This window comes from Terrimonas ginsenosidimutans, from assembly GCF_022012415.1.
GTDB classification, from domain to species: domain Bacteria; phylum Bacteroidota; class Bacteroidia; order Chitinophagales; family Chitinophagaceae; genus Terrimonas_A; species Terrimonas_A ginsenosidimutans.
Genome location: NZ_JAKLTR010000027.1, coordinates 1 through 57,671, shown reverse-complemented (window position 1 = coordinate 57,671; position 57,671 = coordinate 1). Strand labels below are relative to the sequence as shown.

The following is a 57,671-nucleotide window of genomic DNA, read 5'->3' as shown; positions in this document are numbered from 1 at the left end:
GCTGCAATCTTCGCACGGAGATGGGGAAAATGAAAGGAACATACCAGATGGAAAACCTGAACAATAAGCAGATGTTCACGGTGGATATTCCTTCTTTTGAGATGATCGTGCCGATGAAGAATAACTAGATCGTTGTCCGTTGACCGTTGTCCGTTGACCGGAATTCAAGTGAGTTTGGAATAGAATCGCATCTTCGTATACAAATTAAAAGAGAGGGGTTATCGTTTAAAAATGATAACCCCTCTCTTTTAATTTGCGTCGGTCAACGGTCAACGGTCAACGGACAACGGTCAACGGACAACTCACTTCGGCTTATACTTCGCTTCCTCCAGCACTTTCTTCGCTGGTGTTTCCATGATCTCTTTTACAGTTAGTTTGTTGCCGGATTCGAATTTCCGGATGATCTGGCGGCCGATCCAGGGACCGATATTGCCAGGTGAGAAGTTCTGATCAAAGCCCTGAGTAAATGGACCTTCGCCGATATAGGTTTGAAGTGTTGCAGGCGTGATGGTATAGAGATCTTCGTTTTTTGTGATGAAGCTCCAGATCATTCCTTCATTGGCATTTACCCAGTCGAGTTGTTTTTGCGTATAGCCGGTGCGAACGGAGTCTGCTGCATAGGGCATGAACTTATCAAGCAGCCACCATTGTTTTCCTTTTTCGATGATTTGTTCGATCAGCGGCCGACCCGCGCTTTTGTCCGGAAAGAGATCGTCTGTGATCAGTTTCATCAGATCGGAAGTTATGTATTCATGTGAAAAGCGTCGGCTGCGGTAGGACGGTGCTACATTGTTAATGAAATTCTCATTCTGATACCACGAGAAATTTTTGCCAAGGTAGAACTGCAGGCTGATACCTGCGAGGTCCGGCCCGATGAAGTTTGGGGTATACTCTCCATTGGCCATGCGGGCAAGATCCTGGCGCGAATCGAGGCGACCGATCACCGGAATGATATGAGCCGGTGTTTTATATTCCGGGAAATAATGTTTTACATATTTGAACGACTTTTCCAGCTGATCTTTGATCGGGTTGAAATTCTTATACAATTTCTGTGAAGAGTCATACACCGGGCGGTAATACTGGTAAAACAATTTCAGCTCTGCAGGATCACTGATCCCAATGATGTTTTCCAGGTAAACCCTGAAAAATGACGGGAACTGCTGATTCACTTTGTTCAGCCCCTGATCCATCTGAAGCGTGTCAATAGAAAAAAAGGCTTCGTCAAAGCGATCCACCTTGAGGTCGATTTTAATGCCCGATACATCCGGTGCATTGTTCTTATCTCCACAGGCTGTTAAAAAAAAGCAAACAAGAAGAGCCAGACAGATTTTTTTCATAGACATGGTAAACGTTGATAGTTGGGCGAATGTTGTGACAAATGTAGACAATATGATGGATGTAGGGCGACCGGTACAGGATGCAGAAAGAGGGCTACATATCTGCAGTCATTTACCTTAAAAGCAGTTTTGGCTAACGACCATCGGTCGCAGGCCTCGTCCTGTTACGGATCGCAACAAATAAAAGCAGTAAATTCGCACTATGAAAATCGCTTTAGCACAACAAAATTATCATATCGGGAATTTCGAAGAGAATACGCGGAAGATCATCGAAGGAATTGAGTGGGCAAAGAAGCAGGGGGCGGATCTGGTAGTGTTTTCCGAGCTTTGTATTTGTGGTTACCCTCCACGGGATTTCCTTGAGTTCGATGATTTTATCAATAAGTGTTATACCGCTGTTGATGAGATCAGGGAGCATGCAGATACGATTGGCGTGTTGATCGGAGCGCCGGCACGTAATCTCCGCGTTGAAGGAAAGGATCTGTTCAATGCTGCTTTTTTTCTTTATGAGAAAAAGATCGTTGCAGAGGTGCATAAAACGCTGCTGCCGAATTATGATATATTCGACGAATACAGATACTTTGAACCGGCTTTTGAATGGAACCTTGTTTCGTTCAAAGGAAAAAAACTGGCAGTAACGATCTGTGAGGATATCTGGAACATGGGCAGCAACCCGCTTTACCGTGTTACGCCGATGGAAATGCTGGTGAAGGACGGCCCGGATATGATGATCAATCTCTCTGCGTCCCCTTATAACTATGCGCAGGATATTGTCCGCAACAGCCTTGTAAAAGCACATACGCTTAAATATGGCATTCCGATGTTCTATTGCAACACAGTTGGTTCGCAAACAGAGATCGTGTTTGACGGAGGCAGTCTTGTCTATGATGCCGCGGGCAACAAAGTGGCAGAGATGAAATATTTTGAGGAAGACTACCAGGTGTTTGATCTGGCAGCAATCGAAACATTTGCTGCTGAAAAAACGGTAGCATCAGATGAGCCGGTTTACTTCTCTTCGGCAGATGTGGGTGTTGGCGAGGATACGATCCGTTATCTCACCAATGAAAAGAACATGGAAGAGATCTATCATGCGCTTACTCTTGGGATCCGGGACTATTTCAGCAAGATGGGCTTTACCAAAGCGATCCTTGGAGCATCTGGTGGAATAGACAGTGCGGTCGTGCAGGCGCTTGCCGTGGCTGCGATCGGTAAAGAGAATGTACGGGCTGTGCTGATGCCTTCTCCATATTCATCAGGGCACTCGGTGGAAGACGCACGGCAGCTAAGTGAAAACCTCGGCAACCCGTATGATATCGTTCCCATAAAAGAGGTGTATGAAAGTTTCCTTTCCACCTTATCACCGATATTCAAAGATTCTCCTTTTGGTATCGCGGAAGAGAATATTCAAAGCCGTACAAGGGGGAATCTGCTGATGGCGATCTCGAATAAGTTTGGTTACATTCTGCTGAATACATCGAATAAAAGTGAGTTAGCTACGGGATACGGGACTTTATACGGAGATATGGCCGGCGGGCTCGGAGTATTGGGAGACCTTTATAAAATGCAGGTTTTTGCACTGGCGCGTTATATCAACCGCAGCAGGGAGATCATTCCGGCGAATATCATTACAAAGCCACCTTCCGCTGAATTAAGGCCAAATCAAAAAGACAGTGACAGTCTTCCTGAATATGATACGCTCGACCGTGTTTTGTATCAGTATATCGAGCAACGAAACGGTCCGAAGGAGATCATTAAACAAGGGTTTGATCCTGTATTGGTCGCGCGTGTGTTGCGGTTGGTGAACAATAATGAGTATAAACGGAATCAATTTTGTCCCATCATACGCATTAGTACGAAAGCGTTCGGTGTTGGAAGACGTGTTCCGATCGTAGGAAAATATCTGTCATAAAAAAAGTGGCCGGCAAAATATATTGCCGGCCACTTTTTTATCGGGAGAAAACTTGCTTAGTGCTTGAATGTAACTGTAACGGTTGTGGACGGAAGGCCTGATAAAGCCATTTGTTGTGACAGGACCAGGCTGTTCGCATTTAGCGTTACGACGTTGAAGTCAGTTGATCCGCCGTCAAACAGGATAACTGATGAACGCAATACAGCGCCGTTGTTGATCAGTTCCCAGCTGAAAGAGCCATTTTGCGGATCGCCTTCATTGCATTTGGTGGGACCTTCATCTACCACACCCGCACCGGAAGTAGCGGTGGTTGAACTGGCCGAGAATGAAAGTAGATTGTCTTTCAGGCAGGCTTCCAGGTAGGAAGAAATATTTCCGACAGGAGCGGCTTCTGCTTTATCAAATTTCCAGCTTGATTTAACAAGCAATTCGGTTTTTGTTTCCGACGGATTATCATCGTCATCATCTTTGCTACAGCCGGAAAGTACGGTCGCGAACATGGCGGTCAGTAGGGCGAAGGATAAGAGGTGTTTTTTCATGTACGTTGAATTGAATTCGTAAAAATAATCTGCTGTTCAGGCCATTGCAAGGTAGAAATACGAAAAAAAAGCAAAGTATTTACGCTTGTAGCTCATATCGGCAAATAATTTGCATCAATCGAATCTGTATTTTGTGTCACCATAAATCAAGCCAATGTTAAAAACCGCAGAAGATATCCGCCAGCTGAATGAAAGGATCGGCCAGGCGGGACAGTTTACTGATAAATTAAGGGAGGAAGTCGGTCACGTGATCGTAGGGCAGAGTCATATGCTCGACCGGTTACTGATCGGTTTGCTGAGTAATGGCCACGTTTTACTGGAAGGTGTGCCGGGTCTGGCCAAAACGCTTACCATCAAGTCCCTGTCGCAGGCGATACAGGCTAATTTCAGCCGGATCCAGTTCACGCCCGATCTGCTGCCTGCCGACGTGATCGGTACACTGATCTATAATCAGCAAAAGAATGAATTCATTGTCCGCAAGGGCCCCATTTTCACCAATTTCCTTCTCGCCGATGAGATCAACCGTGCCCCTGCGAAAGTGCAATCGGCATTGCTTGAAGCCATGCAGGAAAGACAGGTGACGATTGGCGATACAACCTATAAACTGGATGATCCATTTCTTGTACTGGCCACGCAGAATCCGCTGGAGCAGGAAGGAACCTACCCGCTTCCTGAGGCGCAGGTGGATCGTTTTATCATGAAGGTGATCGTCGGATACCCGAAAATGCACGAAGAGCAGATGATCATCCGCCAGAATGTACAGGGACTGAAAACAGAGGCTGTCAAACCGGTCGTATCTATCCAGGAGGTGAAGAATGCAAAAGACCTTACGCGCCAGGTGTACATGGACGAAAAGATCGAACAATATATTCTCGATATCGTCTTTGCCACACGTACGCCCGACAAATATCAGCTCGAAAAACTGAAGCCACTGATCTCCTACGGAGGCTCGCCGCGCGCCAGCATCAACCTGGCTCTTGCCGGCAAAGCCCAGGCTTTTCTCAACAAACGGGGATTCGTTATTCCCGAAGATATCCGCAGCATCTGCAATGACGTTCTGCGTCATCGCATCGGCCTGACCTACGAAGCTGAAGCGGAGAATGTGAAGGTGGAGGATGTGATTGAGGAGATTTTGAAGAAGGTGAATGTGCCGTAGGGTGTCGTTGTCCGTTGTCCGTTGACCGTTGTCCGGTTTTTCCTCTTTGGGAAAACTAACATCATCTCGGACGTAGATAAGTGATGGGAACGTTTTGTGAATGATTAAAACGGACGCGATGGATTACAAACAATTGGATGCATGGAAACAATCTATGCATCTTGTGAAGAATATTTATGAGTTAACAAACAGTTTTCCGAAAGAGGAACTATATGGTATAATATCGCAAATCAGAAGGTCAGCGATATCCGTACCTTCAAATATCGCGGAAGGAATTGGGCGCAATCATAAAAAAGATACGGTTCAGTTCCTGCATATAGCAAGAGGATCACTCTATGAATTAGAAACATTGTTCAGCATCGCATCGATGCTGAATATGATGCCGGATACAAAGGCTAATGAAACTTCAGGAAGTATTACACGGAATCTGAAGCTACTCAATGGTTTGATCCGTTATTTTGAGAAGATTTAACTAAAAGAAAAAATATCAAGCTCCGTATATCCGGACAACGGTCAACGGACAACGGACAACGGTCAACGAAAACATGCTGACAACCACCGAAATACTAAAAAAAGTCCGCGCACTCGAGATCAAAAGCAAAAAATTGGCAAGTGATCTTTTTACGGGTGAGTATCATAGTGCGTTCAAGGGGAAGGGAATGTCCTTTAAGGAGGTGAGGGAGTATTCGGCGGGAGATGATATCAGGTTTATAGATTGGAATGTGTCGGCCCGGTTTGGGCATCCTTTTAGTAAGGTGTTTGAGGAGGAGAGGGAGTTGACGGTGATGCTGCTGGTGGATATCAGTGCGAGCTCGCAGTTTGGGACTGTGCATGCGACGAAGCGGGATCTGATCACGGAACTGGGTGCGGTGCTGAGTTTTTCAGCGGTGAATAACGGTGATAAGATCGGCGTGATATTCTATAGTGACAGGGTGGAGGCGTATCTTCCTCCCAAGAAGGGGCGGCAACAAGCGCTCTATATAGTGAGGGAATTATTGAGCAAGGAGCCGAAAGGGAGAGGGACTGATCTGAATGTGGCATTGCGTTATTTCAATAATTCTACGAAACAGAAGAGCATTGCGTTCGTGCTCAGTGATTTTATCGATGCGAATTATGAAGATTCGCTGCGGATCGCGGCTAAAAAGCATGATGTGATCGGGATAAAAGTGTACGACCGGATGGATATGAAATTGCCGGATGCGGGATTGCTGCAGGTACAGGATGCGGAGTCCGGCACAATGAAATGGATAGACAGTAGCAATGCGTTTGTGAGGGAAAGCTATCAGCAGGAGTTTTTCAGGATCACCGAATACAGTACACAGACATTTAAGAAAGCCGGAAGTGATCTGCTGCATTTACAGACCGGCGATGATTACGTAAAAGTGTTGCAACGGTTTTTCCTAAGCCGCAACAAGTGAACCACCATTTGAATGACGAGAACGTTTTGTTATAGAACCATATTTTACCTGATCGCAATCGTCCTGCCTGGCATAGTCGCGGCGCAGAGGCAAACTGTAGCAGGCGCACGTGTCGATCGCGCACAGATCCTCATTGGTGAAAGGATACAGCTTACGCTGACAGCGGACATCCCCGAAAATCAGCCGATCCGTTTCTTTCAGCTAGACACCATTCCGCATTTTGAGTTTCTTGACCTCGGGAAGATAGATACGGTCAATACGGGCAGTGGTACAACCCTGACTCAAAAGATCCTGCTTACCAGTTTTGATTCCGGTCACTGGGTGATCCCCGCTTTCCCGCTGGGAGAAGCTGTGCTTACGGATTCGATACCTGTTGATATTGGTTTTTCTTCTTTCGATCCGCAGCAACCTTATCATGATATCAAAGATATCATGGATGCCAATCCTGTGGAAGAGGAGTCTTCCAGCAAACTCTGGGTGTTTATCGCCGGAGGAGTATTGCTGCTGATCCTGCTGTATGTGTTACTGAGAAAGCCGAGGAAAGAACAGCCTAAAGCTGCTGCGCCAGCGGTAGATCCATACCGGCAGGCAATGGATCAGCTCGAAAAGATCAGGAAAGAAAAACTCACTCCCAAAGCATATTATTCCGGACTGACGGATGTGTTCAGGGTATATATAGAAAAACGGAAAGGGATTCATTCCCTTCAGCAAACAACGGGTGATCTGGTGGTGCAACTGAAGAGTGTGGAGATGCGGCCGGAACTTTATAAGGAATTGTCTGAAACCCTTCAGCTAAGTGATTTTGTGAAATTTGCAAGGTATGAGACCAGTACCGCAGATGATGCACGCGCTTTTGAAACGATCAAAACAACCATTGACCATATCGAGCAAACAGTGAAGACGGCGGTTGCATCAGCAACTACGCCTTCCTGATTGCCGCAAGAAGATGATACATGTTATATGACTGGATGAAAAATATGGACTTTGCCCATCCCTGGGTATTCGCCTGTCTCGCACTGGTGCCGCTGATGGTATACTGGTACAGGAAGAAATATGATTCCAGGCAGGGATCTGTGCGGGTATCTTCGGCGCAGGCATTTAGCGCGTCATCGCTTAAGGTATACCTGCGGCATGTACCGTTTATTTTGCGGCTGCTTGCAGTAGTGGCACTGATCATTGCGCTTGCCAGACCACAAAAGCGAAACGACCAGCAGCAAACAATAGGTGAGGGGATCGATATTGTATTGTGCATGGATGTGAGCGGAAGTATGGGCTCGCGTGACATACAGCCTTCCAGAATGGAGGTAGCGAAAGAAGTGGCGGAAGAATTCGTACGAAGCCGTCCGGTAGACAGGATAGGGTTAGTGATATTTTCAGGTGAGAGCTTTACACAATGTCCGATCACCACAGACCGCAATACACTGATACGCCAGATCCAGACGCTGGAGAGCCGTCGTTTCCTGAAAGATGGTACAGTGATCGGTGAAGGGCTTGCCACGGCGGTTGGCCGCCTTTCGGAGAGCAAGGCAAAGAGCAGGGTGATCATTCTTCTCACGGATGGTAAGGAGGATGCACCCGATTCAAGGCTGATCGATCCTGTTACTGCATTGGAGATCGCCAAGACACACCAGGTGAAAGTATATTCGATCGGTATGGGAGCCATTCCTTCCAGCATTGTTGAAATAACAGGGCATGACGGGGGGCAGCCCCGCAATCCTGCCATGGACTTCATTGATGAAGACCTGCTGCGCAGGATCGCCAATGAGACGGGGGGACGCTATTTCCGCGCCAAGGATAAAGAAGCGCTGCAGAATATCTACAAACAGATAGATCAGATGGAACGTTCAAAAGTGGAAATGACCTCCTATAAGCGTTTCCGCGAATTATTCCTTCCATTTGTTCTTGCTGCGCTGGTATTTCTCTTCATCGAGATCGTACTCAGACTCACCTGGCTGAAAAAATTTCCCTGATAAGCAGGATAATGCGGACATTCGTGTTGCATGAAAGCTTTAGTGTACAAATCAACGGGTAGTTGGTATAATGTAAAAGATGGATCCGGCAAATGGTATAATGCGCGGATCAAAGGAATATTTAAGATCGACAATATCACCAGCACCAACCCTGTGGCAGTAGGCGATGAAGTAGAGATCGAGCCGGAAGACGAAAAAGAAAATACCGCCATGATCGTTGATATCGGTCAGCGAAGGAATTATATCAACCGGCAATCCCCCAGAGCAAAACATCAGCATCATATCATTGCAGCTAATCTCGATCAGTCATTACTCGTTGCAACACTAAGAGAACCCCGCACTTCGCAGGGTTTTATCGACAGGTTCCTTGTGGCTTCGGAAATGTATCACGTGAAGCCGTTGATCATCTTCAATAAAGCAGATCTGTATCGTACCAAAGAGCAGGAGCAGTTCGCTGGCCTGCAAAAGATGTATGCAGATGTTGGCTATAGTGTTTTTCTGACCAGCACGAAAGAGGGGATGGGGATCGAGCCATTGCGCGATGCCTTAGTTAATAAGACCAGCCTGATCAGCGGCCATAGTGGTGTAGGTAAATCGACGTTGCTGAATTCCTTTCTTCCAAACCTTGGTTTACGTACACAGGAAGTAAGCAACTGGAGTGGAAAAGGGATGCACACGACCACATTTGCAGAGATGTTTGACATGCCCGAAGGCGGCAGGATCATCGATACTCCCGGTATGCGTGAGTTCGGTCTGGTTGATATCACGAAACAGGAGCTTTCTCATTATTTTCCGGAAATGCGTGACCGGCTTAACAACTGCCAGTTCAATAATTGCCTGCATATGAACGAGCCTGGCTGTGCCATCAAACAAGCCACTGCCGATGGAATTATTCATGAAGACCGGTATGTGAGCTATGCGACGATACTGGAGTCAATTGGGCAGAAAAGTTATTAGAAATTTAAAAGTCAAAATTAAAAATTAAACAATCATAAGCAGAGAAGTACTGCTCCCGATTGTTTAATTTTTAATTTTGACTTTTAAATTTTTACTTATCACGCGGCAAGCTCCTGCTTCATCAGTTTCCCCGCCAGTATGCCCGCGAGTTCAACTGCCGCACCATTTTCTCTTTCGCCTGCGCCTGTCGTTTTTGTCGGGAATACAGAGATGCCGTTGTAAATATTGTAGTGGAGAGTAAGGGTTGATCTTTTGAATTTGAAATCCCAGTTGATCGAATCAAACTCGTCTTCTTTATTAAGGAATTTAATGCGAAGGTCCTGGTTAAGGATACCTGCAACATGGTAAAAGAGACTTAAAGTGCCGTAGTCGGCGATCACTGCTTCAGTGCAGCCAAGATCAGTTCGTAGGGTAACGCTCATAGTAAAACATTTGAAGGTTTAACGGTTTTTACTATAAGACCTGGATTCCAGCGTAATCGCTGCTATTCGAATGTTAACTTTTGAATTTCTTTGCTTTCCGTGCAGCTTTTTCTGCATCCGGATCTCCGCTTACCAGTTTTTCAGCGCCGACATTCTTTCCGTTGGTCGGGCAACCCGACTTATTCGACCTGAACAAACTGCACGAAGTGGCCATCGTCATAAAACAAATAAGTGCGAAGATGGCGAGAAGGTTTTTCATGCGTTTTGTATTAACAGCACTAAAATAATTCATATTCCTGGGGTGTGGTATAGTAAAAATACGGTTTTGTGATGGGTTTATTGAGGATGAAGGGGTTGTAATATTAATTTTCTGAGTTACCCGGCATTGGGCTGGCGTAGGAGTATCGCAAAGAGAACGCAAAGGGCGCTAAGTTTTTCTTTGCGTGCTCTGCGACACTCCTACGTTTCAGACACTGATCTTATTCTCCGTCCTTCTTGAACCAGCTGGAGTATTTCACATAATTATTGGCGATCCGGTTGATCTCGCCACTGATAAGCTCCTGGGAAATATCCTTAACCTTTTTAGCGGGCACGCCTGCATAGATACTTCCGGGTTCGCACACGGTATTTTCCAGGACAACCGCTCCCGCAGCAATGATCGTATTGCTGTGAACAACGACATTGTCCATTACGATCGCACCCATTCCGATCAGGACATTATCGTGCAGCGTACAGCCATGTACGATCGCGTGATGGCCTATCGAGACATTATTCCCGATCGTTGTACCATATTTCTGATAGGTGCAATGAATACAAGCGCCATCCTGCACATTTACTTTGTTCCCGAGTTTAATAAAATTCACATCTCCCCTTATCACTGAATTGAACCAGAAACTGCATTCATCACCAGTTTGCACATCACCAACGATCGTGGCATTGGGCGCGATATAACAGTCATTACCAAATTGCGGAAGCTTGTTTTCTACGGGAAGAATTAAGGCCATATAGAGAGAGGTTTTAAAGCGGGAAGATACTGCTTTTCGATGGCCGATGATCGATGCTCGTTGACCGTTGTCGGTTGACCGTTGCCCGAAGGGAAGTATTGATCAGGATGTTTTATGTGCGGCTTCACTGTCATTACCGTACAAGGTACTGTCCGGTCAACAGACAACGGACAACGGTTAACGGACAACGGTCGACGAAATTTCTTGTCCCCTTCCCCATTCTTTGCGTCCTTTGCACCAATGAATCAACGGGAACTTTTTTTACGGCATGTGGCGCAGACCTCGCCCGCACCGCTGGCACTGGAAATTGTAAAGGCAGAGGGTACGAAGTTGTATGATGCGAAGGGGAAGGAATATATCGATCTGATCGGAGGGATCAGTGTGGCCAATACGGGACACCGGCATCCCGGGGTGCTGGCGGCCATCAGGGAACAACTGGATGCCTATCTGCATATCATGGTGTATGGCGAATTTGTGGAAACGCCACAGGTGAAATATGCTCAACTGCTGGCTTCATATTTACCAGCCAGTCTTGATTCAGTTTATTTCACCAACTCCGGCGCAGAAGCGGTAGAGGGCGCGATGAAACTCGCCAAGCGGGTCACCAACCGGCCGCATATCATCGCGTTCAATCATTCTTATCATGGCTCGACGCAGGGCGCGCTAAGCATAATTGGAGATGAATACTGGCGTAATGCGTTCCGCCCTTTGCTTCCGGGTATATCGCATGAGAAGTATGGTTCTTTTGAGATGCTGGAAAAGATCACGGCAGATACAGCCTGTGTGATCGCGGAAACGGTGCAGGCCGAAGGAGGTGTACTTGCGCCTTCCGCGGAATGGATGCAGGCGCTGCGTCAACGTTGTGATGAAACCGGCACTTTATTGGTCCTTGATGAAATACAGGCCGGATTTGGAAGAACGGGTACGCTTTGGGGATTTGAAAACTTTGGCGTAACGCCGGATATCCTTTTGCTGGGTAAAGCGTTGGGTGGCGGTATGCCACTTGGGGCGTTCATCAGCAGTCGCGAAAAAATGTTCCAGCTTGCTGATGGCCCGGTACTCGGGCATATCACCACTTTCGGAGGGCACCCGGTGAGTTGCGCGGCGGGCTATGCGGCAATGAAAGCGTTGATCGGGGAGGAGATGATGACGGATGTTAAACAGAAAGAAGCATTATTCCGCTCTTTGCTGGTGCATCCTTCCATTAAGCAAGTCAATTCCTATGGATTATGGCTGGCGGTGTTGTTTGATACTTTTGAAACGAATAAGCGGGTGATTGATAAATGTATTGAGCAGGGAGTGCTGACGGATTGGTTTTTGTTTGCGGCTAATGCGCTTCGTATCTCACCTCCGCTGACAATTTCTGAAGAAGAGATCCGCAGGGCGTGTGAGGTGATACTGTCAGCTGTTTAGGATGGCGTAGGAGTAACGCAGAGGGCGCTAAGGGTCGCAACGGCCGCAAAGAGATCACTCTTCCAACAGCGAATTTCATTGCGTTCATTGCGGTCCTTCGCGCCCTCTGCGTTGCTCTTGCGCAGCTCTGGATCAGCCGGCTGAAATATCAGGACTGTATCATCGCATAGATCCACGCAGCGATCAACGCTCCTGCAATTGGCCCCGCGATGGGGATCCATGCATAACTCCAGTCACTGTTCCTTTTTCCCCTGATTGGTAAAACAAAATGTGCAAACCTTGGTCCGAGGTCCCTGGCGGGATTAATGGCATATCCGGTAGGACCACCGAGTGACAGTCCGATCCCCAATACGAGTAGAGAAACCGGAAGCGCATCCAGCGACCCCATCGTAGTAGCAGGCTTTGACATAGCCAATGCACCCAGTACGAGCACAAAACTGCCGATGATCTCGGTGATGAAGTTATAGAACGGACTTCTGATAGCTGGCGATGTACAGAACACCGCCATTTTCAGATCGGCATTGGCCGTTGCATCAAAGTGTTGCTTGTAAGCGATCCACGCAACGGATGCTCCGAGAAATGTTCCCGCTACCTGTGCGGCGATATAAGGCAAAACAAGACCTTTATCAAAGTCTGCAAATACTGCCAGCGCCAGGCTTACAGCCGGGTTCAGGTGACCACTGCCGCCAAGCGAATTGGATGCGTACACGCCCACAAATACAGACATGGCCCAGCCAAAAGAGATCACGATCCATCCGGAAGAATGTCCCTTTGTTTTTTCCAGTACAACGTTCGCCACTACCCCTGATCCAAGGAGCATCAGGAGAAAGCTGCCGATAAGTTCGCCAACGAAAGGTGTCATGCTAATAGTTTTAAGAAGGGAGTTGTTGGGTTGCAATACGATCAAAAGCCTTTAACTGGTCCGCGATCCACTGAGCATCTTTTTCAAGCAGGCTGGCCATGGCAGTGGCTACACCTGGAGCAGCCGCAACAGCTGATCTTGCATCCAGCAAAAGATGGCGGGTTCGCCTGCTGAGGTAATCTTCTACCGTCAGGCACATTTCATTGCGGACGCAATAGGCGATGTCTTCCATTGACAGGGATCTGGGATCGATTACCGGCTGATCATAACCAAACAGTTTTAATGTTTTAGTGATGCATTTCTTTTCTTCCAGCCCATTTTCTTTTATGGCGAGGTTGATCAGGTCTTCCGCCATCTTGCGATAGGTGGTCCATTTACCGCCCGTAATAGTGATCAGTCCGGAAGCACTGGTCATGATCAGGTGATCTCTCGATAAAGCTGCTGTTTTTTGTGTTTTACCTTTTACCAGTGGGCGCAAGCCGGCGAACATGCTCCTGATATCGCTTCGCTGTGGATCGCGGGAAAGATACAGGGCGGTATGTTTGAGAATGAATCCGATCTCTTCTTCCTGCGGGATAGGTTCGGTCGTAGCGTGATCGACGGGCGTGTCTGTTGTGCCGAGTACGACCTTATCATGCCACGGAACGGCAAACAAGACACGCCCGTCATCCGTGCGGGGAATCAGGACGGCCGTATTACCCGGAAGAAATTCTTTATCCACCACCAGGTGAATTCCCTGGCTTGGAGAGATCATTGTTTCGTGATCCGGATCATCCATGTTCATGATATCGTCGGTGAATACACCTGTTGCGTTGATGACGACGCGTGCCTTTATGTGATATTGTTTTTTGGTTTGTTCGTCAATAGCAACAACTCCTTCCACTTTCTGATTTGACTTCAGCAAAGCGGTGACGGGAAAATAATTGAATAGAACCGCCTGGTGGGCAGAAGCTGTTTGAGCAAGATCGATCGCTAATCGGGCGTCATCAAATTGTCCATCATGATAGAGGATCGCGCCACGCAGTTCTTCCGGGTTGAGTGTGGGTGCCTGTTTCAGCGTTTCTTCTTTTGACAGGAAGCGGGATGCACCCAATCCGAGTTTGCCTGCCATCCAATCATAGATCTTGAGGCCAATACCATAGAACGGGGTTTCCCACCATTTGTAACTGGGAAGAAGGAAGGCCTGGTTATGTACCAGATGTGGCGCATTCTGTAAAAGGAGGCCACGTTCTCTTAAAGCTTCCATTACCAGCTTGATATTCCCCTGCTGGAGATAGCGGACACCGCCGTGCACCAGTTTTGTGCTGCGGGAGGATGTGCCGCTTGCAAAATCATGTTTCTCCAGAAGAAGGGTTTTGAAACCCCTGGAGGCTGAGTCAACTGCTGCGCCAAGACCGGTTGCTCCGCCACCTATAATGACAAAGTCCCAGACACTATGATGATCGAGCTGTTGGAGTTGATGCGTTCTGTTCATGTTTATTTATTATCGGCCCATGCAATAGAAGCGCTGACGGCACGATGCCATCCTTTGATCAGTTCAGTACGCTTGCTGTCGTCAAGCGATGGACTGAACACTTTATCGGCTTTCCATTGCTGTTGAATGTCCGAGGAGTTTTTCCAGTAACCTACTGCGAGGCCTGCAAGATAAGCAGCGCCCAATGCGGTCGTTTCGGTGATCATCGGTCTGATCACATTTGTGTTCAGGATATCGCTTTGGAATTGCATCAGCTGATTGTTGATCGTAGCGCCGCCGTCGACTCTTAACTCCTGTATGCGGATCCCTGCATCGGCTTCCATTGCCTTGAGCACATCTTGCGTTTGATAGGCGATGCTGTCCAGTGCAGCACGCGCGATATGCGCTTTGCTGCTTCCGCGGGTGAGTCCGAATATACTGCCCTTGGCATACGCGTTCCAGTAAGGTGCACCGAGGCCGGCAAATGCTGGTACCACATATACACCATTTGAGTCAGCCACCTGTGCGGCAAGCGCTTCCACTTCCGCTGATGTTCTGATGATGCGAAGTTCATCCCGCAGCCATTGTACAACGGCTCCTGCGATGAACACACTGCCTTCGAGTGCATAGTGGATCTTATCATTGATCTTCCAGGCAATGGTAGTAAGAAGGTTATTATTTGACATGATCGCTTTCTCTCCTGTATTCATCAGCATAAAGCAGCCTGTTCCATATGTATTCTTGACCATTCCGGGAGAAATGCATTGCTGTCCGAAAAGGGCGGCCTGCTGGTCACCGGCAATGCCGGCAATGGGGATCCTTGAATCGGGAATAAAACTTCCTGTTACACCATAGATCTTACTGGAAGGTTTTACTTCAGGAAGCAGGCTGCGTGGGATGGTGAATAGTTCGAGGAGGTCATTATCCCATTCTCCGGTATGAATGTTCAGCAGGAGTGTACGGGAAGCGTTTGATACATCTGTGATATGCAATTCCCCGCCGGATAATTTCCAGGCAAGCCAGGTATCGATGGTGCCGAAGGCGAGTTCACCGCGACCGGCTTTTTCGCGTGCCCCGGGAACATTGTCAAGGATCCATTTTAGCTTGGTTGCGGAGAAGTAAGCGTCAATGACGAGCCCGGTACGTTCACGGATGATGTTTGCCAGTCCGGCAGTTTTGAGTTCATCACAAAAAGAAGCCGTGCGCCTGTCCTGCCAAACGATAGCGGGGTAGATCGGTTTGGAGGTCTTACGGTCCCACACAACAGTGGTTTCCCGTTGATTCGTAATGCCGATGCCGGCCACCTGGCGCATGGTGATGTTGGCTTTGGCTACGGTTTCAGCAAGTGTACCATATTGAGTGCTCCAGATTTCTTCCGCGTCATGCTCTACCCAGCCCGGTTTAGGAAAATGCTGTTTGAACTCTTTTTGCGCCATGCTGACGATGTTCCCCTGCTGATCAAACAGCATACTTCTGCTGCTGGTAGTGCCCTGATCGAGAGCGAGTATATAAGTTGAAGGCATGCAATCCCTTTTGAAGCTTTAAGTTATGGATTTTTTCCTGGTTAAGTAAGCGTCAACCGGATACCCTGACGGGCCAGTAGGGACCGAAGGCAAATTAAAAATTCAAAATTAGAAAGTAAAAAATCCGGAAAGAGAGAGGTGTCCCGCCTCGTTCCGGATTTTTTACTTTTTAATTTGTTCTCGATCGTTATTGAAAGCTGGCTCAGAGAATTATTATTTCCCGAAAACCTGAAAAAAAACTTGGAGATGCGGCATCGCTTACTTTACTTTGTATTTCAAAGTGCTTTTTTATGAGCTCAGAAAACCAGCCATTGGATAGTTTACAGGATGTACGGGATATCCGGAAAATGATGGAGCGGTCAAGCCGGTTTACCTCGCTAAGTGGTTTAAGTTGTGTGGCAGCGGGCATTTGCGCGATGGCGGGAGCGTGGCTGGCGCGTTATTTTATGGGTGGATATTATGGCGATGATCTTTCCCGCTGGATATATTCTGATGATTCATTCAGTTTGTTGCGGACCCAGTTATTATTGACTGCTGCCGGCACATTTGGAGCAGCATTACTGGGTGCATTTTTCTTTACCTGGAGAAAAGCGAAAGGTCATGGCGAAACCCTGGGAAATCATGCTTCGCGCAAAGTATTCTGGAGTATGGCTGTGCCGCTGATCACGGGCGGGGTGTTTACACTGGGAATGTTACATCACAATGAATGGCATTTTGTGGCGCCTGCCTGCCTGGTTTTTTATGGACTTGGTCTGGTGAATGCAGGAAAATACACCGTTGCGGATATACGTTATCTTGGCTACTGTGAAATTGCGCTTGGTTTGGTGAATGTGTGGTTCACTCAGCGCAGCCTGTATTTCTGGACATTGGGTTTTGGTGTGTTGCATATTGTTTATGGTGTGATCATGTGGTGGAAGTATGAAAGGGCGAAAGCCTAGGAGAGCAAGGATGGAGGATGACAGATATGATTGCACTATGAAATAATGCCGGAACCGATAGGATCAAAGGCGGATCGCCTGAATGAACAAAGACACTTGTTAATACTGCTGAGTTAAACTGGTTATGAAGAATCCGATAACAGGGTTAAATAAAATTTTTGACAACCGTATCCGGCTTGGAGTGATGAGCGTGCTCGTTGTAAATGAAGAAGTGAGCTTCAACGATCTCAAGCAAATGCTGGAAGTGACGGATGGTAACCTGGCCACACATCTCGTGAGCCTGGAAGAAAATGGGTATATCAAAGTGCACAAGGGATTTATCGGAAGAAAAACAAATACTACATACTCTGTAACGAAAATTGGTGAAAAAGCTTTCAGTGATCATATCACTGCTCTCGAAAACATGATCAAAGGATTCAAGTAATTTTTTTTGCCCCTATACTTTGTAATTCAAAGTGCTTTTTAATATGGAAAATAAAATAGTAATCATTCGCAGGTGGACGGTCTTCTTTATGGTGTCACTTTTTTTAAGTGGCCTGACAGCGATGCCTGCAGAGACTGAGCTTGCCTGGCTTACCGGATGGATCGGTGATGGGACGGCTATCGGGTTCTGGTTGCATAAGGTATATGCAGCTCTTGCTGAAGCAAATGAACGGGCTCCATTCCTTGCTTATGGGTACGACTGGCTGGCCTTTGCTCACTTTATGCTGGCCTTGCTTTTCATTGGTGTGTACAGGGATCCTGTTCGTAATAAATGGATACTTGAGTTTGGTATGATAGCCTGCTGGTGCGTGGTGCCTTTTGCGATGATTACGGGCTACTATCGCGGCATTCCGATAGGATGGAGGTTGATCGATTCCATGTTTGGTGTGATTGGGTTGATACCACTGACCATTTGCTACAGGAAAGTGCTTGCAATGGAAAAACAAATTGCTGATCAAAAAATAGTCACAATATGAAGATTCATGTATTTAACACCTGGATACTTGCGCATGGACTGCATCCATTTGCTATGGTCGCAATGTTTATTGCAGGAGGAACGGCAGATTCAATGGTGATGGAGGATGTCTATATTCTTCTTTTTATGTCATGTGTTGCAATGCTCCTTGCTATTCCCACCCTTTTTGTTTCATGGTATGTGTTGCCAAAAATTTTAAGGCTTCCATCTTCATTGCTAAACCGTTTTTTTATCTGGTTAGCATCCGGTTGTGCAATAGTGGTGATCAATGCTGGTGTTGCTCTTGCTTTGGTTTTTAGAATGGGGGCCGAAGAGGTCATCATTGCTGTGCCTGCGCTTGTTGCAACTTTTGTCGCTCTCTGTGTCCGCTTCAAGTCATTTATCAAACTGGCGGCGGAGTATGACAGACCTGTGGAACCCGAACTTAATTAACATCCGATCAAAAGAATTGCTGAATAATGAAAACGAATTTATATAAACACCTTTTATACACCTGGTTGCTTTCGCATCTCCTGCATCCGCTGATGTTTTTTATCGATTGCCAACTCGTGCAGTCAAATCAACTATTCTTCTCCTGGGAGCCATCTTCGATAATTGCTTTCAGTGCGTTTGGGATACTGGTATCTGTGCCCGCTGCTTTTATCTCGATGTTTTCACTGCGGATACTTGTGAGGTCTGATCTGCCTGTTCGTCTTTCTTTTATTACCTGGCTGATCGTTGTGCCGCTTTCTGCCGCAGCCGGGGGCGCATTTGTCATGAAGTTTGTTGTGGGTTTTTTTGATCCCACTTTCCTCGGAATTTTTGTTCCGGGAATGATGGCAGGTGTTGCGTCGGTACTGATACGATACAAACAATTCGCAAAACTGGTTCGCTCCGTAAACGATAAAAGCGTTCCGTCATACGGTCAATTTTACTACGGAAGATAAAAATGGTTTTTATGAGGAATAGAATGTATGCCCATTTCACCTATACATGGTTGCTCGCGCTTTTATTAAATGCGGTGGTTTACTCTGTATTTATTGCTGAGTTGCATGACGGACAGTCGAATGTTTTTGGTGCGTTGGCATTTGTGTTTAATTTTTTTGCTGGCGGGTTGTTCTATTCCCTGCCGACCGCGTTTCTGACAATGTTTTTTTTGCGATGGATCTTGTGTTCTTCTTTACGCCATTCTTTTACAGCTTTTCTAATATGGTGTTTCGCCGTCTGGTTTTCGATACTGATCTTCCCTTTCCTGCTTTCCCTTTTGTTTTTAGGAAACGTTTTTGTCGATGGAGTATTCCTGTTTGTTCCGGCCTTAATAGCATCGACACTAACTCTGGCAGCGAGGTTCGCAAAGTTTGAGCACTTATTCATTTTGTTTCGCAGGAAACGAATCTTTCACCCGCAAAAACAATCGGTTAAATGAAAACTTCTTCCGTTGATCACCTGGCGAATACCTGGCTGCTTGCAAATCTGATACAAGCTGTGCTGCTGGTTGCTTATGCAATGGCCCAATTGCCGATGAGTTATGTATTGTTTCCTGTGATACTATTCTGCCTGGCGGGACTGGTATTTTCGATCCCCGCGTTTGTCGCCGGATATTTCTGCCTGGATCTGGTAGCGGATGCGCATCTTCCGCTTAACACGCGTTTTCTGGTATGGCTTATCGTATGTCCAACGATTGTGCTGGTGGAAGGAATTATCTGCTTCCCTGTCTTTCATATAGAAGGTTTAAGCAGCCTGATTTTTTGTGCTCCCGGGATAGCTGCTGCATTCCTTGCTGTTCTTTTCCGCTATAAGGCATTTATAATGCTCGCCTCACGAAATGAAAGAAAGGAAATAACATGAAACAAACATCATTAACACTCAGATCCCGCATGTCCAGCTTCAGGTTTGCAGCAAAAGGCATCTGCCGTTTCTTTCATGAAGAAGCAAATGCAAAAATACATCTGGCGGCCACGGTTGTTGTCATTGCCGGGATCATCTGGTTTCGCATTACAGGAGCAGAATTGATCGCATTGGTGATCGTTACTGGTCTTGTATGGGCTGCTGAGATCATGAATACAGCCGTCGAACACCTGGTCGATCTTGTTTCACCAGGCTTTCATCCTAAAGCGGGTCTGATAAAAGATCTGTCGGCAGGCGCGGTCCTCGTGTTGTCAATAACGGCGCTAATAACGGGTCTGTTCATTTTTATTCCCAAAATCATTCATTATGCAGTATAGATCTTTTCTGAAGAAAATAGAAAGCCAGACTTTTTCTTTATCCCAGTGGTTGCTGATCTCTTCCGCATTCAGCTGCCTGCTGTTGGCGGCGAGGGTGATCGTCACCGGGGAGAATACGTTTCTTTTCCTGATCTGGAATTTGTTCCTGGCATTCATTCCTTATGCGATCAGTGAGTGGCTGAGCGGTCGCATACGGGTGATGGAAAACAAGGTATTGCTGGCTCTTGTACTGACCGTCTGGCTGTTGTTTATTCCAAATGCCTTTTATATCGTGACGGACCTTTTTCACCTGCATGAGTTTGGCGATGTGCCGGGATGGTTTGATCTCGCGCTGATCTTCTCTTTTGCATGGAATGGATTATTGTTGGGCGTATTGTCTGTCCGGCGAATCGAAACGATCCTGCAGGTGATCACCGGCAGATCATTTTCACTACTGTTCGTGTTTTTTGTAATGTGGCTGAATGCGTTTGGCGTTTATATAGGAAGATACCTGCGATTCAATTCCTGGGATGTGATCTCCAAACCTTTTTCACTGTTCAGTGATCTCTTTGATATCATTATTCATCCGTTGAAATACAGGATGGACTGGGGGATGATCTTCGTCTACTCCATGTTTATGACCGTGCTTTACCTAACACTGAAAAAAGCAGCCCGTCAGTTTTAAAATAAAACTTCAAACCCAACATTATATGGAATCAATGGTGCAACAAGCTGTACAAAAAAGTAAGATCTTCTTCAAAGCCCTTATGATCGGAGGCCTGATACTGTTATTATTGATACCGGCAATGCTTGTAGAGAATCTGGTAAAAGAAAGAGAAGAACGGCAGAAAGAAGCGTTTGATGAGGTGAGCAGCAAATGGGCCGGAACACAGAATGTAACTGGGCCTGTATTGGTGCTGCCTTACAACGAAGCCGTCACCAATAGCTCCGGTGCTGTTGTCCATCTTCGTAAGCAGGCGTATATCCTGCCAGATAAACTAACGGTGGAAGGAGATCTTCGGCCTGAAGAAAGACACCGGGGTATTTACCAGGTGATGCTTTATTCTTCTGCGCTCAATATTTCCGGTCAGTTCAATTCAATTCCATTGAAAGAACTCAGGATCGATCCATCGAACGTGCTATGGAATGAAGCGCATGTCTGTGTCGATCTTCAGGATGCACGTGGATTAAAAGAGGAGATGCAGTTGAAATGGAATGATTCAGTAGTGACATTAAACCCTGCCACTGTTGATAATGCCGTTATGAAAAAAGCGTTCACTGCGCCGGTTACGGTAAACCCTGACGGAAGGATATCTTTCTCTTCAACGCTTCAGTTCAATGGGTCCAGAGAACTGCTGTTCACACCTGTGGGAAGGGAGACAACTGTAAAGGTAAACTCTACCTGGCCTGAGCCAAGCTTTACCGGCGGACAGTTGCCTGATCACAAGGTGAGCAAGGAAGGGTTCACGGCAACCTGGAAAAGTCTTTCTCACACGCGCACATTCCCGCAGGCATGGAAAGAAACTTCCTACAACCTGGAAGGAGCTTCGTTTGGAACGGCACTGTTCATTCCTGTGAATGGTTATCAGAAGACAATGCGTTCAGTAAAGTATGCGATTCTTTGCATTGTGCTGACATTCGCAGCATTTTTTATCATAGAAATGGTGAATAAGAGATCAGTGCATCCGATCCAGTATGGATTGGTGGGGGTTGCATTATTGATGTTCTATACCTTGTTATTATCCTTCTCGGAGTATATCGGTTTCAATATGGCCTATGTTGTAGCCACCGTGGCCACCGTTGGTTTGATCGGGTGGTTTGTCAAAGGCGTACTGTCGTCTGGCAAACTGAGCTGGCTGCTTTCCATTCTCCTCGTTTTGTTATATGGCTATGTATTCACGATCCTTCAGTTGCAGGATTATTCGCTGCTGCTCGGAAGTATCGGATTGTTTGCGACACTTGCGGTGATCATGCATTTCTGCCGGAAGATCCAATGGTAATTTTAAAATGTATTGTTATGCTCTTTAAACACTGGAAAGAATATTACGAACAGAACAAAACTCATTTTGCGCATATTGATCTTGATCGGCCTGATGAACTGACGGAAGAAGAGAAGCTGGTCATCTCTTCTTCGCTTCAGCAATTCCAACGGGGCGAACATTCCGAAGGGAAGCATCTCTATGCGTTTGCGCAGAAGTTTGGAGACCCGGATTACCTGGATTGCATCCGGCTTTTTATTCCGGAAGAACAGCGTCACGCAATGGTACTGGCTGCATATATGAAACGAAAAGGTATTCCATTGTTGCGCGGACATTGGGTGGATAATGTGTTTCGCTGGTTAAGAAAGCTTTCCGGCATTGAGAATACGGTTCGTGTATTGCTGGTGGCAGAGATCATTGCTAAGGTTTATTACCAGGCATTGTTCAATGCGACATCATCCGGTTTGTTGAGGGATATCTGTCAGCAGATCCTGAAAGATGAAGATCAGCATATTCTTTTCCAGTGTGATGCGTTGAAACAATTTCAACGAAAAAGATCGCTGTTTGGCCGTTGGTTCTTTTCCGGATCTCAAATGATACTGATGACCGGTACAACGGTCATAGTATGGTGGCATCACCGGAAGGTACTTTATCGCGGAGGATATAATTTCCGGAAGTTTCTCAAGAGAACATTTACTGTTTTTACTGAAACCAATACCTATATAAATCATCGGGAGAATGCCGGAGCAGTTTTTCCGGTATAATAAATCCCTCCGTTCCGTATGAAATTTCCAGGTTTTCTCATCCAGTATCATTGAAAAGCATTCTTAAAGATGCAGAGAGCGATGAGTGACCGGGAGCGTGATCCATGACAAAAACCTGAATGCCCATGCGTCAGCTATTGTACGTTGGATCCGGATGAAGACCGGTCATCAGTCTTTCAAACGTGTCTTTAAGCAGATCCGGTATTTCGATCAATTCAATCATTAACCAAACCCTTACCTATGCGATGAGTTGGACCGGAAGAGAATCGATCGAACCTTACCCTTTTTTTAGCTGCCGGTCAACCACCATCTATCTTATTCCCTGTGAAAATGAAAAAGGTCCTTCGCGAAAGCAAAGGACCTTTGTATTTTGAGTGGATCGTGTGTTTAGAAATCCACGCCCATTGCGAAGTACCACATTGGTTTGTTCCGGAAGATGCCATTCATTTCCCATGCTGCATCAACGCGGAGGAAGTATCCGAGGATGGTGCTGCGGGCTCCGAATCCATATCCACCAGCAAATGGTCCGATACCGCCGGCCTGGAAGCGTACGGTAGGTGCGTTTGCATTGTTGGTGCTGAACACATTTTCAGGGCGTCTGATATTCTTCAGTCCGCCTTCCCATGCCGTACCGAAGTCGATGAACTGGGTCAGCTGGAAGTTGCGGAGGAACGCGTTGTTGATCGGTCTGTTGAAGAATGTAGTGAAAATCGGCAAGCGGATCTCACTGTTGATCACTACGGCGTTGTTACCATTTGCGATATTCTGACGGAAGCCGCGCATATTAACTGCGAGTGACTGATAGGTATAGAGTTTTGTCGGAGGGTTATTGTCCATGAATTTCGGACTGAACCAGTTGTCTACACCGCCGAGGTAGTAAACCACCTGCTGATCACCGAATGAGAAGTCACCTGCGGCACGAACAGCCCAGATCAGGTTGCGGTAAAGAGGCAGGTAATGACGTGCATCAAAGCCGACGTTGAACATGGTCTTGCCCTGGTTTTGCAACAGCTGGATGCGGGTTTGCTGGCTCATCTGCATAAACCAGTCCGCATAGATCCTGTAGCGCAGGCCATGCCAGATATTCGTTGCGGGTGTGATAGCGTCATCATATACGTATTCAAGGCTGAGCTGGCCATATGTTGTTTTAACATCATTCACTTTTGCCGTGGTACGGTCCAGTGCATACGCTACACCACGATCAAAGCGGGGACCGATCGTTGCACGCAAACTGCGTGTTTTATCAAACGGATAGCGCAGGCGAACCAGATAGTAGTTGGAGAAATTCTTACCATCGTATACGTCAATGCCGTTCGGGTTGGCTGGTGTTTCGTTGGAGAACACAAATCCGCTGGTGGAGCTGCGATAGTAGGTAAAGCCCCAATCGAGCCGTCTGCGCATGTTATAGAACTCAAACAATACGTCGTTATCGCGCAGGTTTGGTGCAAGGCGGATACCTCCGGTGAATTTCACATCTTCCATCAGGTCTGATGTTCCAAGGCGGATAAGGCCGTTGAAGTCATTCCCATTGGAAAGGTTGATCGGGCCGGAGCCATAACCATATGGCTGAAACCTGTTGATCGCCAGTACAGAGTTGTTGAATCCGACAACCGCGTAATCAGCGAAGAATTTCCGGGGGCGGTATTCATACAGTTTGGCTTTACCGAGTATAGTTGGCTGTACAACTTCCTGCGCTTCGATGACCCTGCCCAGTTGGGTCGTATCTTTCTTCTCGTCGGCAAATTCACTCTGGAAGAAGTCGGTCTGCTTAGCGGTGGTATCCGCTGTTGTGCCTCTTGACGGGGAGGTACGGTTTTTTTTCCGTTTATCCTCGTCTATGATCTGTTTCATGTATTCGGTAGGCTGAGCTCTTACGTTCCGGCGGCGTAATGCATTTTCATCCACCTTCAGCCGGTAAAGAAGTTTGGCGTCACCAAGCTGAACCACTTCACTCACCTGCTGGTTGTCTCCGGCTGTTCGTGTTTCCTTCAGGCTGCTTTGATAGTTGGTCAGCGGGAAGATATAAGAAGAGTCATTGGTGATAGAAACGAAGCCAACTGAGTCTATATCTGTTTTATCCCATTCTTTCAGAAGGCTGTCCACATCTTTCAGTGATGGGTTGCGCAATACTTCATCTCCGATGAATATCAGGGTATCGAGGCCTGCGCGTTCTGTTCGGAAGAAGCCGGCATAACGGTTATTGATACCGTTCTCATCACTTACAAAGGTGAAGTGTGAAGTATTGTATTGAGACGGAAAGCGTGCGTTCCCGAAGTTGACCGATGTGAGCTGGGAGATCTGTTTGAAATCTGATTTGTTCCAGTTGTCTACAAGGAAAATGTTATAGTGTTTTGCAGGCAGGGAATCTTCATGCGATACAGCGTTGGCAGAAGGCCTGTTACTTGCGTAGATGATCCCGGTTTTGTTAGGGAAGGCCACGAAGGACGGATCCAGGTCATCGTATACGTCATTCGTGATCTGATCGTATGATTGTTTGTCGATCTTGTATGTGTAGATATCTGTTTGACCGCTGCGGGTCGCACTCATCAGGAGCGTATTGTTGTCCAGCATGAACTTCACATCCTGTACCTGGTTGAACATCGGCAGGTCCTGTTTGAAGATCTTTACGCGGTTAAGGGCGTCATAGATGAACATTCTCGGTTTGCCGTACTGGCTGTAGATCACAGCGAGGCGGGTTCCTTTGCCATCCCATGCGAGGATCGGATAGTTCGGATTCTTTTCTTCTTCGCGTGAGCGATGACCAAAGCGCAGGAGCACTTTACGGTTAACGAAGTTTTCGTTCAGGACCACTGTATAGATCCCCTGTTTGTATTCAACAACGGCATAAGTGAAACTCTTCGGGTTAGGATTTGCGTTGAAGCGGATATAATCTTTCTTACCAACGATCTCGCTGATCCCCAGCTGGCCTTTCGGTGCATTTTTCCGGCTGCGGATGTCTTTGTAATACTGCTGGGGAACATCAAGCATGAAGTCTTTCAGCAGGTCTTTGAATTTCTTTTTGGTAACTTTTTCTGAAGCGTTGTTCAGGTTGCGATAGATCCGGCTGAGGTAAAGAAAATAGGTTACTTTATTCTTTCCGTATTTATCTGCCAGGTATTTCCAGAAGCCATGGCCGGCCAGAAGAGGCTTGTCAAAGGCGAACTGATAGAACGTATTGTATTTGCCGGAGAGCATGGTAGAGCGGAGATCGTCATCCAGAGAAGGGCTCCAGTTCTCTGCCGCGTATTCAATATAGCCGTCTGTCAGCCATTTTGGAAGATCAAGCAGGGCCTGGTTGGCTGCAAACTCTCCGAGATCATCACCAAAAAGGATGTTCTCTACAAGAGTTCGGGCGATCCCCTGTCTGATCTGGCGGCGGAGATTATCATGATTGCCGTCAAAGTAAACCAGCATTTTGTTATTGACCAGTTTGGTTACACCGCCGGTATTCTGCCAGTCGATGCCCATCCCGATATTGGATTGCTGCAGTTCGTCAAAGTTGTTATACACCACAATATTGGTGCGTCGCTGCATGCCGTATTCAACAAACTCTTCCAGTTGGGGTAGTTCTGTTTCAGCGATCTGGGCAACGTACTTGCCGAGCCCGAGACCATCCTGACTGAAATAAGTGTTGAAGTTATTTGTTTGATAATACCTCCACTTGAACTTCTGGTATTGCACACGGTTTTTGCCAAACTCAACGGTGCCTACCTGAGCGTAAGAAGCCAATCCTGCACATAAAAGGATGCCGGTGACCAGAGCCTTCATTTTGCTATTCATCAGGGAATGTTTATTTTTTAAAAAGCTTTCGCAACGCCCCTTCCGGTTTGTTATTCTTTTATTGTTATCATCACGATGCCGGAACTTCGATGGCTGCATAAGGTATTATGTTTCTTATTCTGTTTAATCGAAAAAATCATGGGACTTGTTGCCCGGTAGGTAGCGGTCAAAGGCAAAAACATAACAGGTGCTATATAAGCCCGCTGTTTTACTTTTGCCTTTAGTTTTGGTTGTCAGGATTACAAATTTACCGGATTCGCCCTCAATTTTAAAAATACGAAAAACCGATCATGTTAACTGTTAAGACATTCACTTTTAACCCAGTCCAGGAAAATACCTACCTTCTGTATAACGAACGCGGGGAATGCTGCATTATTGACCCGGGATGTTATTTTCAGGAAGAACGGGAAAAATTGCAATCGGCGATCACTTCGCAGTCCCTGAAACCCGTGCTGCTCTTGAATACGCATGGTCACCTCGACCACGTATTTGGCAATAAATTCATATTTGAGACCTGGGGACTGGTTCCGCATATCCATGAAAAAGAGAAACCGGTGCTTGAGATGGTGCCGGCAGCGGCGGAACGCTGGGGGCTGCCATTTGATCATTACGAAGGGGAGTACCAGTTTATCCCGGAAGATCAGCCCATATTGGTGGGTGAAGACCGGCTGGACGTCCTTTTTACCCCGGGACATTCTCCCGGAAGCTTGTCCTTTTACTACGAGGCGGGCGGGTTTATCATTGGGGGTGATGTGCTATTTGACCGGAGCGTCGGCCGAACGGATCTTCCCGGTGGCGATCCGGCAACGCTGTTGAACAGCATTCAGACAAAATTTTTTACACTTCCGGACGAAACAAAAGTGTATTCGGGGCATGGACGGGTGACCACCGTCGGGTTTGAAAAGATGAATAACCCTTTTGTGAAGATGTTCTGAAGTGGATGAGATTGAGTGGCGTGGGAGTCTGGGGAGTTTAAAAAGCTGTTCTGCATTAGCCATTTTCTTAAAATCTGCGGGAGCCTGCGCCTTCCGGTTAAAAAGGAATGTCCTAATGGTAGCTCTTACATCCCGGGGCCGGGGTTATTTATAAAGCAATTTTCCCACCACCGGCATGTTCTTCAACTCTTTTTCTTCCACTCTTACGATCAGCCAGGTGAAGAATCCCAGCAGCAGGGTAGCGGTAGCGAGGTTGAACCAGCGGTTCGGCCAGAGGTAGACGAGGCCGAGGTGAATCAGATATAGCAGCACTACCAACACGATATAGGTGATCAGTTTTTTTCGTGCATAAGGAACCGGGTAGTGTTTTTGTCCCATTACATAGCTTACCACCATCATAAACAGGTAGCAGCTGAAGGTTGCGATGGCAGCGCCGAGATAGTAAAGACGCGGGATCAGCAGGATATTCAGCACGATCGTCAGTACCGCACCGGCCAGCGTGATAAATGCCCCGCTCATGTTCTTATTGGAAAGTTTATACCAGATGCTCAGGTTGTAGTAGATCCCAAGAAAAATATTACCAAGTGCAAGAAGGGGAACAATGTTCAGTCCGACCATCCAGGCTGGTTTATCGATCGCTTCAAAGAACCAGGCGAATACATCGATGTAAAGGCTGATGAATAAGAACATAAAGCAACAGGCGATCACAAAGAATTTCATTACGCGGGCATAGGTACGTTGCGGATTCTCTTCTTTGGAACGGCTGAAGAAAAAGGGTTCGGCGGCCATCCTGAATGCCTGGATCATGATGGTGACGAGGACGGCGATCCGATAGATCTGTCCGAACAGACCCAGCTGTGTTTTCGCTTCATGCTCCGGCAGGTCAACCACGTGCTGATAGATCAGCCGGCTCAGCATATCGTTGACCATGCCACCCATGCCAACGATCACCAGCGGATAGGCATAATGCATCACTTTTTTCCATAATGCAGCGTCAAAGCGGAAACGGATCTCGGTGAATTCTTTTCTTAGTATAAAGAATGTAAGGATACTGCCGCAAAGGTTTCCTATCAGGTAATAACTGATCCGGTTATTTTCGTTGTAGATAGTGCCGAGGAAACTATCGCGGTGGCTTTGTACATACTTGTGAATAAAACCGAGAAAGATGATCACGACGGCAATATTCATCACAACGCCGGCAATTCTGGCGAACGCGTATCGTTTTGGCCTGTTCTCCTGGCGCAGCCGCGCAAAAGCAAGCGTAGAGATGGCATCGAAAAAGATAATGCCCGCCATTAATGTGATATACTCAGGATGATTCTCGAGGCTTGCCCAACGCGCGATCGTATTCCTGAATAATAATAGAAGGATCGTGAACAGGATCGTTGACCCGATCAGTGATACCGAAAGTGTATCATAAAGCTTTTTCTTATCACCCTCCTGGGAAAACCTGAAATAGGCGGTTTCCAGTCCATAGGTGAATAACACATTTAAAAAAGGAATGATGGCATACACCTGTGTCAGATCTGCGGTTGTAGCAGGTTGTGCGAACAACAGGGGTAAAGACAGGTTCATCAGATAGCCCAGGAAACGGCTGGCGATCGTGGGAACGCCGTACCAAAGAGTTTGTCCTGCCAGTTTTTTAATGCCGCTCAAGGGATAATGTCTTTTTTATGGATGCACAAAGAACGGTGATTTGGCGGATTTATTGGCTATGGGTTTTGAGAGAACGCGCAGACGCGGATCCGCATGCCGCTTTTCTTTCAGCTGCATTGAATACGATGAAAGATCATCGGCTGGGCTTTATGTATCTGTAAAAACAATGCAAAGCTGAATGTTGCTGTTTGCCATGGGCCATGGTCCTGGTCAAGTGGGATTCCAGTATTACGGGCAGTTAGATCGTACGTTGCCATTATAGCGAATATAGAGCGTTCTTATATAAACATCGGATATGTGTCCCGTAAACATCCCGTTATCTTCTCGTCAAAGTCTCGTAAAGGTCAGGTAAACATCAGTTAAACATCAGGCAGACATCAGGGAAATATCAGGGAAATATCAGGAAAACATCAGGCGAAACTTCGGAAAAACAGTCAGCATCTGGCGGGCTTTTAGAGACCAGGATGTTTTGGATGCAAAGATCCTCCCTTATCGCGCAAGCCTGCTGCAAGATACAAAACCGTGTGGGATGATGCAAGAGAATGAGCGGCGTAGTGTGAAGACTGTTGCAGAATTGTCATTGCTGTTCAGCGGTCCCATCTATGGTTTGGAGAATCGTGGATCCAGGAGAAAGCTCGAGTCTGTCAGTGTTCTCAGGAATAGCGCAATGTTCGTTGCTTCGGTATTGGTCAAAGAAATACCATTTGTCAGTGCGGGATCGAGGCTGGGACTTTTTTGCACGCCGGTGCGGTAATGATCGAGGCATTGCGCAAGTGTATTGAAACGTCCGTCGTGCATGTAATTGGAAGAGATATAGACATTGCGCAGCGTCGGCACTTTAAATTTCAACGAATCCTGCGATAGCCCGGTGATCCGAAGGCGGCCGAAGTCGTTCAGGATTGGGTCCACAGGCAGGCCGGTGTTACGAAAACTATAATCGGTGAACATTGGTTCGGGATGGCAGCCTGCGCAGTTTGTCTGAAAAAGCGCATACCCCGCGGTTTCATTTGCCGTAAAGCTGGCTTCCCCTTTTTTTACACGATCGTATTTGGAATTGGCGGAAGTCATGTAGCCGGTAAACTGCGCAAGGGCTTTCAGCAAATGATCGGGAGTAATGAATTGCGTGCGGAATACTTTACGGAAGAGCTCCCGGTATCCGGCATCCTTCTGCAGCTTGCTGATCACGACCTGGAATGTTTCACCCATCTCAAGATGGCCTGTGATGGGGTGTACGGCTTCTGTAAAGAGAGTGCTGAATTCTCCGTCCCAGTGAAAACTGTTCTGCCAGACGAGATTGAACAGCACCGGTGCGTTGCGAAGTGTATGTGAATTGTGGACACCGTGGCTCCGGTCATGTTCATAGGTGCCAAATCCGGCAATCTGCTGATGACAGGAAGAGCAGGGGTGAAGTCCGTCCACGGAGAGACGGCCATCATAGAACAGTTTCCTTCCCAGTTCAAAGCCTTCTTTGGTCAACGGGTTATCTGCAAAACGGTAGACAGGATCGGGGAATCCTTCCGGGATCTCAAGCTGCATAAAGCTAAGGTTACCGGGGTTGTCATTTTTCCTGCATGAGCCAACAAGGTATGGCAGGAGTATGACGATGCCGGTGAGGGATAATATGGCGGATAGGATGTTCTTCACTGTGTCGAAAGCTATTGGCCAAAGCCATTTGGTTAATCCAACTTGCTTGTTACAATGCAACAGTCGTTCGATGGCCGGTCTTCGCGCGTTCAGCGATGAGGGACCATCTTCTCTTAAAAATCCCTGAACTTCTGCCGGCCCGATTTGATCTCAGATTTCCTTTTTTTCGATTCTATGCGACGTTCTTTTGAAGCTTTGCTGACCTTAGTTGCGATGCGGGCTTTCTTTTTTGTCAATGCATGCCGGACAAGCTCATTGATCTTCTTTACCGCTTCTTCTTTGTTGGACAGTTGTGTACGGTGTGTTTGCGCTTTTACCTGCAATTGCCCATCGGCATTGGTTCGGTTCGATAATTTTTCAGTAATGATGGCCTTTTGTTCTTCGCTGACCAGCACTGAGCCTGCGATATGCCATGATGCGATCACTGCGGTCTCCACTTTATTTACATTCTGGCCGCCTTTTCCTCCGCTTCGGGTGGTTTGAAAACTTATTTCTTTTTTCAGATCGATCATGGTCATTTACGCTGTGGCGTCTATTTTTGAAGGCATAAAGATACGTTTTATGCGGGCTGTTATTCAACGGGTAAAAAAAGCAAGCGTCACCATTGAGGGAATACAAAAATCGGCCATCAGCGGCGGGCTTTTGGTATTTCTGGGCGTAGAGGATACCGATACGCCGGAAGATGTGCAATGGCTTAGCGGAAAGATCATTAATCTTCGTGTGTTCAATGATGAGCAGGGCGTGATGAATGTTTCAGTAAAAGAGCATGGAGGCGAGGTGCTTCTTGTCAGCCAGTTCACGCTTCATGCGTCCACTAAAAAAGGAAACCGGCCTTCTTATATCCGTGCCAGCAAACCTGATCATGCGATACCTGTGTACGAAGCGATGATAAAACAATTATCCACCGATCTTGGCAAAGAGATCGGCACAGGCAGCTTTGGTGCAGATATGCAGGTAGAGTTATTGAATGATGGACCGGTGACGATACTGATCGATACTAAAAACCGCGAGTAATGCGAATATTCGCGGCCATTCGTCATCATTAATGTATTCCGACGCGTTCGGAGTATACTTTGCCATCATTCAGCTGTATTCTGATGAACAGGACCTTGTCATTGACGGTGAGGCGGAAATTATAGCTCCCGGCATTGATCTCTTTTTGCTCAAGAATGCGGTTGCCGTTGGCGGACCATACCATAATGCTCTTAATGTCTTTGTTGCTTTTGATCGTGATCTGCCTGCCGGAAGTGAGGATGCGGTAAGGTTTAGCGGGCTTATTCTTTTCCGTTGCCGCGGCGAGCACGGGTTGTGCTTCTATCGCTACAGCGGATAGCAACAGTGCGGCAATGGGCAATATCTTTTTGATCAGGGTTAGCATGATGCATACTTTTAGGCGTTTGGATGGCAGGTAGCGTTGGCAAGGAGGTGGGTAAAACGGCAAGAATCATGCTATATTGCAAAAAACTTCTAAAAATTTTGTTATGACTATTCAGCAGGCACAGCAGGAAGTTGATCAATGGATCAAAACAATTGGAGTGAGATACTTCAGTGAGCTAACGAATATGGCGATATTAACGGAAGAAGTAGGAGAGCTTGCGCGGTTAATGGCAAGACAGTACGGTGATCAGTCGTTCAAAGAGTCAGATAAGAACCGTGATCTCGGAGATGAGATGGCAGATGTATTATGGGTGCTGGTATGTCTTGCCAATCAAACCGGCGTTGACCTGGAAAAGGCGTGGCAGAAGAATATGGAGAAGAAGACAGGCAGGGATGGGACGAGGCATAAGGAGAATACGAAACTGTAGGGCGCTGAATGTTGAATGTTGACGGAAAAGGCTGATTGAATAGTGATCCTCACTGACCGGTTATTGGTCTGCGGAGGTAAGGGCCGGACAGCGATCGGCGGTCAACAGGCAATGGTTCCTGCAATTTGGCATTATTTTTTTCCTTTCATACTCATGGCAAAAAGAGTTTGGAGAAGCATCAAGCAGGCATTTGCTGATTTTTTCAGCAATAAGGTTTTGAAATTAAGTGCGGCACTGGCATACTATACGGTCTTTTCGCTGCCGGGCCTGCTGATCATTATTATTTGGGTGTCCGATATTTTCTGGGGGCAGGATGCTGTTGAGGGATCTGTGTATGAGCAGATTGCTTCGTTTGTAGGGCCGGATGCGGCACTCCAGATCCAGGAGACCATCCGGAATGCGTCCCTTTCCACGGATAGCGGTTTTGCGACAGTGGTAGGTATCATCACGTTGGTGATAGGTGCCACGAGTGTATTTGGGGAGATACAGGATTCTATTAACCAGATGTGGCATCTGAAGGCCAAACCCAAGAAGGGTACGGGTTTGGTGAAGATCATCATCAACAGGCTGCTGTCGTTTTCGATCATCGTTTCCCTTGGATTCCTGTTACTTGTTTCCCTGATCGTGAATGGTGTGCTGGACCTGCTGATCAACCGGTTGACGCAGGCATTCCCTGAAACGGAGGTAGTGTTGGTCTATATATTCAATATGCTGCTGACCTTCGGCATCGTTTCTTTCCTGTTCGGGCTAATATTCAAAGTACTGCCGGATGCGCGGATAAAATGGAAACATGTTCGGGCCGGGGCGTTTACCACCGCTGCTTTGTTCATGATCGGTCGTTTCCTCATCGCTTATTATCTCGGAACGAGTAAAATGTCTTCGGCGTACGGAGCTGCCGGTTCCATCATCATCGTGTTGTTATGGGTATATTATTCAGCCGCGATACTTTATTTTGGGGCAGCCTTTACCCGTGCGTATGCTGTCGAAAGCGGCTCGAAGATCTATCCAAATAATTATGCAGTATGGGTTGAGCAGGTGGAAGTTGAGTCCGATAAGGATATTCACAAAGCAACTGCCGACTCTGATGCGATCAAACAACAGGTGGCGCCTTCGTCTCCCGATGAGGTGAAGAAAGGTTGATCCGGGGGTATCGCAGCCCGTCTGTCCGCCTCATTTCGCCCATCCTGGCAGTTTCCTTTTTTCTCTTTGCCTGCTTAGCTTATTTTTGCTCGCCCGCCGAAGCCTCGGCGCAGGCGGCCTACGCCAGGCTTCGGCCCACCGCAGGAAGAGCATCGATTAAAAACACATTATGGCAAACGATTCGAACAGGTTTCAGGCGATCATCTCGCATTGTAAAGAGTACGGTTTTATTTTCCCCAGCAGTGAAATATATGATGGACTGCAGGCTGTATACGATTACGGGCAAATGGGCAGTGAATTGAAGAAGAATATCCGCGACTACTGGTGGAAAAGTATGACACAGCTGCATGATAATATCGTCGGTATCGACGCTGCTATCTTCATGCACCCGACCACCTGGAAGGCAAGCGGTCACGTTGATAATTTCAACGATCCGATGATCGATAATAAAGACAGCAAAAAGCGCTACCGCGTGGATCACCTGATCGAAGCACATGCCGATAAAATGGTGGCTGATGGCCGCAAGGATGAGGCGCAGGGAATGCTGGATGAAATGGAGCGACTCGATGCAAAAAATGATTTTGCAGGATTAAAAAAGCTTATAACTGATCATAATATCACCTGCTCTATCAGCGGAACGGCAAACTGGACGGATATCCGCCAGTTCAACCTGATGTTCTCTACAGAATTCGGTTCAGTAGCTGCTGAAGAAGGCGAGGATAATACAGTTTACCTGCGCCCGGAAACGGCACAGGGTATTTTTGTGAACTTCCTGAATGTGCAAAAAACAGGAAGAATGAAAGTGCCGTTTGGTATCGCGCAGATCGGTAAGGCGTTCAGGAATGAGATCGTTGCCCGCCAGTTCGTTTTCCGGATGCGGGAATTCGAGCAAATGGAGATGCAATTCTTCGTTCGTCCCGGCACAGAGGGCGAATGGTACAAATACTGGAAAGAAGCAAGATTGCAATGGCACCTGAGCCTCGGGATATCTCCCGAAAGCTACCGTTATCACGATCACGTAAAGCTGGCACACTATGCAAAGGAAGCCTGTGATATCGAATTCAATTTTCCGATCGGTTTCAAAGAAGTGGAAGGTATCCACTCAAGAGGGGATTTCGATCTAAGTCAGCATGAGAAGTTCAGTAAGAAAAAAATGCAGTATTTCGATAACGATATAGATCCTGCAACAGGTAAACCTTTCGGTAATTACATTCCTTACGTGATTGAAACATCGATCGGTCTTGACAGGATGTTCCTGCTGATAATGAGCCATGCATACGAAGAACAGGATCTGAGTACAGCAGAGAAAGCTGATAGCAGGGTTGTACTGAAACTTCCGGCAAAGCTTTCTCCCATTAAACTGGCAGTTCTCCCATTGACGAAAAAAGACGGATTACCGGAAATTGCGAAAAGTATTATGGACGAGTGTAAATCGCATTTTAAAAGTTTTTACGAAGAGAAAGATTCTATAGGAAAGAGATACCGTCGCATGGACGCATTGGGTACTCCTTTCTGTATAACAGTTGATCACCAAACCAAAGAAGATAATACCGTTACGGTCCGTCACCGTGATAGTATGGAACAGGAGAGGATTCCGATCAGCGAGATCAGGAATCTTGTGCTGAAAGCAATCGAATAAAGAAGTAAAAAGTAAAAATTAAAAAGTAAAAAATAGTTTCATTATAATGGAGTTCTTCCTTAACAAAGGAAACTATTTTTTACTTTTTAATTTTTACTTCCCACTTAACCATACAGCTCCTGGTGAATATCCTTCTTATCATATCCCATTGCGACGATGCGTTGTTTCGCTTCGTCTATCATATTCTTCCAGCCGCATAAGAGAAATGCCGCATCGGGTTTGCCGGTGCAATGATCTTCATAGATCGAGTGCACATATCCTTTCTTTCCTTCCCATTCTTCCCGGGACAATGTTGGGATATAATGAAAATGATCCATCTCAAATGCATTCATTTCCTCGTGGTAGAGCAGGTCGTTCCTGGTGCGTACGCCGGAGATGATGTAAATGTCTTTATGGGGAATATTGTTCCTGTGGATATGATGAACCATGCTTCGGAAAGGGGCAATGCCGGTGCCTGTACAAACGAGGAACAGGTTTTTGTTCAGCTGTTCTTCATGGAGGACGAAGACGCCCTGCGGTCCGCGAAGTGTCAGTGCAGATCCTACGTTGATCTCGTTGAACAGATAGGTGGTGCCTGCACCGCCATCAAGTAGTACGATCACGAGTTCAAATACATTGCTGCCATCGGGCCAGCTTGCAATGGAATAACTGCGCCATCGTTTCGCCGGCTTTTCATGTATAGGCAGGTCAAGCGTTACGAACTGTCCGGGAACAAAGTCAAAGCTTGATAATTCTGGCACTTCTATCCAGTAGCGACGTGTATTGTAGGTTTCCTGTTCAATGCGGACCACCTTACCGGTGCGCCAGGGTTGAATAGCCATGAGGAGTAGTTTTAGGGTAATTTACGAAAAAAAGACCACGGGACACAGACCGCAGATAGCTATCGATCGGTGGATCTGATGTTCTGCCCAATGTATAGTCGCAGTCAATAATTACTGTTCAGTGTCGATTAAGTTGTCCGAGTTTGTTATCTGCAATGCAGGCAACGATCATTGAAAACATGATCTCTGATATAAGCCTGTTCAAACAGCATCACGATCAAAGCGGCGTGTGTGATGTATGACCCATCTTATCCTTTCACATGTTACCTTATTCATGCGTTTTTCTGCAACCGGTTCTTGTAATGAACTTGTCAATAATGAGCCGATCTGGGTACTTATCCACAATCCAACCTGTTTGGCATAGTAGTTGAAATTTACATCACAGCTTTTAACTTACGGAGAACCACATCAGAGTAAATTTCTTTTTTTAACATAAACTGATAATACCATGAAAAGAAGTATTCTATCATGTGGCATCATAGCAGCCGTTGCTGCAAGCGTACTTGCGTTTACTGAGCCACAACAGGGAAGTATAACAGGTAAAGTAACACCTGCAGATGGAGCTGAAGCTGTATGGGCCATTTCCGGAAGTGACTCAGCGAAAGGCACTATCACTTCAGGAACGTTTTCGCTGGCCGTTAAGGGCGGAACTTATAAAGTGATCGTTGATGCGAAAGATCCATACAAGGACGTAACATTTGATAACGTTGAAGTAAAAGACCAGCCGGTTGATATCGGCGAAGTAGTTTTACAACAATAGTAAAATATTGAGCTTGGACGGTTCAAAAAGAAGAGGGCTCCGGAATTTCCGGAGCCCTTTATTTGTGCATGCCTGATGAAGTGTGAAGGCGATAGTAGATAAACTACAAAAGTGGGGATGAGTTCTTCAGCTTATCTTAATGATCGTTAATTCATCGCCATACTTCCGTTATTTTCCCGTGAGATCTTGTGTTTTTCCCATGGATTCGCTTTTGCATAAAGTGATCTTTACAACAGAGAAATTTCTTAATCACCGTCATTTTCAGGACTGGTGGAGGAGGGCAGTCCTGAAAAGGGCGGTGCGTTTTTTTTATTGCATCTATGATCAAAAAAAGGAAGAATGAGATAGGAAATGTGGAATGATACAATTGAAAAGTGGGCGACGACAGTCAAACGCAGCAATGCGGTTGCTGTCGTATGCCCATTTCTGGCATGCGCGCGCGGCTATGAATGAATCAGCGCGCGCGGCGGTACATGGATCGTAGTGCGGGCGGCGGTAATGAATCGTCCCGCGACACGGGTATATTCCCCCCGGAAGTCATAGGAGCCCCGGGACCTACGAACCTTTTACAGAATATCAACTTATGGAACCTCTGAAACTCAGTGAAACTCTGAAACTTTTAAACTATTAAACCTTCTCCCTTCCCATCCCCAACTTTTGCTTCTTATATACAAGAAAGGGGATAAGAAAACTCTTATCCCCTTTCTTGTATTGTTTCGATTCAATTACTCCAGTACAACAACTTTACGGATGTAGGATTTTTTATCGTGGATGACCCGCAGATAATAAACGCCGGCAGAAAGCCTTGCCGGTTCGATCTGTTTGCTTAAGCGGCCGGAGAAGTTAGGTATCTGTTCTTTGTATACCTGCTGGCCGGTCATATTCAAAAGCGAAATATCAAGATTGCTTCTTGTGTTTGTATTCAGTTGAAGTGTGAACCTTCCTGCCGGTGCAGGATTGGGAGACACTTTCATACCGATCTCATCCGGATCAACATTCACTACAGCGGTTGTGGTAAAATTGATCTGGTTTGAAGTAAGGATACATGCACCGCTGCTGATCGCGACGGTATATATTCCATTGGTTGTTGGTGTAAATGTTTGTTCGGTTGCTCCACTAACGGCGAAGCCGTTCAGGTACCACTGATTACCGGTTGCCACGCTGCTGGTAAGCACGTTACCGTTCTGTGTGATCACTGGTGCTGTTGGTGTGGTTGCCACGATCGCTGCGCGGTCTGACGCGCAATAGGGCAGTTTAAGGCCGATATCATAATAGAAGTAATAGAACTTCTGGAAATAATTCTGATCAACGCCCGCAGGGTCTGTGGCTGTATTTCCTGTAATGGAGATCACTCCCGGAACAGTATATGGATAGTGTGTGGTAGAAGTGATATTGTTACTTCTGTAGATAGAGGCACCATCGCTGCAGGTGATCAGCAGGTAATAGTTGGCAGGAGTCGGAAAGTCGATGCCGAGGTAATAAACAGCACCTGCATCCGCCGGGTTATTATTTGAAGCGCCCAGAACAGGCGGTGTTGGTGCAGTAGCAGTAACATCGATCGTTTTCGATGAGATCGCATAATACGAATAAGAACCGTCTGCATTTTCAGTTGTGACCTGACGAAGAGTAAAAGTGATCTTGCCAGGTGTTCCGATGTATAATCTTGCCGTCTGCATCGTCACCGGCGCAGATGTGGTGAACTTGACGATATTACCGCTGAAAGCATTATACCCTCCATCGGTAAAGGCCTGCTTATTCACCGGACCGAGTTTAGAGATCTCTCCTGAACTCAGGTAGTAGGTTGGTTGGATCGTACTTGTATTGGCCATTGCGCCTGTAACAAGTGGCGTGGTTGCCGATGCGGTGGTATACCAGCTGTAGGCGACGGAATTGTTTGCGGCTGTTACATTCAGCTGGGCGGTGGTTCCGCAGATGACCGCTGTGCCTGCCGGAGCTGCGGCTTTCGCCCGACTCGTGAAACTGAATACGGTTTGGTCATTAGCGGGATTCTGATCACCGGGGAATGCAGTCGTTACCGTAACGGTATAAGGTAATCCAGGAGCGATCTCTACCGGAGTCTGGAATGTGTATATTTCGTCCGTGAATGCAAGGATAGTATCGGCATAGGTTGCCGTCAGTGTTGCTACTGTCGTTGTTCCCTGCCGGACCACTGCGGTCAATGGAATATCTTTCTTGTTAGCCGAGCCATTGTTGCGGATGCGGACAGATACATATTGCGCGGTTGCAGCACAATTGCCTTGTTCCGGAGATACCAGTTCGGATATACCGAAATCAAGGGAGGGTGTGACCACCAGGATCCGGTAATCCTGGGTTTCTCCTCTTGTGTAGGTTCCGCATGGGGTCACGCCTGCCGCGTTATTTGTCTCCTGCATCACGATCCGCAGGATAGAGTATCTGCCGACGGTCATTGAAGAAGGAATGGTGATGCTTCCGGTGAAATCTCCGTTTCCATTGATCACTCCACTGGTTGCGAGGGTTTCATTGGCATCAGTAAAGTCTCCGTCGTTATTGGCGTCGATGAATACTTTGACCACTTTATCAGTGCTGGTTGCATCGCAGCTGTTCAGGCGGACGAAGATCGGAAGGACCTGGCTGGCCTCTACAGTACCAAGGATGGAAGTGTTGTTCGTATATCCGGTGCATCCGGCAGGATTCTGGCGACGAATGGTTGAAAAGGAAACGCTGTCAATTCTTGCACCCGCAGTACTGGTTGGATTCGAGGCGCAATAGGACTGGGCAGTAATACCGCTTACCAATAATGAATAAGCCTGAGAAGCTGCCTGAAGTGTGCCTTTGTGAGTGATCTCGATGGTATAGGTTTCACCGGGGATCACGTCGGGCAATTCGATCTTTTCAACGTTATCCAGGATGTTATCTCCGCGGGTCGCTGCGGCAGCCGGAACTGCCGGTGTAAGGATCCATGGGCGATATTCGGTTGCCCCTCTTTTGATCACGATATCGAGGTCGTTGATCAGTTTTCTATTCGGATTATTCAATGCGTTGGCGATCGGCTCTACAGTTCCTTTCGGATCAGTCCATGAAATAGTTGCGCGCAATACTCCATCTCCTGATGCAACAACAGGCAGCGTAAGTTTGCCGCCATTCGCCAGTACTTCTTCCCTGATAAGTGTGCCGTTGTTATTATTCGTGATCATGTCCGCTGCTCTCTGCATGTTGATCAATCCCCAGCCGAACTGGTAGTCAGGGCCGGGTGATGTTCCGGCTTCATCAGCGGTATGGATCACGATCCCTTTCAATGTAGCGGCACGCATGAAGTTGCCGCTATTCTTTTGTGCATAGTATTCCTGCAGCAACAGCAATGATCCGGATGCATTGGGACTGGACATGGATGTTCCGCTCGATACTCCGTAAGAAGTATTGGATGCTGATATGCTGGATAGCAGATTGACACCATTTGCCACTACATCCGGTTTGATGCGTCCATCATCGGTAGGTCCCCAGCTGCTGAAGTTTGACATTACTACATCTTCCGCGCGGGAATAGCCTGTGGGTATGGCATTTACTGCACCGATCAGCAAGATATTTTTAGCGGTACTGTTTGTTGAGAGGATCTCATAGCTGTTGTTGCTGCTGATGCCTGCCGGGCGGTTGCCAGCGGCTTCCATCACGCCGGATGCGTTGTATCGCCAGTATGGCTGACCAACCGCCGGCCCGTTCTCATTCCGGTTATTACCCGCTGATTTTACGATGAGATAAAAAGGTGCGTTGTAAGAGATCTCATCCCATGTAGCGGCATCGTTTGAGTAATAGCCGAATCTGTAATCTTCGGTTGCATCAAAGCGACCGAGGAATTCCCAGCGGTTAGGAGTGACGTTCGTATTATAATTCCATCCGGCATTAAATCCATAGGAGTGGTTTGAAACGAGAAGGTTAGGTGCGGCAGTGGTCATTTCGCTGTTATCGGAAGTGAAATCATAAGCGAGTAACTCCTGCAGGCCGAAGCTCATCCCTTTTGCATTAGGGTTAACACCGGTTGCGGTAAGTGTCCCCGCAACGTGTGTCGCGTGTTCGCTCAGTGTAGTCGCGTTATCTTTCTGTGTTACTCTACCAACCAGTTCAACGTGTGTTTCGCGTACGCGTCCACCATCCCAGACAGCCAGTTTTCCTTTTACATTCGCTGATGACCCGGAGAGATTGAGTCCTGTAGTCCCGCCCGGCCACAGTTTGTTTGTGCCGATCGTTGCAGCTGCTGCAAGATTACTATGGGTGGAGACATACAATGGTAGGCCAAACCCATCCACGCCAACAAGTTTGGAGATGCCGCCATTTGGGAGGATCCTTAGCGTATCCCAGTTTTTTTGTTTAGCGAGCTTTATTACCTCCTCATGAAGTACTTTCTCCCTGGCTGCCTCCTGGACCGCCTTTTGACGTAAAACCTCTGTATTCGTTTTCACCTGGGCGAAAGCATGTCCGCAACAGCCGGTAGCCATTACGATAATTAGTAAGCGTACTGAAAAAAATCGCATATTTTTCAATTCTGTTTTGGTGGTCGATGGGTATGTCGAAACAACATTCTAAATTACACTAATTGCAAACGCGTTAAGTTATGAAGAGCTACAATTTTTGGTCGATGCCTTTATTAGCCCTCGGTTTGTTGGCACTTACCACCAGCAATGACATGGGATGTTCCCGCTCTGGCATGAAAGGGCATGTCTATCTTGTAAAAGGTAACCAGATGCCTTCTCCGGATCGGCCGCCATCAACCCCGCAAGGGTTTGAAACGGAGCTTTTTATCTATGAGCTGACCAATCTTGAACAAGTTACCAGGGTCGGCAGCACCAGCTTTTACAGCCAGATCAATACGCCGCTGGTCAAGACCATCAAAACTGACGCTTCCGGCGCCTTTTCGATCAAACTGCCTCCCGGCAACTATTCATTGTTTGTGAAAAAGGATGGAAACTTTTACGCAAACCTGTTCGACGCGAAAAATAATATATACCCCGTTGAGGTGCTTACCGGTAAATACACCGATGTAGAATTCAGGGCAGATTATGATGCTGTATACTAGACCGGTTACGCTATAAAAAGAAAGGTCCCGCAATGAACGGGACCTTTCTTTTTATGCATAGATCGTCTGGTTACTGCAAAAGCACCTGTTCTGTTCTGAGCACACCATTTGACCTGAGTGTCACGTGATAAACCCCTCTTGCCAGTGATTGCATATTGACCGATGTAAAGGTTTTCCCTTTCAACAGGTCCTGTTGCAATACCTGCCTGCCTGCCGGATCAAAGATCTGTACCCTGTCACCCGACGATCCTGCCGGATGAAGGATGGTAATAGAGCCGGAGGTCGGATTGGGGTAAAGTGATACAACACCTGTTTTCTCGAAAAACACCGGAACCACCTGGCTGTATTTTATGGAGCCATTATTATCTACGATGCGGAGGCGGTAATTGGATGTGCCGTTGGATGGGGAAGGATCATAAGCCCGATAGTCCTTTTGTTCAGCCGACTGGCCATTGGCCTTGATCGTATCCACTGGTAGATAGTCTGTACCGCGACTTTTTTCAACGATAAAATACTTGGTACTGCTTTCGGAGAGTGTTGACCAGTTCAGTTCAACTTTCTGACCGGATACCTGTGCCCTGAAATCTTTTAAAGTTACGGGCAGTGTATTGGAAATGACGATGGTTTGATTGTTATAAGCCGAGAAAGCGAAGTCGCTGGCACCGGACATATGGATCCTGAACCTGGCGACGCTGGGGGCATTAGTAGAATTTATCCCAAATAAGCTAAGATCTGCTGCCCAAAGTCTGAGTTCCCGCTCTGTTTTCCGGAGGCTTGACGTCAGCGCCATGGAGGTAGCATTATAGAAGTCGATGGTCCAGTTCGCTACGCGGGTAACACTGTTAAAATTTACCGTTACCGCATTCCCGACGCGGACCCCGGACGAATTCAGGAACTCGTATGTTTCTGTACCGGGTTGGGCAAACTGGGTGATCAGAATATCCGGTACTCCGTCGCCTATTCTCGCGACGTTCAGGCTATGCGCAAAAAAGGTGAATGAATTGTTTGACGGAAGATTGGAAATGCCGGTTCCCAGATCAAGCCCTTTGATACCGTCTCTGAGGTAATCAGTGAAATTAGCGTTTGAGGGAGGAGGCGTGCTGGCGCCGTTGTCTACGCCGTCATACATCTGTCCGAGCGCGATCAGGGCGTCATTCATAGAACCGGTATACGAATATATGTTCATCGACCACCAATCGCCATTCACATATGTCTCTCCGCGGGAGGTCAGCAGGGGATTATTAGCGCCTGTGGCGTATTGGGTACCATTCCAGGTGAATGCCAGCAGGTTATGACTGTTGTCGGGTTTTATGGGGTTTACTGTCGTGGTGCTGGTTTTCCAAAAACCGCCGTAATCGGTGATAATGCCTGTCACTCCCTGTGACCGGGCAGGCAGATAAAGTGCAGATGCCAGTAACGGCAAAATCAAATAGGTGGCTGTTAACGCCTTAAAGCGCTTGCCAGTGGTAGGATATTGGTTCATGTACAGATGGTTGGTTTAACACTTCCCGGTTCCGCCGGACTCATATCAGGGAATAACCCTTTACAGGAGGTACCCGGAAAATGCTAATGGTGGACTTAATTAATGCTGATTTGCACGCTTTATTGTGTCGAATGCCCAGAAAAGGTAAATAAAATTAAGAGAAAGTACAAGGTTTTGATAAGTGTTTATACTTAAATAGTGAAAATGAGCCAGATAGGGCTCAGGCCCGGGCGACGGGTCCCATGTCATTTGAATAAGAGATTTTCCTGCAGCAGTTCGATGGCCGATGGCCGAATGCGGCATCTGGAGGGAGGCTATTGCCGCAAGGTGGTATAGTGCATGGGGCTAATGGGTCTATGTACTTTCGGCCATCGGCCATCGGCTATCGGCCATCGGTCATCGGCCATCGGTCATCGGCTATCGGTCATCGGCTATCGGTCATCGGCCATCGGTCATCGGTCATCGGCCATCCGCCATCGGCCATCCGCCATCGGCCATCGATCATCGATCATCGGCCATCGGCCATCGGTCATCGGTCATCTGTGGTCTTCGTCCGCGGTCTCCCTTCATTCCCCTAACTTTGCATCCGTTATATGACGAAGGAATTGTTGCAGCAGTATCAGGATACCCCCCGCCTGTTTCAATTGGCGGACAGGCTTTCTTTTTCCCAACCTCAAAAGATATTTCTCGCAGGCCTAAGAGGCAGCTCGGCTGAGTTCATTACAGCCGCTACTTTTTTGCATCCGTCCTGCGCACAACTGAACCACCTGATCATCCTGAATGATGCAGAGGAAGCGGCGTATTTCCATAATACGCTGGAAAATCTGACCGGTGCACTTGATATTTTCTATTTTCCGTCCTCTTTTAAAAACAGGAAGAACTACAGGTTGCTGAATTCTTCGCATGTGATGCTGCGGACTGAATCACTGACCAAGATCGCAGCTGGTGGTAATAAGAAAGTGCTGGTCACTTATCCTGAAGCACTGTTTGAAAAAGTGGTCGTCCCCGGGACTTTGTCGTCCAATATCATTTATATCAAATCGGGTGATACGCTAAACCTCGAGAAATTGTTGCTGCAACTGGCTGACTACGGCTTTGAGCGGACAGATTTTGTTTATGAGCCAGGTCAGTTTGCGCTTCGCGGTGGCATCCTCGATATTTATTCTTTTGGCAACGAAAAACCTTACAGGATTGAATTGTTTGGTCATGAAGTTGATTCCATCCGGATAGTTGATCCTGAAACTCAACTGAGCGAGCGAAAATTGCTGCAGGTGAGTATCATTCCAAATGTGGACACGCAGTTTGAAAGTGACGAGCGTGTTTCCCTGTTTGATTTCTTACCGGAAAATACTATTGTCTGGTTGCAGGATTATGAAATATGCAAAGCGAAGCTGGCAGAGAACGAAGAAGACCTGGTTGCGTTCATCGCCGGAAGAACAGAAGGAGGCTTGCCCTTTGGCCGGAAGGAACAGGCGGAGGAAGATGATAAGCTGGTGAAGAAAGATGTAGCGGTTCACGAATTCATCACCGCAGAGATCTTTGAAGAAAAACTGCTGACCCGTCACGTTACTGGGTTTGGTTATGACAACAGTTTCCCTTCTTCCTACGAAATTTTTGAAATAGAATTTCTGACGAAGGAACAACCAGCGTTCAACCGACAATTTGATCTGCTGATCAATGATCTGAAAAACTGGGAAGCAAAGAACTTTAAGCTCTATCTGTTTGCAGAAAACCCTAAACAGCTGGAGCGTTTGCAAACCATATTTGACGATCTGAATGCGGCTATCGTTTTTAACCCTGTATCAACGTCCATTCACTCGGGGTTTATTGACGAAGATCAGAAGATCGTGTGCTATACCGATCACCAGGTATTCCAGCGATATCATAAGTATAAGGTAAAACAGGCGTATAATAAAAGTAAAGCCCTTACGCTTCGCACATTGCGTGAGCTGCAGCCGGGAGATTATGTAACGCATATCGATCATGGCGTAGGCGTTTACAGCGGGCTTCAAAAGCTCGAAGTGAATGGCCGTTTGCAGGAAGCAGTGCGATTGTTATATAAAAACAACGATATCCTGTATGTAAATATCAACTCACTGCACAAGATCGCGAAATATACAGGGAAGGAAGGAAGTGTTCCGAAAGTAAACAAGCTTGGTTCTGATGTTTGGAGCAAACTGAAGGAAAAGACCAAAGTGAAAGTGAAGGAGATCGCCTTCGACCTGATCAAATTGTATGCTCAACGAAAGGCGCAGGAAGGTTTTTCCCATGCGCCGGACAATTACATGCAAACAGAACTTGAGGCATCTTTTATCTATGAAGACACTCCCGATCAGAGCAAAGCGATCGGCGATGTAAAAAAAGATATGGAATCTCCCTCACCGATGGACCGCCTGGTTTGTGGTGATGTAGGTTTCGGGAAAACAGAAGTAGCTGTCCGGGCGGCATTCAAAACATGCCTGGACGGAAAGCAGGCTGCGATACTTGTACCCACAACCATTCTTGCCTTCCAGCACTATAAAACATTCAGTGAACGGTTAAAAGATTTTCCGGTGACGGTTGATTACCTCAACCGGTTCAAATCTTCTAAAGAGAAAAAAGAAACGCTGAAGAAACTGGAAGAAGGAAAGATAGATATACTCGTAGGTACGCATGGTATTCTTGGTAAAGAAGTAAAGTTCAAAGACCTTGGATTGCTGGTAGTGGATGAAGAGCAGAAGTTTGGTGTTGCCCATAAGGAAAAGATCAAAAGCATTCGTACAACTGTAGATTGTTTAACGCTTACTGCAACGCCTATCCCGCGGACGCTGCAATTCTCGTTGATGGGTGCCCGGGATCTTAGCATCATCAATACACCTCCGCCCAATCGTCAGCCGATACAAACGGAAGTGCAGGTATATAATCAGGATTTCATCCGTGATGCGATCTATTATGAAACAGAACGCGGCGGCCAGGTATTCTTCATTTACAACAGGATCAACGGGCTCTCTGAGATGAGTGCGATCATCCAGGGTTTGTGCCCGGATCTTAGTATCGGTTTTGCCCATGGGCAGATGGAAGGTCATGAGCTGGAGGAAAAGATCCTCGATTTCATTGATCGCCGCTATGACGTACTTGTATGTACAAACATCGTGGAAAGCGGTGTGGACATTCCGAATGTGAATACCATCATTGTCAATAATGCTCACCAGTTCGGGTTAAGTGATCTTCACCAGCTTCGCGGACGTGTAGGCCGTAGTAACAAGAAAGCATTCTGCTATCTGCTGGCGCCTCCAATGAGCACATTGCCTGCTGACTCCCGTAAGCGGTTGCAAACGCTCGAACAACACAGCGAACTGGGCAGCGGTTTCCAGATCGCCATGCGTGATCTCGATATCCGCGGTGCCGGAAACCTGCTGGGTGGAGAGCAAAGCGGCTTTATGGCGGAGATCGGTTTTGAAATGTATCAGAAGATCCTCGAAGAAGCGATCAAAGAGCTCAAGCGGACAGAGTTCAAAGAACTGTTCAAGGAAGAGATAGCCAAACAGGATGATTTCGTACAGGACTGTACGATCGATACTGATCTTGAAATACTCATCCCTGATAGCTACGTGGAAAGTGTAACGGAAAGACTTTCCCTTTATCAGCGACTGGATAACTCTGAAACTGACCAGGAACTGGAAGATATGCGCCAGGAACTGAATGACCGTTTCGGTAAGATCCCGCCGCAGGTGGAAGACCTTTTTATAACTGTACGCTGCCGTAAACTCGCTGTTGATCTTGGTTTTGAAAAAATGTCGCTTAAAGAGGAAGTGCTGCGCTGTCATTTCATCAACCGCCCTGATTCTCCATATTTTGAATCCGATCTCTTTACAAGGATCATTCAATACCTGCAGACAGGAACCAATAAGGGAAAGCTCAAGCAGACCGGTAAACTTTTCCTGCTGATAGCTCAGCCTGTTAAGAATATGGAAGAGATGCATCGCTTCCTTTCAGGGATCCATAAGTTTTGTTTTCCCGCACAGTAAACAGCCGTATCCGCCGTAATCACTCATTTCAGAAATAGTTGCGCGCCAGTGTACCAATTTTTGATCCGGGAACGTTGTATGTATGAGAAATTTTGGTCTGTTACAGCCATGGTATACCGCTTAGAGGTCAACCGGTATCTGTTAGCGAAAGCCACGCCCTAAGTGTCTCAAAGTGCTCTGACAATTCACTACCTTAGTTTCCTCAATGTCTCTTATGAGAATGAATCCAATTATCTTTCTTGCGGCAATTTTGTTTGCCGGTACTTCTATCGCGCAAGACAGTTCAGCCTATTCGATCGCATTACGGTCGGGAACGTTCATTCCTCCAAAGCACGTGCTAGAGGAAAAAGTGGCAACATTCAATCAGCTCTCTTCCAGAAGCAACCTATCCCGCTATATGCTTATCCAGTTTGATAAACTACCGGATGAATCAGAGAAGCAGGCGCTGGCTGCATCAGGTATAGAGCTGCTTGAGTATATCCCCCATAATACTTATACCGCAACCGTAAAAGGAACGATGAATGCACAGATGCTTCGTCAGGTGCGGGTACGTTCTTTGATCACACTCACACCCGAGCAGAAAATGACACCGCAATTGCTCAGCGGTATGTTTCCGGTAAGATCACTAAAGGTTCCCGGTAAGATTGATCTCTGGATCAGCTATCCCAAAACTATCAATGCGGAAGATCTGAAGCGTGAGCTGCTCTCAATGGGCGTTGAGATCATTCCGACTGCCTATGACAAATACAGGGTCATAGCGGTTCGCATCGCAAAAGAAAGAGTAAAGGAACTGGCTGGCCTTGGCTTCGTGGAATACGTTCAGCCGGTGCCGGGTGAAGATGTTCTGCTCAATGATAAGAGCAAAGTAATATCCAGAGCTAATGTACTGCAATCATCCCTGCCAGGAGGCCGGGCGTTGAATGGTGAAGGAGTGGTGATGGGTGTTGGCGATAATGCGACCTTGCTTTTTCATACTGATTTTACGGGAAGGGTGATAGACCGCATGCCGTTGGGGTTTAATTATCACGGAATGCATGTGGCGGGTACGATGGCCGGCGGAGGTTTGCTGCAGGAACGTTATAAGGGATATGCGCCGAAAGCACAGCTGATCAGCCAGCAATTCTCCAATATTCTCGCCTATTCTCCCGCTTATGTTTTTGACCACGGAATGGTGATCACGAATAATTCCTATGGAAATGTGGTAGATGAATGTGCCACTTTTGGCGTGTACGATCTTTACTCCCGGATCATGGATGATATTTCCTTCCTTTTGCCCAACCTTCAGAATGTTTTTGCTGCGGGTAACAGCGGGCAAATGACCTGCGCTCCTTATACTTCCGGTTACCGGACCATACTCGGCGCTTATCAGAGTGCAAAGAATACAATCAGTGTAGGGAATACAACGGAACTGTCTGTATTAAGCCCGGCATCAAGCAGGGGGCCAGCAGCGGATGGACGTATCAAGCCGGAGATCGTAGCCCAGGGGCAGTTTGTCAGATCAACATTCCCGATAAATCTTTATGGATACAGCAGTGGAACAAGTATGGCCGCTCCTGCCGTAAGCGGGGGCCTCGCGTTATTATATCAGCGTTACAGGCAGCTGCATTCAAATGCAAACCCGATGGCCAGTCTGATGAAAGCCCTGCTTTGCAATGGTGCAACAGATATAGGGAATCCGGGGCCTGACTATTTTTATGGATTTGGTCAGATGAATCTTCTTCGCTCTGTTACCATGCTGGAGAAAAATAATTATATAGAGGCTGCTGTTAATCCGGGAGCAACAAATACGCATACAATTTCCATCCCATCAGGGGCCAATATCGCACAATTGAAGGTGATGCTTTACTGGAATGATGCGCCCGCAACAATGCTTTCGGCCAGTTCGCTTGTCAATGATCTTGATCTGGAGGTAGGGACACCTGCCAGTACAACCGTTCTCCCTTATGTTCTTAATCCGGCTCCGGCAGGTGCCGCAAACAATGCCACGCAAGGGGCTGATCACAGAAATAATATAGAGCAGGTCGTGATCAATAATCCTGCTGCGGGTAACTATGATTTTCGTGTTACAGGTACCACCATTCCGCTGACTGCCGCTTATAATTATGTGCTGGTGTATGATACGATCCCTGTATCGACCACGATCGTTTATCCGGTAGGCGGGGAATATTTCTCAGCGGGGGATTCTATTTATATCAACTGGGATTCTTACGGGAATCCTGCGAATACATTTTCTCTGCAATATTCAACAGATGGCGGAGCAACCTGGCCTGTAACGATTGAAGCAAACGTCGCTGCCGGCCAACGTCAGTTCAAATGGTTTGTGCCTTCCGGTAATACGAGTCAGGCAAGAGTTCGCGTTGTTCAAAACGGGACAGGGCTGCAAAGCGTAAGCAATAATTTTGTTGTGCTGGGAACGCCTTCTATTTCCCTGGCTCCGGCACAATGTGAGGGATATATTGCCATCCAATGGGCGGCTGTGCCGGATGCGACGGATTATGAAGTAACAATGTTACGCGGAGATGAGATGGTTCCTGTGGCGGTCACTGCTTCAACGTCCTATACTTTTGGAGGTCTTTCCAAAGATTCTGTTTACTATGTGGCCGTAAGAGCCAGGATCAATGGAAGTCCGGGCTGGCGCTCTGCGGCGCTGGCTGCACAACCCAATACCGGTACCTGTGCAGGAAATATCAGCAATAACGATCTTAAAATTGATGCGCTCGTTTCGCCATCAGGCTCCGGACGAAGGTTTACCAGCACCTCTCTTTCAGCGACAACGCCGGTCACCATCAGGATCAAGAATCTCGATGATGCACCGACCAGCGGCAATATTGCAGTGAGATATGTTTTCGGAGCAGGTCCTGCAGTAAATGAAACCATTACGGCACCAGCCATTGCCGCCGGAGGAACTTATGCGTATACATTCACTACAACCGCAGATCTTTCCGCCGTTGGTGAATACCCGCTTACAGTAAGTATTACGTATCCAGGAGACGTGATTACAGCCAACGACACCGTTAAAGCGTTGATCAGGCAACTGGATAACCCGGTGATGGATCTTACAACAGATTTTATTGATAACATGGAGAGTGCGCCTATGCAGAGTCATACAACAAGACAAACAGGCCTGACTGGTCTTGACAGATATGATTTTGTTGGTTCAACGATCTGGGGAAGGATCAGGACTTTTGTCAACAGTGGTATTGCCTATTCGGGAAACAGGGCGTTGACGCTGGACGCCGACAGAACACAGTCACCCGCAACAGTTGATTCGTTGACTGCTACCTTCAATCTCTCGGCGTATAATATTACGACCGATGATATCCGTCTTGACTTCCAGTACAAGCATCATGGGCAATTGCCGGATACGTCCAATAAGGTTTGGATCAGAGGAAGTGATACATCTCCCTGGGTCCTTGCGTATGACCTGTATGCCAACCAGCAGACAGCCGGTGTATTCAGAAGATCAGCAAGCATTGAATTACGAACACTTTTGCTGGCAAATGCACAGCTATACTCTTCCAGCCTGCAGGTGCGGTTCGGTCAGTATGGAAATACAATGACGGCCGATAACGAAAGCGCCGCCGGGTATACGTTTGATGATATTCATCTTTATACGGTGACGAATGATATACAAATGCTGGCAGTTGATACACCGGTTGTGGCGAGCTGTGGTTTGAATGCTGCGGTTCCGGTTAAGATCAGGGTAAAGAACAGTGCAGCGGCAACGCTGACCAGTATTCCTGTCCGTTTGCAGGTTGATGGTGGCGCGATCATCAGCGAAGTGATCGCGTCGATTGCAGGGAATAGTACGATCTCCTATGATTTCAGCGCAACGGCAAACCTGGGAACGCCGGGCGTGCACTCTCTGCGGATCTGGGTCGACCTGCCTTCTGATACATACAGGGAGAATGATACGGCATATGTTCAGCTGATCAATTCCCCTGTGATCGCCACGTTCCCTTATATCCAGAATTTCGAAGCAGATAATGGTTTCTGGTATTCCGGCGGATTGAAAAGCAGCTGGCAATATGGTACACCTTTGTCGTCCAATATAAGAAAAGCTGCGAGCGGAACGAAAGCATGGAAAACAAGCCTGACCGGGAATTATAATGACGGCGAACATTCCTATTTGTATTCACCCTGTTTTGATATTACAGGAATGACCAATCCGACATTGAGTTTCAGTCTCGCGCTGGATATCGAAGATTGCAACGCTACGCTGTGTGATGCAGCTTACATGGAATATTCTGCTGATGGAAAAACATGGACAAGACTTGGATCGTCTGGCTCCGGTACGAACTGGTATAACAAAAATTACAGCGGTAATCAGTTATGGAGTGTGCAGAATTACACGAGGTGGCATGTTGCGACCATCCCATTACCAACAGGGTATGACCGGCTTCGCCTGAGATTTGTAATGGCTGCCGATCCTTATGCCAGCCGTGAAGGGATTGCCGTGGACGATATCCACATATACGATAAGCAATATGGGATATACGATGGCCCGCCGGCTAACAGCAATACGGTCACTGTGGCTAATGTAACGGGTAGCAACTGGATACATTTTACAGACGGCGGAGAGGTCATCGCTTCTGTTAACCCTGCAGGACAAAATATGGGAAGTACGGCGGTGCAGGGGTATGTTCATATGGGTGCTGTACGGAATGCAAGCAATCAGTATTATCATGACAGGAACATCACGATCAAACCAACCCAGACGACCCTGACGGATTCGGTGACCGTTCGTTTTTATTTTACTGACCAGGAAACAGAATTGTTGCTGAATGCAGGAGGTTGTGGTTTGTGCACAAAACCTGGATCTGCTTATGAACTTGGCGTATCTAAGTATAATAATACAAATAAGTCGCTGGAGAATGGAAGCCTTGCTGACAATGTGAACGGACGCTGGCAGTTTATTTCGAATGCGGTGAAAGTGCCTTACGATAATGGCTATTATGCAGAATTCAGGGTGAAGGATTTCTCAGAGTTCTGGCTGAATAATGGTGGTCCGGGTAATAACCAGGCATTGCCGGTAGAGCTTATCAGCTTTACTGCAACAAAAGCAGGTAGCGGTGATGTTAAGATCGATTGGACAACGGCTTCAGAGATCAGTTCTTCTCACTATGAAATAGAACTAGCAAAGGGGAATACTGCATTGAATCAGCAAACCTTTGAACCACTTGCAAAGGTTTTAAGTGAAAATAATCCGAATGGTGCCAGGTACAGTTTCCTGGATCGCGAGACCAACAAATCGGGAGTGAGGTATTATCGTTTGAAAATGGTGGATCAGAATGGCAGTTTCCGTTATTCAGCTGTCCGGCCTGTGGTATTCGATGAAGAGATCAGCTGGCAGTTGTATCCTAATCCTTCACAGGGTATGTTCAACCTGATATGCCAGGCTCCGGCCGGTGAAAAGATCGATATCATCGTTCATGATGTAACTGGTCGCCAGATAAAGCGTCTGCAGCAACCGGCGAACGGCTTTGTGCAAAAGATACCGGTCGATCTTTCAGGAGACGATCATGCTAAAGGAGTTTATCTGCTTGATGTGAAAGCCGGAGGAAAGAGCAGCTCCTTCCGGATGGTTAAGCTTTAAACCGTAAAGGGAAACACTTAAGCTGTTTTGATCCAGCAGATTTCAATGCCGTTTCATCATCTGCTTTTAACAATACGTTCACTTCATGGCCGGATTATCTCCGGCCATTTTTAATTTCATACGGTAAACAACACAAGCCTTTAGAAAGGCAGGCCCTGATTAATACCGAAAAGGATGATAAAATACCTGGTCCATTCACCTGTGCGCGAGATTGAGCCAAATATTTACAGTAGCGTCGAATATTCCATTAAAGCAACCTATGACCGCAAGGCCCGGTTATATGAGTTGCTGGTCGGAAATTTTCTTTATAATAAGATCATGTGGGGAACAAGACCGGGAGACTACGTGCACTACGCAAAGGAAGTGTTGTCAACCTGCCAGGGATCAGTGGTCGATATAGGATGTGGCGGCCTGATACAAACCTCTTCATTGTATGCAGCAAGACCTGCCTTTACAGTGCTGGCTGATCTTTCGCTTGAAATGTTGCGGATCGGGAAACACCGGTTGTTGCAACACAGGAGCAGGTTACCTCATCATGTTACATTTTTACAGGCAGATGCTTTCGGACTTCCATTCCACGACGGTGCAGTTGATAATGTTGTGAGCTTTGGGATGTTACATTTGTTTGACAACAAGACCGCTTTTATTAAAGAGTTTCTCCGGATACTGAAAAAAGGAGGAAGCTTTCATATCACCTCTCTGACGAATGACCGGTCTTTCAGCCGCGCTTATATTCGTTTTCTCCAACGGAATAATGAATTTGCCACTGCTATGAGCAGCACTGAGATAATCGGGCTGTTCCTTGCCCAGGACTGCCGGATCCAGCATTATACCATAGGCAGTATGGTTTTCATCAGCGGAATCAAGTAAGCGAAAGTGCGTTGATGCCTCCCTCTTACGATGTCTTTATAAGTGAATGAATATTCACTTATATTTGCTCCATGCGAATACGTGATACGACAAAAGAAGAGCTGGTGAAGAAGCGCGCCATCATGGTGCTGGGAAAAGAGGGATTTGAAGGGTTCAGCATGAACAAGCTTGCCAAAGCCTGTGGTATCTCCGTGGCCACGCTTTACATTTATTACAGGGATAAGGATGATCTGATCATCGCCATCGCAACTGAAGAGATGGAAAAGATGAATGCTGCTGTGCTGGATGGTTTTGATCCGGCAATGCCTTTTGCGGAAGGCTTGCGCGTGCAATGGAAAAATCGCGCAGGGTATATGCTTGCCCACCCCGAAGTGTCTCTTTTTGCTGAGCAGCTCCGCAGTTCCACTTATCATCAATCGATCTTTCCCGTGGCTATGAAAGGGTTTGCTAATGCCATGGGAAAGTTTATGAAGAATGCGGTGAAGAATAAAGAGATTGATCCAATGCCGCTGGAGGTTTTCTGGAGCATTGCATATGGTCCCCTGTATACGTTGCTTAGATTCAGCAATGAAGGCAGAAGTATTGGCGGGCGGCCCTTCAGCTTTTCCAATAAGATCCTTTGGCAAACCTTCGACAGGGTATTAATGGCTCTTGCGAAAAAATAACTGCGGGTATGCCTGCTGTATCTGGATAATCAACTCTTCAATCTGAGAAATATGAAAAAAAAGCCTGTTGTACTTACTCCATACCAACTGCTGGTAATGGTTTTACTCGCTTTATTGCAGTTCACCGTGGTGCTTGATTTTATGGTGCTTTCTCCATTGGGAGATATACTGATGAAAAAGCTGGAGATCAATCCATCTCAGTTCGGAACGGTTGTTTCCGCTTATGCTTTCAGTGCCGGTGGTGCGGGAATTCTTGCCGCAGGATTTGCGGATAAATTTGACAGAAAGAAACTCCTGGTGTTTTTCTATATAGGTTTTATTGCAGGCACTGTCGCTTGTTCAATGGCGGATAATTATCATCAGTTGTTGATTGCACGTATCATCACGGGTCTGTTTGGTGGAGTGATCGGAGCTGTTTCTATGGCGATCATTACGGACCTGTTTGATCCGGCACAGCGTGGCCGTGTGATGGGAACGGTGCAAATGGGTTTTGCGGCGAGCCAGGTATTGGGTATTCCTGCCGGATTGTATTTTGCTGATCTGTGGGACTGGCATGCGTCATTTCTGATGATCGTGGTACTGGCGGTGATCATTCTTGCGGTGATCATCTTTAAGATGAAACCTGTGACAGCGCACCTGGCGCTTCAGTCCGATAAAAGCGTACTGCTCCACTTCTGGCATACACTGGCTAACAGAAATTACCGGATCGGTTTTGCGGCGACGGCTTTCTTATCTGTTGGTGGATTTATGCTGATGCCATTTGGAAGTGCTTACCTCGTGAATAATCTGAAGATCCCGCAGGAGCGGCTGGCAATGATCTTTCTGTTTACAGGCATTGCCTCGATCGTCATCATGCCACTGGTGGGCAAACTGGCTGACCGGATCGATAAGTTCAAGCTATTTTCGGCCGGTTCCGCACTGGCGATCGTAATGATCATCATCTATACAAATCTTCCACCGATCCCGCTGTGGCAGATCATTGTGATCAATATGATCTTATTTATGGGTATTATGAGCAGGATGATCCCGGCAGTCGCACTCACAACCAGCATCCCTGAGATGAGAGATCGCGGAGCGTTTATGAGTATCAATGGGTCATTGCAGCAAATGGCTGGCGGTATAGCCGCCATCACAGCAGGAATGATCGTATCTCAGCCTGCTAAAGATGCGCCGCTGCAACATTACCCGGTGTTGGGACTGGTTGTCTCAGGTGCGATCGTTGTTTGCGCATTTTTTGTTCACCGGGTAAGCGCGCTGGTCAAAAGAAAAGCGAAGGCGCAACAGGCCGTTATTGAGCCGGATTCCACTTCGCTACACCTTGAATAATATATATACGTATACGTGATCAGATCTTGTCCTTCCACGCAAGTTCTTCCTGTTTTTTTAACGTGGCTCTGTATTTCAGGAGACCGGGTATGTTTTCCATATAGATCACTATGGTCATCGTAAGGCAGTACAGGAAGTGAACGATCAATATGAGAGAATAGACCCGCCCGATCATTACAAATGCAAGGGCGATCAGTGACAGTACTGTGCTGATTATCATCAGTACCGGAGCAAATAGTTTTTGCAGTGCCAGAAAGAGAAAGACGAACAGGGTAATAACGTATATAGTGGGGAGCATATAGGCAATCCAGTGATAATAAGTGTAAGTCATCAACTGTATCAGGCAGGTGGCAGAGATCAGAATGCCGAACACTCCTCCATATATGCAGATATTCTGCTGACGTTCGTTTTGGTTATTATTCACGGTAGCTGATTTTGCTGCAAAATAATTATCAGTTTGATATGCGGCAACCCTTAGGAGATTTTTCAGTTATACCCGGAACAATTCCGAAGTATTTTCACTTATTCTGATAACACGGGGTGTTCTTTTAGTATTTTGGTAAGGTTATTGTTATTAAGCCGAAGCCGTTGCGACCTGAAACACCATTCCAATATCATGAAGAGTGCCGCTAGTGTGCTGATAGTTCTGTTACTGTCAATGACAGTTGCAAATGCTCAGCCATGCTCTATACCTGATTCCTTCTTTGCAGATGACACTATTGTCGTTTGCCAAGGCAGTACTTTCCAACTAAACGCGCCTGTTGTACCAGGGGGAAACTATTCCTGGTCAACAGCGGCGGCTTCGAATTCTATCACGGTGGGTTTTAATGGAAAATACTGGTTGGATATCATGGCTGGCGGATGTTCCCGCTCAGACACCGTTACGGTGTTATTTAATTCCTTTTTATTATCTCCTTTTGTCGGCGATGTCAAACTTTGTAAGGGCCAGCCTGCATTGCCTTTACAGGTGACGGGTCAGCAGATTCAATGGTATGCGGATCCGATCGGAGGCGCTCCCCAGTCAATTCTTCCCACACCTTCCACTGTTGATACTGGCCGTGCGACCTATTGGTTTACCCAAACCATACGGGGTTGTGAAAGTCCCAGGGTACCGGTGGAGGTGAAGGTGATCGACAAACCTAAGTTTGATCTTGGTGAAGCATTTATCATTCCTTGTGGAGCAGCGGGTATTACGCTACAGGTGGTTCCGGATGGAGAATCAACCTATATCTGGAGCAATGGTATACACGGCGTATCAATGCTTGCACCGGGCCGGGGAACTTACAGCATTTATGCGGAGAATATGTGTGGCTCTTTCCGGGATACAGTCGTTGCTGTTGAATGTGAAGACCGGTGTGTACAGTTTCCTTCAGCCTTTACTCCAAATGGAGATGGAAAGAATGACCGATATCAGCCTGGCGTTTTTTGCCCGGTACCACAATACAAGATCGTGATCTACAACCGTAATGGCGAGACGGTTTTCCGCACAACCAATCCATCCGCAGGTTGGGATGGCATCTTCAATGGCGTTCAACAGCCTATCGGCGCATATGTGTACCATGCAGAGTTTTTCGATTTTATTTTGAAGCAGACATTTGTCCGGAAGGGAACGATTACCCTCGTGAGATAAGCTGGCGCAGGGCAAAAGGTTTTTTTTGAGATGAGGATCTCAGTGACCTTTTGTTTTTTGCCGGGCGGGCAAGGCGCTC

At 47.0% G+C, this 57,671-nt stretch carries 49 protein-coding genes and 1 pseudogene (1 of these 50 running past the window's edge); 32 read left to right on the top strand and 18 right to left on the bottom strand.

From position 1 onward, the window contains the following. Positions 1 to 128, top strand: the final stretch of a protein-coding gene (gene apaG, locus LZZ85_RS26605) for a Co2+/Mg2+ efflux protein ApaG (RefSeq protein ID WP_237876831.1). The gene continues 259 nt to the left of window position 1, outside the view; 128 of the gene's 387 nt are visible here — the last part of the coding sequence; its start codon lies off the left edge, out of view; the stop codon is at positions 126 to 128. A 174-nt stretch (positions 129 to 302) separates the two neighbouring features. Here the strand turns inward: apaG and gldB are convergent, their stop codons facing one another. Further along, a complete protein-coding gene (gene gldB, locus LZZ85_RS26600) occupies positions 303 to 1,337 on the bottom strand; it encodes a gliding motility lipoprotein GldB (protein ID WP_237876828.1) in 1,035 nt (344 codons plus the stop codon). 202 nt (positions 1,338 to 1,539) lie between these two features. On the opposite strand from gldB, the gene LZZ85_RS26595 reads away from it, so the two are divergent. Then, on the top strand, positions 1,540 to 3,246 hold the full coding sequence (locus LZZ85_RS26595; RefSeq protein WP_237876826.1) for an NAD+ synthase: 1,707 nt from the start codon (positions 1,540 to 1,542) through the stop codon (positions 3,244 to 3,246). A 56-nt stretch (positions 3,247 to 3,302) separates the two neighbouring features. Here the strand turns inward: LZZ85_RS26595 and LZZ85_RS26590 are convergent, their stop codons facing one another. Next, on the bottom strand, positions 3,303 to 3,785 hold the full coding sequence (locus tag LZZ85_RS26590; protein ID WP_237876824.1) for a hypothetical protein: 483 nt from the start codon (positions 3,783 to 3,785) through the stop codon (positions 3,303 to 3,305). Between the two features lie 154 nt (positions 3,786 to 3,939). Between LZZ85_RS26590 and LZZ85_RS26585 the strand changes: the two genes are divergently transcribed. From LZZ85_RS26585 to rsgA, 6 genes are all read left to right on the top strand, one after another. After that, a complete protein-coding gene (locus tag LZZ85_RS26585; protein ID WP_237876822.1) occupies positions 3,940 to 4,941 on the top strand; it encodes an AAA family ATPase in 1,002 nt (333 codons plus the stop codon). A gap of 118 nt (positions 4,942 to 5,059) precedes the next feature. Next, complete coding sequence (locus LZZ85_RS26580) at positions 5,060 to 5,413, top strand: four helix bundle protein (protein ID WP_237876820.1); 354 nt, start codon at positions 5,060 to 5,062, stop codon at positions 5,411 to 5,413. A gap of 73 nt (positions 5,414 to 5,486) precedes the next feature. Then, the gene (locus LZZ85_RS26575; RefSeq protein ID WP_237876818.1) at positions 5,487 to 6,359 is read left to right on the top strand and encodes a DUF58 domain-containing protein; all 873 of its coding nucleotides are present in this window, start codon (positions 5,487 to 5,489) and stop codon (positions 6,357 to 6,359) included. 12 nt (positions 6,360 to 6,371) lie between these two features. Next, entirely contained in the window at positions 6,372 to 7,292 is a 921-nt protein-coding gene (locus tag LZZ85_RS26570) for a BatD family protein (RefSeq protein WP_237876816.1), read from the top strand. A gap of 44 nt (positions 7,293 to 7,336) precedes the next feature. Beyond that, the gene (locus LZZ85_RS26565; RefSeq protein ID WP_237876814.1) at positions 7,337 to 8,329 is read left to right on the top strand and encodes a vWA domain-containing protein; all 993 of its coding nucleotides are present in this window, start codon (positions 7,337 to 7,339) and stop codon (positions 8,327 to 8,329) included. Positions 8,330 to 8,359: 30 nt separating this feature from the next. Further along, entirely contained in the window at positions 8,360 to 9,286 is a 927-nt protein-coding gene (rsgA, locus tag LZZ85_RS26560; protein WP_237876812.1) for a ribosome small subunit-dependent GTPase A, read from the top strand. A gap of 98 nt (positions 9,287 to 9,384) precedes the next feature. Here rsgA and LZZ85_RS26555 read toward each other — a convergent pair whose 3' ends face one another. The 3 genes from LZZ85_RS26555 to LZZ85_RS26545 form a co-directional block, all read right to left on the bottom strand. Beyond that, positions 9,385 to 9,708, bottom strand: a complete 324-nt coding sequence (locus LZZ85_RS26555; protein ID WP_237876810.1) for a hypothetical protein — start codon at positions 9,706 to 9,708, stop codon at positions 9,385 to 9,387. 73 nt (positions 9,709 to 9,781) lie between these two features. After that, complete coding sequence (locus tag LZZ85_RS26550) at positions 9,782 to 9,967, bottom strand: hypothetical protein (protein WP_237876808.1); 186 nt, start codon at positions 9,965 to 9,967, stop codon at positions 9,782 to 9,784. A gap of 220 nt (positions 9,968 to 10,187) precedes the next feature. Continuing rightward, the gene (locus LZZ85_RS26545; protein ID WP_237876806.1) at positions 10,188 to 10,712 is read right to left on the bottom strand and encodes a gamma carbonic anhydrase family protein; all 525 of its coding nucleotides are present in this window, start codon (positions 10,710 to 10,712) and stop codon (positions 10,188 to 10,190) included. A gap of 240 nt (positions 10,713 to 10,952) precedes the next feature. On the opposite strand from LZZ85_RS26545, the gene LZZ85_RS26540 reads away from it, so the two are divergent. Beyond that, positions 10,953 to 12,125: an aspartate aminotransferase family protein gene (locus LZZ85_RS26540; RefSeq protein ID WP_237876804.1), complete on the top strand. Its 1,173-nt coding sequence runs from the start codon at positions 10,953 to 10,955 to the stop codon at positions 12,123 to 12,125. Positions 12,126 to 12,273: 148 nt separating this feature from the next. On the opposite strand, the gene LZZ85_RS26535 is transcribed toward LZZ85_RS26540, so the two are convergent. From LZZ85_RS26535 to glpK, 3 genes are read right to left on the bottom strand one after another with little or no spacing between them, the layout of a single operon-like run. Then, the gene (locus LZZ85_RS26535; protein WP_237876802.1) at positions 12,274 to 12,987 is read right to left on the bottom strand and encodes an MIP/aquaporin family protein; all 714 of its coding nucleotides are present in this window, start codon (positions 12,985 to 12,987) and stop codon (positions 12,274 to 12,276) included. 10 nt (positions 12,988 to 12,997) lie between these two features. Then, positions 12,998 to 14,461: a glycerol-3-phosphate dehydrogenase/oxidase gene (locus LZZ85_RS26530; RefSeq protein WP_237876800.1), complete on the bottom strand. Its 1,464-nt coding sequence runs from the start codon at positions 14,459 to 14,461 to the stop codon at positions 12,998 to 13,000. A gap of 2 nt (positions 14,462 to 14,463) precedes the next feature. Further along, positions 14,464 to 15,963 carry a glycerol kinase GlpK gene (gene glpK, locus LZZ85_RS26525; protein WP_237876798.1) on the bottom strand — a complete coding sequence of 500 codons (1,500 nt, stop codon included), beginning with the start codon at positions 15,961 to 15,963 and terminating at the stop codon, positions 14,464 to 14,466. Between the two features lie 290 nt (positions 15,964 to 16,253). Between glpK and LZZ85_RS26520 the strand changes: the two genes are divergently transcribed. The 5 genes from LZZ85_RS26520 to LZZ85_RS26500 all read left to right on the top strand — a co-directional run bounded on the left by LZZ85_RS26520 (position 16,254) and on the right by LZZ85_RS26500 (position 18,785). After that, entirely contained in the window at positions 16,254 to 16,901 is a 648-nt protein-coding gene (locus tag LZZ85_RS26520; protein WP_237876795.1) for a hypothetical protein, read from the top strand. 124 nt (positions 16,902 to 17,025) lie between these two features. Further along, on the top strand, positions 17,026 to 17,325 hold the full coding sequence (locus LZZ85_RS26515; protein WP_237876793.1) for a winged helix-turn-helix domain-containing protein: 300 nt from the start codon (positions 17,026 to 17,028) through the stop codon (positions 17,323 to 17,325). A gap of 43 nt (positions 17,326 to 17,368) precedes the next feature. Next, positions 17,369 to 17,860 carry a hypothetical protein gene (locus LZZ85_RS26510; RefSeq protein WP_237876791.1) on the top strand — a complete coding sequence of 164 codons (492 nt, stop codon included), beginning with the start codon at positions 17,369 to 17,371 and terminating at the stop codon, positions 17,858 to 17,860. Continuing rightward, positions 17,857 to 18,291, top strand: coding sequence for a hypothetical protein (locus LZZ85_RS26505; RefSeq protein ID WP_237876789.1), 435 nt, complete (start codon positions 17,857 to 17,859; stop codon positions 18,289 to 18,291). The genes LZZ85_RS26510 and LZZ85_RS26505 overlap by 4 nt, the downstream gene beginning before the upstream one ends. Positions 18,292 to 18,317: 26 nt before the next feature. Continuing rightward, entirely contained in the window at positions 18,318 to 18,785 is a 468-nt protein-coding gene (locus LZZ85_RS26500) for a hypothetical protein (protein ID WP_237876788.1), read from the top strand. Positions 18,786 to 18,957: 172 nt separating this feature from the next. On the opposite strand, the gene LZZ85_RS26495 is transcribed toward LZZ85_RS26500, so the two are convergent. Next, positions 18,958 to 19,212, bottom strand: a complete 255-nt coding sequence (locus LZZ85_RS26495; RefSeq protein ID WP_237876786.1) for a hypothetical protein — start codon at positions 19,210 to 19,212, stop codon at positions 18,958 to 18,960. Between the two features lie 48 nt (positions 19,213 to 19,260). Between LZZ85_RS26495 and LZZ85_RS26490 the strand changes: the two genes are divergently transcribed. Genes LZZ85_RS26490 through LZZ85_RS26470 form a run of 5 tightly spaced genes read left to right on the top strand, consistent with a single transcriptional unit; the run spans position 19,261 to position 22,785 of the window. Then, positions 19,261 to 19,686 carry a hypothetical protein gene (locus LZZ85_RS26490; protein ID WP_237876784.1) on the top strand — a complete coding sequence of 142 codons (426 nt, stop codon included), beginning with the start codon at positions 19,261 to 19,263 and terminating at the stop codon, positions 19,684 to 19,686. After that, the gene (locus LZZ85_RS26485; protein ID WP_237876781.1) at positions 19,683 to 20,063 is read left to right on the top strand and encodes a diacylglycerol kinase family protein; all 381 of its coding nucleotides are present in this window, start codon (positions 19,683 to 19,685) and stop codon (positions 20,061 to 20,063) included. The genes LZZ85_RS26490 and LZZ85_RS26485 overlap by 4 nt, the downstream gene beginning before the upstream one ends. Further along, complete coding sequence (locus LZZ85_RS26480; RefSeq protein WP_237876779.1) at positions 20,053 to 20,727, top strand: DUF1361 domain-containing protein; 675 nt, start codon at positions 20,053 to 20,055, stop codon at positions 20,725 to 20,727. The genes LZZ85_RS26485 and LZZ85_RS26480 overlap by 11 nt, the downstream gene beginning before the upstream one ends. A gap of 25 nt (positions 20,728 to 20,752) precedes the next feature. After that, a complete protein-coding gene (gene creD, locus LZZ85_RS26475; RefSeq protein WP_237876777.1) occupies positions 20,753 to 22,042 on the top strand; it encodes a cell envelope integrity protein CreD in 1,290 nt (429 codons plus the stop codon). A 17-nt stretch (positions 22,043 to 22,059) separates the two neighbouring features. Continuing rightward, positions 22,060 to 22,785, top strand: coding sequence for a ferritin-like domain-containing protein (locus LZZ85_RS26470; protein ID WP_237876775.1), 726 nt, complete (start codon positions 22,060 to 22,062; stop codon positions 22,783 to 22,785). A 387-nt stretch (positions 22,786 to 23,172) separates the two neighbouring features. Here LZZ85_RS26470 and LZZ85_RS26465 read toward each other — a convergent pair whose 3' ends face one another. Further along, positions 23,173 to 26,565: a hypothetical protein gene (locus LZZ85_RS26465; RefSeq protein WP_237876773.1), complete on the bottom strand. Its 3,393-nt coding sequence runs from the start codon at positions 26,563 to 26,565 to the stop codon at positions 23,173 to 23,175. A gap of 290 nt (positions 26,566 to 26,855) precedes the next feature. Between LZZ85_RS26465 and LZZ85_RS26460 the strand changes: the two genes are divergently transcribed. Continuing rightward, positions 26,856 to 27,500 (top strand): MBL fold metallo-hydrolase, encoded by a 645-nt coding sequence (locus tag LZZ85_RS26460; protein WP_237876771.1) that lies wholly within the window; start codon positions 26,856 to 26,858, stop codon positions 27,498 to 27,500. 144 nt (positions 27,501 to 27,644) lie between these two features. On the opposite strand, the gene LZZ85_RS26455 is transcribed toward LZZ85_RS26460, so the two are convergent. The 3 genes and pseudogenes from LZZ85_RS26455 to arfB all read right to left on the bottom strand — a co-directional run. Then, positions 27,645 to 29,156 (bottom strand): oligosaccharide flippase family protein, encoded by a 1,512-nt coding sequence (locus LZZ85_RS26455; RefSeq protein WP_237876769.1) that lies wholly within the window; start codon positions 29,154 to 29,156, stop codon positions 27,645 to 27,647. A gap of 600 nt (positions 29,157 to 29,756) precedes the next feature. Then, positions 29,757 to 30,800: a cytochrome-c peroxidase gene (locus LZZ85_RS26450; RefSeq protein WP_237876766.1), complete on the bottom strand. Its 1,044-nt coding sequence runs from the start codon at positions 30,798 to 30,800 to the stop codon at positions 29,757 to 29,759. A 113-nt stretch (positions 30,801 to 30,913) separates the two neighbouring features. After that, positions 30,914 to 31,294: pseudogene (gene arfB, locus LZZ85_RS26445) on the bottom strand (alternative ribosome rescue aminoacyl-tRNA hydrolase ArfB); the annotation flags it as partial. A 67-nt stretch (positions 31,295 to 31,361) separates the two neighbouring features. On the opposite strand from arfB, the gene dtd reads away from it, so the two are divergent. Next, positions 31,362 to 31,814 (top strand): D-aminoacyl-tRNA deacylase, encoded by a 453-nt coding sequence (gene dtd, locus LZZ85_RS26440; RefSeq protein ID WP_237876762.1) that lies wholly within the window; start codon positions 31,362 to 31,364, stop codon positions 31,812 to 31,814. A gap of 28 nt (positions 31,815 to 31,842) precedes the next feature. On the opposite strand, the gene LZZ85_RS26435 is transcribed toward dtd, so the two are convergent. Beyond that, positions 31,843 to 32,178 carry a DUF8694 domain-containing protein gene (locus tag LZZ85_RS26435; protein WP_237876760.1) on the bottom strand — a complete coding sequence of 112 codons (336 nt, stop codon included), beginning with the start codon at positions 32,176 to 32,178 and terminating at the stop codon, positions 31,843 to 31,845. A 103-nt stretch (positions 32,179 to 32,281) separates the two neighbouring features. Here LZZ85_RS26435 and LZZ85_RS26430 point away from each other — a divergent pair, with 103 nt between their 5' ends. From LZZ85_RS26430 to LZZ85_RS26420, 3 genes are all read left to right on the top strand, one after another. Next, positions 32,282 to 32,605, top strand: a complete 324-nt coding sequence (locus tag LZZ85_RS26430; RefSeq protein WP_237876758.1) for a nucleotide pyrophosphohydrolase — start codon at positions 32,282 to 32,284, stop codon at positions 32,603 to 32,605. 153 nt (positions 32,606 to 32,758) lie between these two features. Then, positions 32,759 to 33,745 carry a YihY/virulence factor BrkB family protein gene (locus tag LZZ85_RS26425; protein WP_237876756.1) on the top strand — a complete coding sequence of 329 codons (987 nt, stop codon included), beginning with the start codon at positions 32,759 to 32,761 and terminating at the stop codon, positions 33,743 to 33,745. 169 nt (positions 33,746 to 33,914) lie between these two features. Continuing rightward, positions 33,915 to 35,384 (top strand): glycine--tRNA ligase, encoded by a 1,470-nt coding sequence (locus tag LZZ85_RS26420; protein WP_237876755.1) that lies wholly within the window; start codon positions 33,915 to 33,917, stop codon positions 35,382 to 35,384. Between the two features lie 104 nt (positions 35,385 to 35,488). On the opposite strand, the gene LZZ85_RS26415 is transcribed toward LZZ85_RS26420, so the two are convergent. Next, the gene (locus LZZ85_RS26415) at positions 35,489 to 36,205 is read right to left on the bottom strand and encodes a ferredoxin--NADP reductase (protein WP_237876753.1); all 717 of its coding nucleotides are present in this window, start codon (positions 36,203 to 36,205) and stop codon (positions 35,489 to 35,491) included. Positions 36,206 to 36,653: 448 nt separating this feature from the next. Between LZZ85_RS26415 and LZZ85_RS26410 the strand changes: the two genes are divergently transcribed. Further along, positions 36,654 to 36,965: a carboxypeptidase regulatory-like domain-containing protein gene (locus LZZ85_RS26410; RefSeq protein WP_237876751.1), complete on the top strand. Its 312-nt coding sequence runs from the start codon at positions 36,654 to 36,656 to the stop codon at positions 36,963 to 36,965. A gap of 725 nt (positions 36,966 to 37,690) precedes the next feature. On the opposite strand, the gene LZZ85_RS26405 is transcribed toward LZZ85_RS26410, so the two are convergent. Further along, a complete protein-coding gene (locus LZZ85_RS26405) occupies positions 37,691 to 41,473 on the bottom strand; it encodes a S8 family serine peptidase (protein WP_237876749.1) in 3,783 nt (1,260 codons plus the stop codon). Positions 41,474 to 41,577: 104 nt separating this feature from the next. On the opposite strand from LZZ85_RS26405, the gene LZZ85_RS26400 reads away from it, so the two are divergent. Then, on the top strand, positions 41,578 to 42,015 hold the full coding sequence (locus LZZ85_RS26400) for a carboxypeptidase-like regulatory domain-containing protein (RefSeq protein WP_237876747.1): 438 nt from the start codon (positions 41,578 to 41,580) through the stop codon (positions 42,013 to 42,015). A 70-nt stretch (positions 42,016 to 42,085) separates the two neighbouring features. On the opposite strand, the gene LZZ85_RS26395 is transcribed toward LZZ85_RS26400, so the two are convergent. Beyond that, positions 42,086 to 43,498 (bottom strand): T9SS type A sorting domain-containing protein, encoded by a 1,413-nt coding sequence (locus tag LZZ85_RS26395; protein ID WP_237876745.1) that lies wholly within the window; start codon positions 43,496 to 43,498, stop codon positions 42,086 to 42,088. A 593-nt stretch (positions 43,499 to 44,091) separates the two neighbouring features. Here LZZ85_RS26395 and mfd point away from each other — a divergent pair. The 5 genes from mfd to LZZ85_RS26370 all read left to right on the top strand — a co-directional run bounded on the left by mfd (position 44,092) and on the right by LZZ85_RS26370 (position 55,962). Further along, complete coding sequence (mfd, locus tag LZZ85_RS26390) at positions 44,092 to 47,505, top strand: transcription-repair coupling factor (RefSeq protein WP_237876743.1); 3,414 nt, start codon at positions 44,092 to 44,094, stop codon at positions 47,503 to 47,505. A 214-nt stretch (positions 47,506 to 47,719) separates the two neighbouring features. Then, the gene (locus LZZ85_RS26385; RefSeq protein ID WP_237876741.1) at positions 47,720 to 53,101 is read left to right on the top strand and encodes a S8 family serine peptidase; all 5,382 of its coding nucleotides are present in this window, start codon (positions 47,720 to 47,722) and stop codon (positions 53,099 to 53,101) included. Between the two features lie 174 nt (positions 53,102 to 53,275). Further along, the gene (locus LZZ85_RS26380) at positions 53,276 to 53,971 is read left to right on the top strand and encodes a class I SAM-dependent methyltransferase (RefSeq protein WP_237876739.1); all 696 of its coding nucleotides are present in this window, start codon (positions 53,276 to 53,278) and stop codon (positions 53,969 to 53,971) included. A 71-nt stretch (positions 53,972 to 54,042) separates the two neighbouring features. Further along, on the top strand, positions 54,043 to 54,636 hold the full coding sequence (locus tag LZZ85_RS26375; RefSeq protein WP_237876737.1) for a TetR/AcrR family transcriptional regulator: 594 nt from the start codon (positions 54,043 to 54,045) through the stop codon (positions 54,634 to 54,636). A 51-nt stretch (positions 54,637 to 54,687) separates the two neighbouring features. Beyond that, positions 54,688 to 55,962, top strand: a complete 1,275-nt coding sequence (locus tag LZZ85_RS26370; protein WP_237876736.1) for an MFS transporter — start codon at positions 54,688 to 54,690, stop codon at positions 55,960 to 55,962. 19 nt (positions 55,963 to 55,981) lie between these two features. Here LZZ85_RS26370 and LZZ85_RS26365 read toward each other — a convergent pair whose 3' ends face one another. Then, complete coding sequence (locus LZZ85_RS26365; protein ID WP_237876734.1) at positions 55,982 to 56,386, bottom strand: hypothetical protein; 405 nt, start codon at positions 56,384 to 56,386, stop codon at positions 55,982 to 55,984. Positions 56,387 to 56,578: 192 nt separating this feature from the next. On the opposite strand from LZZ85_RS26365, the gene LZZ85_RS26360 reads away from it, so the two are divergent. Then, positions 56,579 to 57,592 (top strand): T9SS type B sorting domain-containing protein, encoded by a 1,014-nt coding sequence (locus LZZ85_RS26360; RefSeq protein ID WP_237876732.1) that lies wholly within the window; start codon positions 56,579 to 56,581, stop codon positions 57,590 to 57,592. Positions 57,593 to 57,671 lie beyond the last annotated feature (79 nt).

Excerpts from the sequence above, each read along its gene's own strand:
- gldB (WP_237876828.1), bottom strand. The coding sequence starts at position 1,337 with ATGAAAAAAATCTGTCTGGCTCTTCTTGTTTGCTTTTTTTTAACAGCC.
- LZZ85_RS26595 (WP_237876826.1), top strand. The coding sequence starts at position 1,540 with ATGAAAATCGCTTTAGCACAACAAAATTATCATATCGGGAATTTCGAA.
- LZZ85_RS26590 (WP_237876824.1), bottom strand. The coding sequence starts at position 3,785 with ATGAAAAAACACCTCTTATCCTTCGCCCTACTGACCGCCATGTTCGCG.
- LZZ85_RS26585 (WP_237876822.1), top strand. The coding sequence starts at position 3,940 with ATGTTAAAAACCGCAGAAGATATCCGCCAGCTGAATGAAAGGATCGGC.
- LZZ85_RS26580 (WP_237876820.1), top strand. The coding sequence starts at position 5,060 with ATGGATTACAAACAATTGGATGCATGGAAACAATCTATGCATCTTGTG.
- LZZ85_RS26575 (WP_237876818.1), top strand. The coding sequence starts at position 5,487 with ATGCTGACAACCACCGAAATACTAAAAAAAGTCCGCGCACTCGAGATC.
- LZZ85_RS26570 (WP_237876816.1), top strand. The coding sequence starts at position 6,372 with ATGACGAGAACGTTTTGTTATAGAACCATATTTTACCTGATCGCAATC.
- LZZ85_RS26565 (WP_237876814.1), top strand. The coding sequence starts at position 7,337 with ATGGACTTTGCCCATCCCTGGGTATTCGCCTGTCTCGCACTGGTGCCG.
- rsgA (WP_237876812.1), top strand. The coding sequence starts at position 8,360 with ATGAAAGCTTTAGTGTACAAATCAACGGGTAGTTGGTATAATGTAAAA.
- LZZ85_RS26555 (WP_237876810.1), bottom strand. The coding sequence starts at position 9,708 with ATGAGCGTTACCCTACGAACTGATCTTGGCTGCACTGAAGCAGTGATC.
- LZZ85_RS26550 (WP_237876808.1), bottom strand. The coding sequence starts at position 9,967 with ATGAAAAACCTTCTCGCCATCTTCGCACTTATTTGTTTTATGACGATG.
- LZZ85_RS26545 (WP_237876806.1), bottom strand. The coding sequence starts at position 10,712 with ATGGCCTTAATTCTTCCCGTAGAAAACAAGCTTCCGCAATTTGGTAAT.
- LZZ85_RS26540 (WP_237876804.1), top strand. The coding sequence starts at position 10,953 with ATGAATCAACGGGAACTTTTTTTACGGCATGTGGCGCAGACCTCGCCC.
- LZZ85_RS26535 (WP_237876802.1), bottom strand. The coding sequence starts at position 12,987 with ATGACACCTTTCGTTGGCGAACTTATCGGCAGCTTTCTCCTGATGCTC.
- LZZ85_RS26530 (WP_237876800.1), bottom strand. The coding sequence starts at position 14,461 with ATGAACAGAACGCATCAACTCCAACAGCTCGATCATCATAGTGTCTGG.
- glpK (WP_237876798.1), bottom strand. The coding sequence starts at position 15,963 with ATGCCTTCAACTTATATACTCGCTCTCGATCAGGGCACTACCAGCAGC.
- LZZ85_RS26520 (WP_237876795.1), top strand. The coding sequence starts at position 16,254 with ATGAGCTCAGAAAACCAGCCATTGGATAGTTTACAGGATGTACGGGAT.
- LZZ85_RS26515 (WP_237876793.1), top strand. The coding sequence starts at position 17,026 with ATGAAGAATCCGATAACAGGGTTAAATAAAATTTTTGACAACCGTATC.
- LZZ85_RS26510 (WP_237876791.1), top strand. The coding sequence starts at position 17,369 with ATGGAAAATAAAATAGTAATCATTCGCAGGTGGACGGTCTTCTTTATG.
- LZZ85_RS26505 (WP_237876789.1), top strand. The coding sequence starts at position 17,857 with ATGAAGATTCATGTATTTAACACCTGGATACTTGCGCATGGACTGCAT.
- LZZ85_RS26500 (WP_237876788.1), top strand. The coding sequence starts at position 18,318 with ATGAAAACGAATTTATATAAACACCTTTTATACACCTGGTTGCTTTCG.
- LZZ85_RS26495 (WP_237876786.1), bottom strand. The coding sequence starts at position 19,212 with ATGAATAAGTGCTCAAACTTTGCGAACCTCGCTGCCAGAGTTAGTGTC.
- LZZ85_RS26490 (WP_237876784.1), top strand. The coding sequence starts at position 19,261 with ATGAAAACTTCTTCCGTTGATCACCTGGCGAATACCTGGCTGCTTGCA.
- LZZ85_RS26485 (WP_237876781.1), top strand. The coding sequence starts at position 19,683 with ATGAAACAAACATCATTAACACTCAGATCCCGCATGTCCAGCTTCAGG.
- LZZ85_RS26480 (WP_237876779.1), top strand. The coding sequence starts at position 20,053 with ATGCAGTATAGATCTTTTCTGAAGAAAATAGAAAGCCAGACTTTTTCT.
- creD (WP_237876777.1), top strand. The coding sequence starts at position 20,753 with ATGGAATCAATGGTGCAACAAGCTGTACAAAAAAGTAAGATCTTCTTC.
- LZZ85_RS26470 (WP_237876775.1), top strand. The coding sequence starts at position 22,060 with ATGCTCTTTAAACACTGGAAAGAATATTACGAACAGAACAAAACTCAT.
- LZZ85_RS26465 (WP_237876773.1), bottom strand. The coding sequence starts at position 26,565 with ATGAATAGCAAAATGAAGGCTCTGGTCACCGGCATCCTTTTATGTGCA.
- LZZ85_RS26460 (WP_237876771.1), top strand. The coding sequence starts at position 26,856 with ATGTTAACTGTTAAGACATTCACTTTTAACCCAGTCCAGGAAAATACC.
- dtd (WP_237876762.1), top strand. The coding sequence starts at position 31,362 with ATGCGGGCTGTTATTCAACGGGTAAAAAAAGCAAGCGTCACCATTGAG.
- LZZ85_RS26435 (WP_237876760.1), bottom strand. The coding sequence starts at position 32,178 with ATGCTAACCCTGATCAAAAAGATATTGCCCATTGCCGCACTGTTGCTA.
- LZZ85_RS26430 (WP_237876758.1), top strand. The coding sequence starts at position 32,282 with ATGACTATTCAGCAGGCACAGCAGGAAGTTGATCAATGGATCAAAACA.
- LZZ85_RS26425 (WP_237876756.1), top strand. The coding sequence starts at position 32,759 with ATGGCAAAAAGAGTTTGGAGAAGCATCAAGCAGGCATTTGCTGATTTT.
- LZZ85_RS26420 (WP_237876755.1), top strand. The coding sequence starts at position 33,915 with ATGGCAAACGATTCGAACAGGTTTCAGGCGATCATCTCGCATTGTAAA.
- LZZ85_RS26415 (WP_237876753.1), bottom strand. The coding sequence starts at position 36,205 with ATGGCTATTCAACCCTGGCGCACCGGTAAGGTGGTCCGCATTGAACAG.
- LZZ85_RS26410 (WP_237876751.1), top strand. The coding sequence starts at position 36,654 with ATGAAAAGAAGTATTCTATCATGTGGCATCATAGCAGCCGTTGCTGCA.
- LZZ85_RS26405 (WP_237876749.1), bottom strand. The coding sequence starts at position 41,473 with ATGCGATTTTTTTCAGTACGCTTACTAATTATCGTAATGGCTACCGGC.
- LZZ85_RS26400 (WP_237876747.1), top strand. The coding sequence starts at position 41,578 with ATGCCTTTATTAGCCCTCGGTTTGTTGGCACTTACCACCAGCAATGAC.
- LZZ85_RS26395 (WP_237876745.1), bottom strand. The coding sequence starts at position 43,498 with ATGAACCAATATCCTACCACTGGCAAGCGCTTTAAGGCGTTAACAGCC.
- mfd (WP_237876743.1), top strand. The coding sequence starts at position 44,092 with ATGACGAAGGAATTGTTGCAGCAGTATCAGGATACCCCCCGCCTGTTT.
- LZZ85_RS26385 (WP_237876741.1), top strand. The coding sequence starts at position 47,720 with ATGAGAATGAATCCAATTATCTTTCTTGCGGCAATTTTGTTTGCCGGT.
- LZZ85_RS26380 (WP_237876739.1), top strand. The coding sequence starts at position 53,276 with ATGATAAAATACCTGGTCCATTCACCTGTGCGCGAGATTGAGCCAAAT.
- LZZ85_RS26375 (WP_237876737.1), top strand. The coding sequence starts at position 54,043 with ATGCGAATACGTGATACGACAAAAGAAGAGCTGGTGAAGAAGCGCGCC.
- LZZ85_RS26370 (WP_237876736.1), top strand. The coding sequence starts at position 54,688 with ATGAAAAAAAAGCCTGTTGTACTTACTCCATACCAACTGCTGGTAATG.
- LZZ85_RS26360 (WP_237876732.1), top strand. The coding sequence starts at position 56,579 with ATGAAGAGTGCCGCTAGTGTGCTGATAGTTCTGTTACTGTCAATGACA.